The organism is Nocardia sp. NPDC004123, from assembly GCF_053603795.1.
Window position 1 is genome coordinate 57672 of sequence record NZ_JBSGGG010000011.1, and the last position, 55671, is coordinate 113342.

Here is a 55671-nt window from a genome sequence, read left to right on the forward strand (position 1 = left end):
GCCCTCGAGGTGCTGTTCCCGTTCGTGCTGGACGGGCGGATCGAGCCGCGGCGGCTCAATCCGTTCGCGGGTGAAGAGCGCACCATGAAGTCGAACCTGCTGTACCGCAAGCAGGAATCGGCCTACTCGTACGTGTGGATGGAGTTCGCGCGCGGCAGCTGGGCCGGGCCGGAGACGGTCACCATCGGCATCGGCATGCGCGCGACCCGCTCCAACGACAAGGTGACCCGGTGGTATTTCGTCGCCGACGGCCGGGTGGGCGTGGACTTCTCGCTGCTGGGCCCCGACGACCGGCCGCTGACCCGCAAGCAGCTGGCCGAGCAGATCGGCTCCGACGCCATCGTGGACCGGCCGGTCGAGTACCGGGCGGCCATCGACGCCCGCATGTTCGGGCTCGGGCAGCAGCGCTACGACCAGCTCATCAATCTGATCCTGACGCTGCGCCGCCCGCAGCTGGCCAAGAACCTGGACCCGCGCGGCCTCTCGCAGGCGCTCACCGATGGCCTGCGCCCGCTGGACGAGCAGCTGATCCTGGACGCCGCCCGCTCCTTCAGCGATATGGAGGAGGTCGGGCGCACCCTCGAGGGCCTGGTCCAGGCCGACACCGCGACCCGCGATTTCGTCAACGTCTACCGCAAATACCTTGCCGTACAGGCGAAGACGGATATCGACCAGGTACGGGTGCGCCTGGACGCGGTCACCCACTCCAGCACCGCCCTGCACGCGGCCGCCGCCCTGCGCAAGCGCCGCGACACCGAGCGCGCGGCGGCCGAGACCCGCGCCGAGGACGCCGACCGCGCCTACGAGCAGGCCCTCGCCGACCGGGAAACCCTCCAGCGTTCCAGCGCTTACGAGGGCAAGCAGCAGCTCGACGATCTCGCCGGCGCCGTCCGCCGGCTGGAAACCTCCGCCGCCGTGCAGAGCGACAAGGCCCTCAAGTCCCGTCAGACCGTGGACCAGCGGCTCGAGGAATCCGAACGCGCCCAGGCCGCCGTCACCAACGCCGCCTCCGCGCTGTCCCGCGGCGAGGACGAACTCCGTTCCGCCGCAGCGGAAGCCGGCATCGGCTGGTCGGCCCTGCCCGAATCGGCCCGCGCCGAGCACCTCACCACCACCGTCCGCTCCCACGCCGAGGAGCGCGACGCCGACGTCCGCGCCGTCCGCCGCGCCCTCACCCTGGTCGACCAGGCCGTCACCGAACGCACCCGGGCCGAACGCGCCGCACAGCGCGCGGCGGAGCTGCGCGAATCCGCGGCCGCCGAGCTGGCCGAGGCCGAAGCCGGAGTGGCCCTGGCCCGGTCGAACACCGCTGTGTCCCTGCGCGACTGGTGGGACTCGCACCGCGCCGTGTATGCGCCGATTCGCAACGGCCTGTTCGAGGCGCTCGACGGCGCCTTCGGGCACGTCGGCACCGAGCACGCCCCGCGCCCGGCCAGCGGCGGCAAGAAGGCCGCGATGGGGGCCGGGTCTCGCACCGGTGTCGACTCGGCGGCCCAGGACGGGACCGGAAAGGCGGGCGGAAAGCGTTCGGCGACAGGACCGGATGGCGGCGGACCCGTCGACACGGCTGCGACCGGCCCGGGACCGGTCGACGCGTTCGACGACGGCTCGGTTCCGGCCACACCGGCCGAAGTGCTCACCGAACGCACCGAACCGCTCACCGAGGAGATCCGGGCGCGGCGGCAGGAGTCACGGGCGCGGGCGGCCCAGGCGACCGCACGGGCGGGCGAACTGCGCGCCGAGCGGGAGCGGGTCGCGGCCGAACGCGACGACGCGCCACCGGCTTTCGCCGCGCGCACCGATGCGCGACCCGATCGGGCCGGCGCGCCGCTGTGGCGATTGGTGCGTTTCGCCGACGGCGTCGGTGCGCACGAGGCAGCGGGGATCGAGGCTGCGCTCCAGGCCGCCAACCTGCTCGACGCCTGGGTGTGCGCGGACGCCGAACTGCCGGACCATGCTTCGGACCAGTTCCTGACGCCGCTGCCGCAGCAGTTGCGCCCCACCGGCCGGACACTGGCCGATGTGCTTGTCGTCGAAGATGATTCGGGCACGCTGACCGTGCCGCGCGAGATCGTCTCCGGCATTCTGGCATCCATCGCGCTGCACGAGGTCGCCGGCTCGGTCACGGCCGCCGGCGCGGATGGCAAGGGGCGCACTGTCACCGGGGCCGAGGCACAGCCTGTCGGCGCGGAGGGGCAGCTCACCATCGCCACCGACGGCCGGTTCCGGCAGGGGGTGCAGGTCGGCCGGCACGTCAAGGCCGACGCCGAGTTCATCGGCACCACCGCCCGCGCGCGCCGGCGCGAGTTGCGGCTGGCTGAGCTGGCCGCTGCCATCGAAACGGCTGTGGGCGAGGCCGATACCGCCGCAGCCGACGAACAGGCCGCCACCGCGGAGCTGGGGCGGATTTCGGCGGCGGCCAAGGCGCTGCCGCGGACCACGGCGGTCACCGCCGCGCTGCGGAGCGTCGCCGAGGCGGCGGGCATGCTGCGCTCGCGCTCGGAGGCGGCGGGCCAGGCCGAGCGGGATCTGGATCAGGCCGTGGCGGAATACACCAACGCGGACAAGAAGGTTCGGGCCATCGCGGCCGATCATCGCGCGCCGCGCGATCCAGCCGAGCTGGATGCGCTGGCGGCCGCTGTCCGCCATTTCGAGAACGCCGGGACGGGGCTGCTGCGCTTGCGCGGCGATCATCAGCGCGAGCACGAGCGGGCCCGGGAGGCCGGGGACCGGCTCGAGGAAGCCAAGGACCTGGCCGAGGCATTCGCGGAAGAGGCCGAGGCCGCGCGCGCCGGGTACGAGGAGCAGCTGCGCAAGCTGGAGACGCTGCGTGAGGCGCTCGGCGCGGGCGCCGCGGATATCGATCGCGAGCTGGACGCGGCCCGGGAGAAGATCGAGGCGGCGCGCGCGGAGCAGAAGGCCGCCCGCAAGGCCGCGGCCGAGGCCATCGAGGCGGTGGGCACCGCCGAGGGCGCGCACCGCGCCGCCCACGACACACTGGGCACCGCGCTCACCGAATTGCTCGCCGACGTCCGTCATCTGGCCCCGTACGCGCGCCCGGATCTGCTGAGCCTGCTGGGCGCCCCCGTCGACAGCCGCTGGCCCAGCAGCGATGCCGCGTGGTCGACGCCGGAGCAGCTGTTGTACCGGATCGAGAACGGCGATCCGGAGCAGGAGCCCACGGTGCTGCCCGCCGAGGTGTCCGCCCTGTTCGAGAATCTCGCCGCCGCAACCGCTTCGGTGCGTGCGGGCGAGGCGGCCCGCAAGTCGACCCGCAGCGCGGTCACCACCGCCCTGCAGGAGTTCGACGCCGCGCTGACCGCCGCCCGCCAGGACTACCGCCTGCACTGGGATGCCGCCGACGGCCTCACCGTGGTGCAGGTGCACGACGACCACGGCCTCTCCGCGCTGGCCGATTTCGCCGCGCGCATCGGCGCGGCCCGCCGCGACCAGGAGCTGCTGCTCACCGATGCCGAGCGCCGCATCCTGGAGGACGCGCTGCTGACCGGGCTGGCCCAGCAGATCCACGAACGCACCTACGACGCCCGCGATCTCATCTCCCGCATGGGCGCGGAGATGAGGCAGCGCCGCATGTCCTCCGGCAACACCATCGGGGTGCACTGGGTGCTGGCCGACAATCTCGCCGAGCCGGCCCGCGCGGTCTGCAAGCTCCTGGACCGCGACTCCGCCGAGCTCACCGCCGAGGACCTGTCCACCATCCGCGCCTATTTCGCCGCGGAGATCCGCACCGCACGCGCCGCCCACCCGGAGCGCTCGTTCCCCGAGATCCTCGCGGCCACCCTCGATTACCGCGCCTGGCGCGTCTTCTCGTTCACCATCGTCACCGCAGACGGCGCCGAGGACCGCCTCACCGTCGCCCGGCACAGCGCCCTCTCCGGCGGCGAACAGTCGGTGTCCCTGCACCTTCCGCTCTTCGCCGCCGCCCACGTCATGCTCGATTCGGCGGACCCGCAGGCCCCCCGCCTGCTGGCCCTGGACGAGGCCTTCGCCGGTGTCGACGACAACGGCCGCAGCGAACTCCTGGGCCTGTCCGTCCAATTCGATCTCGACCTCTTCATGACCGGCTACGACCTCTGGATCACCTACCCCCACGTCCCCGCCTGCGCCCACTACGATCTGGCCCACTCCGCCGCCGAGAACACCGTCAGCGCAACGCTGCTGGTCTGGGACTCCGACGATCTCCTGGCCGAACACGACGGCACCGACCTCACCACCGCCCTCGGCTCCCCCAACCGCCGCCGCCTCCCCCACGGCCTGGAGGGCGCGATCCCGATGGACGAGGAACTCGAGACGATCAGCTGACCCCGAGCCCCGCGCCGAATCTCCCACCGTCCGCCCCTCTTTCGATCCTTCGCCCACGCAGCTTCACCTATGCGGGTCGCGGTTCCTGCGCAATGCGACCGGGTCCTATATGGTGGTGCCCGAACTCCGGTCGGCAACCCCTCTGGACAGCCGATCGGACGACGTCTCCGTACTGCCCTGACTCCCACTCAATTCCGCGTGTCGCAGCGCGGCGCGCCGTAAGGATTGGACCATCGGCAAATCAACAGTTTCGCGGTTGGGCGTGTATCGACTAGAAATGTTCTCCGTGCCTACCGGAATCACCTGTCAGCCATCGGGACTCCCTGGACGGGGGACCAATTGACGATCGAACATCCGCGCGAGGACGAGGTCACCCAGCTGGCGCAACGGGTCGAGAAGGCCCGGGGACGGCTGGCTTACCAATACGATCCCGCTCTCACCGATGCGCTGTCGGAGACCGAGCTCGTCGCCGAGCGCGAGCTGGCCGAGCGCATCCGCGAGCAGGAGCGGGCGCAGCGCTGGAAACAGGCCGAGGCCGCGGCATCAGCGGCCGATCGGGCCCGAACGACCACCATAGAGATTGAGAAGGCCGACATTCGCGACTTGCTGCTGGCGCGCAAGGCGATCGCTGCTCAGCGGCGGGAATCGAGCCCGCACGCCAAACTGGCGTCCCTGTACAAGCATCGGGCGTGGAGTCAGCGTGCGCTCGCCGGTGTGGTCGCGGCCGGCATGCTCTGGTCCGCGGTCAACGTGCAGCACAACATCGCCCCGGGCGGGGCGAGCGATCCGCTGTACTGGTTCAGCTACCTGCTCGAAGGCATGATCAGCGTCTGCCTCGTAATCATCATGATCGGCACCAACAAGGTGGCCGAGTGGGGTGTGATCGACAGCCGCCGGCAGGTCGTGGTGGCCGAGTTCGCGCTGCTGGGCCTGACCGTCATGCTCAACACCTACCCGTACCTGAAGAACGGCAGCTGGTATGAAGTGGCCGTGCACGCCATCGCACCGGTGATGATCGGTGTCGCGCTGCTGATCCACAATGCCGCGGCCGGCCGGTACGGTCTGGCCATCGTGCGTGCCACGGACCAGATCCGGGATCTGCCGGACCCGGGCGAACAAATCCGCCGCTCCATGCCCACCGTCGTCTCCTGGCCCGGCCGCCCTTCCCCCTCGGCGGTGCCGACTCCCACCCCGGCCCTTCCCGCGGCTCCCGCTGAGCCCGAGAAGACCGTCGATGCCGAAGCCCAGGTGGTCGAGCCACGACCTGCCCGGGCCGAAAGCCAGTCGGACACCGCGAAACCCGCCGACAAGGAGCGCCGCTCCGCCACCGGCAAGAGCCGCAAGACCGAAGAAGAGGACGAGCGTTCCCCGCTCGCCGATCTCGCCGATCCGGTCCCGCCGCTGAATGTCTATGACACCGGCCAGTTCCGGATCGCCGAGACCCTCGAGCAGGAACTCGCCGAACTGCAGGCCGCCCGCCGCCGCGCCCGCGCCGCGTCGCGCTCCCGCAACGGCAGCTCCCTCGACGACTGACCCCCCTTCGCGCCGAATCGGCCGCCGCTGCACCAGCTTCGGCCGATCCGCCCGCCCGCACCCCGGTGACCCGCAGCCAGCGGCACCGGGGTGGCGTCATTTTCCGGACCTGATCCACCTCTCCCGCATTTCGTCCGAAATGCGGGACAAATCCGCTCCCGGCGTGCGGGCAGTCCGGAAAGGCCCTGGGGCACTCAGCGCGTACTCGATGAACTCCTTGGTCGCCCGGGCTTCCTCGATGCGCTGCTCGAGCGTCTGAACGCACTCACGCAGCAGATCCGCAGGCGCCGCGCGGGCGCTGGCCCGCTCGTGCTGCGCCACATGGTTTTCGGTGCAGTATCGCGGCGAGCGCCGGTGACGCGACGCGCGCGGTGATGCTGCCGTCGCTGGTCGTGGCGTCGGGGCTGGTGAAACGACCCGGACGCTCGGTGGCGCAATCAGTCTCGCGGTTGATCGCCGCGGCCGCGAGCGACCGGTCGGATCGCCGGGTCTGGTACCGAACCGACTCAGTGAGCGCCCGGGCGGGCGGTATCGGCGGGCACCACTACGGCAGAGCGCGGCTGGGCCGGGGTGCCTGCGTGCTGGAGGTAGCCGAGCCAGCCGGTGCCGACGAAGACGGCCAGCAGTACCGCGGTGGGCAGTTCGAAAATCAGCCAGCTGGTAGCGAATACGACATCTGGGGCAGGTTGGGCGGGGCGCCGGGTGACGCGAACGGGTGGGCGCTGGTGCTGGAGTGTGCCGTGATTCGTACGGTACTGCCCGCCCTGCCTGCCCACCATGCCTCCGTTGCTAGAGAAGTGCCGAACCCAGGATGCCGAACCCGCGGCGTGCGCACAGCGGTGAACGAAGGGACATCGCGATATCCGATCGAGCCTGGGTAGGTCATCCAGGTGGGGTGGCGCGCACTCGCATCAGGCAGTATGCCGAACAGCACGGGAATTGTGGGCGTATTGACCGGACCTACCGGTGCGTCAACCGGTGTGTTGCTGGTCAACTCGCCGAGGGCTCCGCGCACAGGCCGGAGAAATCACGCCGGACGACATGATTGCGATCGACAAAACTGCCCAGTGCGTGATCGGGGTGCATGCCCAGGTACTGGCTGCGGGTGCGCGTGCTCCAGCGTCGCGCCGCCTCGGACCGGGTCTTGCAGAAGTTCACCAGGTAGCCGCCCTCATAGATCCGCACCAGGGTGTACCCGCCCGGATACTCCTTGACCGCGCCCACCTCGAGGAATTCCACACCGATCCCGGAATCGGGGCGGCTCAGCCGATTCCGGTGCGTGTGGCCGCTGTGGTGCAGGAACACCCCGGGCGCGGTGGCGTAGAGCGCGTGCAGCGCGGCCGCATTGAACCTGTCCAGCACGAAGCCGGGCCCGCCCGGATTGCTCACCGCCGCATGCCTCGTCACCGGGTGGTGACCGAAGATCAGTGTCGGCCGGTCGGGTTCGCCGCGCAGCAGTTCGCGCAGGTGGTCCAGCTGCGCCGGGTCGAGGGTGCCGCCGGCGCCGCGCGCCCGGGTGGTGTCGAGCCCGATGAGCCGCAGGCCACCCACGAAGTATTCGACGAGCCGGTCCCGGGCATGGAACACCTGACCCCAGTGGTCGGTCTCCTCCGGTGGCCGGACATCGTGATTTCCCCTGCACACGAAGTAATCCCGGCCCAGATTGCCCCACTGGTCCAGGCTGTCCCGGACTCCACGCGACTGCTCGGCCGTTCCCGAATCGGTCAGATCGCCCGCGACCACCAGATGGTCCGCCCCGCGATCCGGCAGGCGCAGATCCTCCAGCATGGCCTGCAGCATGAACTCCGGATACTCGTCGGTACTGTGCCGCAGCCCTTCGAAGAATCCCGCGAACAGCCCACTGGCCGGTTCGCCGTAGTGCAGGTCGTTGGCCAGGGCGAGGGTCCGCAGCAGCCGCCCCGGCGGCGGCGTCAAGGTGGTGAAAATGCCGGTGGATTCAGGTGTTCCGGACCGTCGCGTCACCAGCGTCCGGGCGGGCACCGCGCGCTGCCCGTCGGAGTACGCCTCGAATCGATAGGCGCGCCCCGGTTCCAGATCCCGGACCTCGGCATAGTGGTACGCCGTTCGCATGCCCTCGAAGACCAGGACACGGGGCACACCGCGCCCGTCGGCGGGAGCGATCCGCAGCTCGGTGTCGGCGGGCGCGGGCCGCAGCCGCCCCGCCCGGTTCCGCGTCCGCGTCGTCCAGGTGATGACGGCCGAATGATCGGTCACCGTCACGACTTCCAGATCCGAGGCCACCACGGCCTCGTGCTGCGCCCGCCGCGCCTGGGCGGCGAACACCGGGCGCGGCGTGCGCACGGCGACGGCCGCCGCCCCGCTCGCCGCATTGGCCAGCCACATGGTCCGAAGTCGTGGTTCCAGCATCACATCTCCGTCCGCCGTGATCCCTCAGCCGCGACGGTACGGTCACCAGTTGAACCGCCAGGTGCCCGGACATGACCGATCAGCTTCCGGTTCCGGACATTCAGGTCATCTCCGGGCGGCTGGGCCTCAGAACGGTTTGGTCGGCAGGTACTTTCCGTCCAGCGTGATGACCGCGCGCTCGCCACCCTCCGGATCGGCGACCTTCTTGACGTCGAGCTTGAAGTTGATGGCGGAGATGATGCCGTCCCCGAACTGCTCGTGCACCAGGGCCTTCAGCGTGGTGCCGTAGACCTGCAGCATCTCGTAGAAGCGGTAGATGGTCGGATCGGTCGGCACGCCACCGGGAATCGAGCCGCGCAGCGGGATGGTCTGCAGCAGCCGGGCGGCGTCGTCGTCGAGCTCGAGCAGTTCGGCCACCGCGAGCGCGGACTTCTCCGGCAGCGGGTGCTGGCCCAGCACCGCGGCGGTGACGAAGGCGACCGACAGGCCGGCCGCGTCGGCGATCTGCTGCCAGGTCAGGTCCTTGGCGATCTTGGCGGCGACGGCGGCATCGGCCAGCGCCTCGCGGGCGGTCGGATCGAACTGTGCGTGCACCATGGCGGTGCCTCCTTTCGGGAAACCGTTTCGCGGACGCGAAATCGGAGGTCGGATTTCGGAGAGAACGGGGAATCAGGCGGCGAGAGTGCTGAACTCGCCCCCGGCACCGAGCGCCTCGACGCGGCCGGTGCCGATGTCGTACACCCAGCCGTGCAGGGTGAGGGTCCGCCGGGACAGCGCCCGGGCCACCGCGGGATGGGTGGCGAGGTTGGCCAGCTGTGCCACCACATTGTGGCGGACCAGCGCGGATACCGCTGCGGCACCGGTGATGTCGGGGTCGACCAGCGCCCGGGCGGCGTCGGCGTGCCCCAGCCAGCCCGCGACCGCGGGCAGGGTCGACAGGTCCTGCCCCTCGGACAGCGCGGTCATGGCGCCGCAGGCCGAGTGCCCGCACACCACGATGTCGGTGACGCCGAGGACACCCACCGCGTACTCGATGCTCGCCACCACACCGTCCGCCGCACCCGGGGTGTGCGGCGGCACCAGGTTGCCGGCGGTGCGGATGACGAAGAGTTCCCCGGCCTCGGCGGAGGTGATCAGTTCCGGCACCACGCGGGCATCGGAGCACCCGACGAACAGCGCGCCCGGCCGGTGATCACCGGCGAGGCGGGCGAACAGCCCGGCCTTGGCGGGGAAGACATCGCGTTGGAACCGCCCGAGACCGGCCGCGAGATTCGGCATGGGAACTCCTCTCCGAGGGTCGACGACCCCTGTGGGCCGACCTGCTCCACCTTGCCTGAGCTGTAGCTATAGTGTCCAAGACTTGATATCGATCATGCCGATTACTGCAATCTATAGCTGGTACGCGACACCCGAACTGCGTCGTCGCTGCCGTCCCGCGAACTCCGGAGCCACAATGATTCGCGGGCACAACACAATTGGTGGTCGCAGAGTCGAAAACTGCTGAGAGGGCGTCGGCCTCACCCTCGGTGTCGGCGTGCTATGTCCCGTGGGACGAGGGGGTCAGCGGTCGCTGGCGTCGGGGAGGCGCGCGGGGCAGGGGCCGTCGGGGGTGGTGGCGACGGCCTTGGCTGCGGGCAGGCCGTCGGCCGTGGGTGCCGCGCCCGAAAGCTGTTGGGTGGCAGCGTGGGCCGCGGTGAGTGAGCCGCCCATCAGACCAGCGCTGGCCAGGACGGCCACGGCGGCCGCTCTGCGGGTTCCCGGCGGTCGCCGCCGGGCGGTCGGCAGGTCAGGGCTCTGCGCACGCATCCACTTGGCTCCCGGCTCGACCGTCACGGTCACCGGCTGCTCGCGTCGGGCAGGCGGGCCGGGCAGGCGAAGCCCGGGAGGGTGGCCAGTTCGAAGTGCCACCATTCGTTGTCGTACATGCGGCACAGGCCCCAGCGGTTGCCGTTCGCCTCGAGCCAGGCCGCGCCCTCACGCGGCCCGACGTCGATGGCCTGGCCCGTGACGTGGGTGGATTCGCTGGGCGGCAGCACCCAGCGGCGGGCGGCCTCGGGGCTGCCGTAGGTGCGAATTCCGTCCTCCCACAGGGCTTCCTGCTCGGCGGGGGTGCGGTAGCCGGAGACGATCCACAGCGGCACGCCCTGTCCCTGTGCCTGGGCGAGCGCGAATTTGTAGGCCAGCGCCAGCCAGGGGTCCAGGCCATCGGTTTCGCTCGCGACCGGGGTGGCGAGCGGGCCGCTGCTCACGCCGGGCGCGGGTGCGGCGTGCGCGAGGGGCAGTGCGCCGCAGAGCATTCCGGCCCCGGCGGCCAGCGCGAGGACGGTGTAGCGGCCGCCGCGACGCCGGGTGGAAGGCACCGGATCGGGGTGGTGCCGAGTTTCGATCCGGTGGGCCCTCCGCATTCGCATGCCTCCTGGCGTCAGACGCGTTCCTTGGACCGCTCGCGCACGCGCAGGGCGATCGGCTTCGAGGTCTCGGCGAAGAAGTCGTTGCCCTTGTCGTCGACGACGATGAAGGCGGGGAAGTCCTCGACCTCGATCTTCCACACGGCTTCCATGCCCAGCTCAGGGTATTCGAGGACCTCCACGGACTTGATGCAGTCCAGCGCGAGTCGCGCGGCCGGACCGCCGATCGACCCGAGGTAGAAGCCGCCGTGCTCCTTGCACGCCTTGGTGACCTGCGCGGAGCGGTTGCCCTTGGCCAGCATGACGTGCGAGCCGCCCGCCGCCTGGAACTGGTCGACGTAGGAGTCCATGCGCCCGGCGGTGGTGGGACCGAAGGACCCCGAGGCGTAGCCGTCGGGCGTCTTGGCGGGACCGGCGTAGTAGACGGCCATATCGCGCATGTACTGCGGCATCGGCTCGCCCGCGTCGAGGCGCTCCTTGATCTTGGCGTGCGCGATGTCGCGGGCCACCACCAGCGGGCCGGTCAGCGAGAGCCGGGTCTTCACCGGGTACTTCGACAGCTCGTTGCGGATCTCCGACATCGGCCGGTTCAGGTCGATCTCGACGACGTCGCCGCCGAGGATGGCGTCGGTCTGCTCCGGAAGGTACTGCGCCGGTTCACGTTCCAGCTGCTCGAGGAACACGCCCTCGGGGGTGATCTTCGCCAGCGCCTGGCGGTCGGCCGAGCAGGACACCGCGATGGCGACCGGGCAGGAGGCGCCGTGGCGCGGCAGGCGGATGACGCGCACGTCGTGGCAGAAGTACTTGCCGCCGAACTGCGCACCGATACCGAAGGACTGGGTCAGCTTGAAGACCTGCTCCTCCAGCTCGAGGTCGCGGAAGCCGTGCGCGGCCATCGAACCCTCGGTCGGCATGTTGTCCAGGTAGTGCGCCGAGGCGTACTTGGCCGTCTTCAGGGCGAATTCGGCCGACGTGCCGCCGATGACGACCGCCAGGTGGTACGGCGGGCAGGCCGCGGTGCCCAGGGAACGGATCTTCTCGTCCAGGAACTCCAGCATGCGATCGGGGTTCAGGATCGCCTTGGTCTCCTGGTACAGGAACGACTTGTTGGCCGAGCCACCGCCCTTGGCCATGTACAGGAACTTGTAGGACGGGTGCGCGGGATCGCCTGCCTGCGAGTACAACTCGACCTGCGCGGGCAGGTTGTTGCCGGTGTTCTTCTCGTCCCACATGGTGATCGGGGCGAGCTGCGAGTAGCGCAGGTTCAGCTTGGTGTACGCGTCGAACACACCACGCGAAATCCATTCCGCGTCATCGGCTCCGGTGAGCACGCCCTCGGACTTCTTGCCCATCACGATGGCGGTGCCGGTGTCCTGGCACATGGGCAGGATGCCGCCCGCGGAGATATTGACGTTCTTGAGCAGATCCAGCGCCACGAACCGGTCGTTGCCGCTGGACTCCGGATCGTCGATGATCTTGCGCAGCTGCGCCAGGTGCGCCGGCCGCAGGTAGTGGCTGATGTCGTGCATCGCCTCCGCGGTGAGCATGCGCAGCACCTCGGGCTCCACCTGCAGGAAGGTCCGCCCACCCGCCTCGAACGTGCTCACGCCCTCGGTGGTGAGCAGCCGGTACGGCGTCTCGTCCGTACCGATGGGCAGCAGATCCGAGTACAGGAAATCAGGCGCGGTCACGAATCGGACTCCTCGAGCAGGGCTGGGGGCTGGTCAGCCGACGGTTCAAGCAGAGTGACTGTACCGACCCGTGCGCACCTGCCGATGATCAGGCCCGGCCATGTTCGCTCGTCGGCAAGCGCGTTCGATGCCGTACACGACGCGGCGACGGGCACCATGGGTCGTGGTCGAGGACACCGCAATCCGCGACCGGATGCCGCGAACAGGTACATGTTGCACCTTCAACCGAGCAGGTGTTACCTGTGCATGATGCGCTTGTCGGCGGCGGGGAGGATTTAGCATGACAACGGAACCCGGGAGTGGAACTGTGGCCGAACCCCGCTGGCTCGATGATGTCGAGATGCGCGCCTGGCTGGGATTCGTGTTCACCCGCGACCTCATCGCCGCCGCGGTCGGGCGGGACTCCCTACGCGAATCCAATCTGACCTACGTGGAATACACCGTGCTGGCCCGGCTCGCCGACGCCCCGGACCACCGGCGCAGTTTCGCCGAACTCGCGGCCGTGCTGGAGTGGTCGCAGAGCCGGCTCTCGCATCAGATCACCCGGATGGAGAAGCGCGGCCTGGTTGCCCGCGAATCCATTCCCGACGACGCCCGCCGCACCGCCGCGGTCCTCACCGAAAAGGGCTCGCAGGTGCTCGATTCCGCCGCTCCCTCGCATGTCGAGAGTGTGCGGCGTCACATGGTGGATGTGCTCGATCGTGGCCAGCTCACGGCGCTGGCAGATATCTACGACACACTGCTGACCCATCACCGCAGACCGGAAACCCGTGACGAGCACAGCTGACACCGAATTCGCAGCCCACCAGCGTTTGGTTTGGCACCCATCGGGTACTGGGTAAGACTAGGCTCGGCACCGGCTTCCGACGGCGGTCGGCACCGAGCACACGGCCGGTTATCGGTCGTAGAAGTGAGCACCCGACCTGGCCTTAGCGAAAGGGGCAGGAGTTTTCATGTCCGACGTGTCCATCGGTCTCTCGGCGGATTCGCTGCCCGCGGGTTCCGTCGACAACCTGCTTCCGCAGCTCGTCGAGCACCTGCGGCAGAACCGCACCGAACTGCGCGAGGAGTGGGCCCGTCGCATCACCGATGCCCAGCTGCTCACCGCGATGACGCCCGAGGAGATCTTCTCCGAGGCCACCTCCGTCTACGACAACTACGTCGAGGTGCTCGAGACCGGTAGCGTCGAAGCCCTGCAGGCCTACGCGCGCGACCTGTCCGAGCGCATCATCCCCAGAGGAGTCGAGACCGACGAGGTCGTCGGCATCGTGCTCCTGCTGCGAGACGTGCTGGCGCGCAGCCTCTTCGAGAAGTACCAGTCCGACTTCGAGCTGCTGAAGCTGGTGCTCGACGCCTACGAACCGGCCGCGAACCGCATCGCCAACACCGTGGCCGTGTCCTTCGTGCAGGAGCGCGAGCGTGTCATCCGCCAGCAGCAGGAGGCGATTCGCGAGCTGTCCACGCCCGTTCTCCAGGTGCGTGAGCAGCTGCTGATCCTCCCCATCATCGGCGTGCTGGACTCGCAGCGCGCGCGTCAGCTCACCGAGCAGCTGCTGCGCGCCATTCGCGCCAACCGCGCCAAGGTCGTCGTCATCGATATCACCGGTGTGCCCGCGATCGACTCCACGGTCGCCAACCACCTGGTGCAGACCGTCGACGCGTCGGGCCTCATGGGCGCCAATGTCATCATTACCGGCCTGTCGTCGGAGATCGCGCTTACCCTGGTGACCATCGGCCTGGATCTGTCGAAGATGAATGCCGTCGGTGACCTCCAGGGTGGCATCGAGGAAGCGGAGCGGCTGCTCGGCTACGAGGTGTCGCGCGTCACCGATCGCGACGGACGGTAATCAGGGCGGGTCAGATGCCGGTACCCATTCTGAAGCAGGGCACCTATCTCATTGCGTCGGTGCAGTCAGCGCTCACCGACGCGGATACCGAACGCCTGCAAGACGATCTGATGACCTACGTCAGCAGATACCGAGCCCAGGGCATCATCGTCGATGTCACCGCAATCGACGTAATGGACTCCTTTGCCGCTAGATCGCTGCGTACCATCGCCCACATGACCAAGCTGCGGGGGGCGGAGACGGTCATCGTGGGCCTACAGCCCGAAGTCGCTTTCGCGATGGTGCAATTGGGGCTCACCTTCGAGGACATGCACACGGCGCTGGACCTCGAGGAGGGCCTGTCCTGGCTGAACAAGAAGATCAAGAGCCGAGGCCAACGAGACGGTCGTGAACGTGGCCGCTGACGACGTGGTGATCGCGGTGAACGTGTCGAACGACATCGTGACCGCTCGGCAAGCGGGGCTGGAGTTGGCTGCCAAACTCGGCTTCTCGCTCTCCGATCGCACCATGATCGCGACCGCCATTTCCGAAGTGGCGCGCAATATCACGAGCTACGCGGGCACCGGGGAGATCCGGCTGGCCGTGCAGGATCGGGACGGCCGGCGCTCGATGGTGGTGCAGGCCAAGGACAGTGGGCCCGGTATTCCCGACATTCCGCGCGCGATGGAGGACGGCTTCTCCACCGGACGCGGTCTGGGACTGGGTCTTCCGGGGGCCAAGCGACTGATGGACGGCATGGTCATCAATTCCAGGCCGGGACAAGGCACCCTCGTCGAAATGTGGAAGTGGGTGCCCACCGGTGCGTGAGGACGGTTTCATCGGCGCGGTCGAATGGGCCGTCGCCGGTCGCGCACTGCCCGGGCAACGGGTTTCGGGCGACCGATCGGTCGTGCTCGACGCGGGCGGGGGCTCGGTGCTCTTCGCGGTACTGGACGGTCTCGGCCACGGTGCGGCGGCAGCCGACGCGTCCGATCGCGCGGCGCAGGTGCTGGCCGAGAACCGCGCCGAGCCACTGGATGTGCTGTTGCTGCTGTGCCATCGCGCCATGGCCGACACCCGCGGCGCGGCGGTCTCGCTGGCGCTGTTCGACTCTCGCGACCGGGTGCACTGGCTGGGCGTCGGCAATGTCGAATCCCGCATCGTCGCAGCGGCTCCCGGCCAACCGGCCATCCGCGCCACGGCCCTGCTCTCGGGCGGCATCGTCGGCTACCTGCTGCCGCCGAACCTGCAGCCGCAGACCGTGGCCGTGCGCCCCGGCGACCTGCTGCTGATGTCCACCGACGGCATCACCAGCAGTTTCGCCGACGCCGTCGACCTGTCCAAGCCGACCGCGGAGATCACCGCCGAGATCCTGGCCCGCCACGCCAAGGACACCGACGACGCGCTCGTGCTCGCGGCCCGCCATCGCGGGCAATCCCATCCCTCCCAACCCATTCCGAGTGTGAAGCCATGAGCGAGAACCCGGCATGAGCGGTCGAGGCCCGGAGGCGGAAGCTTGCGTAACCACGCAGGGCCTGCGCTCATGCCCATGGAGCAGAGCGTGAGTACGGTACTGGCCGCGTTTCGCGAGGCGTACGCCGCCGCGCTCCGGCTGCACCTGCGCGCCCCCAATCAGAACACCCTGGCCGAGGGCTATGAGCTCGGGCGGCGGGCGCTGGTGGAGGGCGTGAGCATCCTCGACCTCACCGAGCATCACTTCCGGCTGCTCGAACTCGAGGGCCTCGGGCCCGCGCCCGACGGCACCGACCGCACCGAGGCGGCGCTGGAGTTCCTGCTGCAGACCATGGCGGCGCTGGACGTCGCCACCCGCGGCTTCCTGGACGGGACCAGGCGCTACGAGCAACAGCGTTCGCGCGCCGACGATCTCGCGGGCCGCGACGCCTTCCGCACGGCGCTGGTGGAGTCGCTGCAGGACGGGTTCTTCGTCGTCGACGCCCAGGGCACGCTGGTCGAGGTCAACTCGGCGTTCGGCGCGCTCACCGGCTATGGGCCCGACGGGATTCCGTATCCGCTCCCCCACCCCTGGACCGTGCCCGAGGCACCGCGCTACCCGGATCTGGGCACCGACGCGGCCCGCTTCGTGATGCCCATCCGCCACCGCGACGGGCGGCTGCTCTGGCTCGCGGTATCGACGTCCTCGCTGGTGAAGCCCGAGAACGGGGAACGGATTTTCGTCGGCACACTGCGCGATGTGACCGCCGAGCACGACGCCCAGGCCCGCGACCAGGCGGTCTCCCGGCTGGCCACCGCGGTCGGCGCGGCCACCAGCGTGGTCGAGGTGCTCACCGTCGGCCTGGAGGAACTGCGGCGCGCTATCGGCGCGGAGGCCGCGGTGGTCTCGGTCTGGCCCAACCATCACACCGGCCCGGAACTGTATGTCTCCGAGGACAATCCGTACACCGGCGCGGGCCTGGCCCCGCACGACACCCAGCCCATCCGCCGACGCGGGGAGGCCGAGCCGGCCGAGGGCGGCGAATCCCGGCGCGTCCTGGACGCCCGGGCCCGCGCCCTGCTCGACCGCGCCCGATTGCAGCCCGGCCGCACCATGTTCGCCATCCCCGAGGGGGCGGCGAGTTCGGAGGGCATCGTGGCGCCGCTCGGCGAGAGCGGCGACTCGGCGCTGTGGCTGCGCTTCGCCGCGCCACGCGTGATCACACCCGGTGACTGGGCGCTGTTCTCGCTGCTGGTCGGGCATCTGAGCCTGGCCGTGCAGCGGGCGCGCAACTTCGATCAGGCCCGTTCCACCTCGCTCACCCTGCAGCGCGCCATGCTCGGCCCGATCGAACTGCCGCCGCGCTTCTCGGTGCACTACGAGCCCGCCCTGCCCCCGCTGGAGATCGGCGGCGACTGGTACGACGTGGTGCGGCTCGAGGACGGCACCATCGGCGTCGTGGTCGGCGACTGCGTCGGCCGTGGTCTCTCGGCGGCGGTGGTGATGGGCCAATTGCGCACGGCCGCACGGGCTCTGCTGCTGCGCGGCGCCGGCCCGGCCCAGCTGCTGGCCGAACTGGACACGGTGGCCTCCCGCATTCCGGGGGCGATGTGCACCACCGTGTGCGCGGCCATTCTGGACCCGGTGCGCGGGCTGGTGCGCTACTCCAATGCCGGGCACATGCCCCCGGTGCTGGCCGAGCCCGCCAAGCGCGGCCGGCTGCTGGAGGGCGGTCGCGCAGTCCCGTTGGCCACCTTCGATATTCCGCGCCGCCCGGAGGCCACGACGGCCATGGCTCCGGGCTCCACCCTGGTCCTGTTCACCGACGGCCTGGTCGAGCAGCGCGGGGTCGACATCGATGACCGCTTCGTCGAACTCGCCGACGAATTGTCGCGCGTGGCCGGGCAATTGCCGCGCGAGGTGGCCGATTCGGTGCTGTCGCGGCTGCGGCCCGCCGCCGGCTACGACGATGACGTGGCCATGGTCGTCTACCGGCAGCCGCCCGGGCCGTTGCGCCTGGACGTGCCCGCCGAAGCCCGTGAGCTGTCCGGTATCCGGCGCGCGCTGCGTTCCTGGCTCACCGCCGCCGCGGTACCGCACGACACGGCGGTCGATCTGGTCGCGGCCGCGAACGAAGCCTGTAGCAACAGCATCGAGCACGCGTACCTGGGCGGCGAACCCGGCCGGGTGCGGCTCAGCGCGGACTGCGGCGTGGACACTCTCACCATCGAGGTGTCCGATACCGGTGTGTGGCGGCCGCTGCCCGCGGATCCCGGTCACCGGGGCCGCGGCATCGCCATGATGCGTGCGCTCACCGATGTGCTCGACATCGACAATTCCGGTCCGGGCACCCGAGTGCGGATGTCGGTGCGACTAATGGCCGTTTCATTTTCGGCGGCCGGGCGCATGTGAATCTGGGCCCGCCGGCACAAATTCGGCGGGCGGTTTCGGAGGACTCCGAAAGAGCGCGGTAGCTGCGGTTTTCGCTATAACGCCCGCTACCAAACCAGTACCGATGTGGTAGACGATGCAGCACGAACGGACGGATCATGGCAGATTTAACAAACGTGACCAATACTTCCGGAGACGGCTATCCCTTCGCCGAGACGATGACCACCTCGGTCACCCCGCACGCTGAGGCCACCGTGCTCACCGTGACCGGCGAAGTCGATCTGGCGACCGCCCCCGCCCTCGAGAGCGCGATCGACGCGGCCCTCGCGGGCAAGCCCGCCGCACTGGTGATCGACCTGTCCCCGGTCAGCTTCCTGGCCTCGGCGGGCATGGCGGTGCTGGTGGGCGTCCACAAGCGCGCCGGGGGCACCCGCCTCGTGGTGGTGGCCGATGGGCCCGCCACCAGCCGCCAGTTGAAGATGACCAGCCTGGACCAGGTGTTCTCGCTGCATTCCACCCTGGACGAAGCGCTCAGCGCGCTGCGCTGAGGGTATTGCCCGCACACCGCTGCGGGCCACCCGTGAACGACGAAGCCGAGTCCGGTTCATTCCGGACTCGGCTTCGCGGCGTTCACGGCTCGGTCAGAGGAGCTCGCGCAATTGCTCGATCAGCTTCACGCGCTCGGCCGCGGTGCCGGCCATCGGGACCACGTTCAGCACGGTCACGCCGGCCTCGCGGAAGGCCGCGATCCGCTCCTTCACGAATCCGGCCGAACCGATCAGGTTGATGTCGCGGACCAGATCGTCCGGAACCACCTTGGCGGCCTCTTCCTTGCGGCCCGCCAGGTACAGCTCCTGGATCCGGTCGGCCTCGGCGCCGTAGCCGTACTTGGTGGCCAGCGCGTGGTAGAAGTTCTTGCCCTTGGCGCCCATGCCGCCGATGTAGAGGGCCAGGTGCGGCTTGACCCCGTCGCGCCAGCTGTCGACATTGTCGCCGATGGCGAGCGCGGGGCCGGCGAACACCTCGAGGTCGCCCAGCGCCGGATCACGCTTGGCCAGGCCGGCTTTCAGCGAGTCGCCCCACACCAGGTCGGCCTTCTCGGGCAGGAAGAAGATGGGCTGCCAGCCCTCGGCGATCTCGGCCGCCAGCTCCACGTTCTTCGGGCCCAGCGCGGCCAGCAGCACCGGAATGTTCTCGCGCACAGGGTGATTGATGAGCTTGAGCGGCTTGCCCAGGCCGGTGCCCTGTCCCTCGGGCAGCGGGATGTTGTAGTACTTGCCGCTGTGCTCGAGGCGTTCGCGCTTCCAGACCTTGCGGCAGATCTCGAGCACCTCGCGGGTGCGGCCGATGGGGGCGTCGTAGTTCACGCCGTGGAAGCCCTCGATGACCTGCGGGCCCGACGCGCCCAGGCCCAGGATGAAGCGGCCGTCGGAGACGTAGTCCAGGCCCGCCGCGGTCATGGCGGTCAGCGTGGGCGTGCGGGTGTAGAGCTGCAGGATGCCCGAGGCCAGCTGCACCCGGTCGGTCTTCGCGGCCAGGTATCCGAGCGCGCTCACCGCGTCGAACGAATACGCCTCGGGCACGAACACGATGTCGAGGCCCGCCCGTTCGAGGTCGGCGACCTCGGCAGCGGTCTCCTTGAAGCCGTCGGTGTAATTGATCGACAGTCCGATACGCATGTCCGGGACCTTACTCACCGGTCGGCACACCGACAGCGGGCGGGTTGCCGCAGACGGCCCCGCGACCGGTACGGTAAGCGGCGAAATCACCTGAATTCGCCGTACTGCCAAGGGAGGCCACCCCTCATGACTCAGGACACCACCACCTTCGGTGATTCGACACTGCGGGGGTACCTGGGTGAACTGGCCGCCAAGGTGCCCGCCCCCGGCGGCGGCGCGGTCGCGGCGCTGCACGCGGCCCAGGGTGCGGCCCTGGTCGCGATGGTCGCGCGGTACACCACCCGGGCCAAGGATGCCGAGAATCGCCCGGTCATCGACCGCATCATCGCGGCCGCGGACGTGGCCCGCGAGCGCTCCCTGGCCCTGGCCGACGCCGACGCCGCCGCCTTCACCGCGGTCGGCGCGGCCTACAAGCTGCCCAAGGAGTCCGAGGCCGAGCAGGCCGCCCGCGGCGAGGCCATCACCGCCGCGCTGCTGCAGGCCGCCCGGGTGCCCGCCGCCGTGGTCGCCGAGGCCGACGAAATCGTCTCCCTGGCAACGGAACTGCTGCCCATCGGCAACCCCAACGTGGTGACCGACATCGGCGCGGCGGCCGACTGCGCCCGGTCCGCGGCGGCCAGCTCGCAGCTGAACATCGCCATCAATGTGACATCGCTGGACGGCACGGCCGCCGCCGAGTTCGCTCCGGTGCTGAAGCAGATCGAGGAGATCATCGCCCGCGCCGATGCCCTGCACAACGATGTGGTCGCGGCCATAACCCGCTGACCGCGCAATTCAGCCTGCACTGTGCCCCGTTCCGTTATGGAACGGGGCACAGTCATTTTCCGGCCCTCTACCTGGTGATACGAACTTCGCATAACCCCCACGCCGGGACAATGGTTACGAACCGGGTACATTTCCAGATGGGACTGATGACCAAGTCATAGTCTGAGAAACCCTGCCCCACACCCTCTCGAAGGGATGGAAGAATGCGGAAACCGATTCGCTCCCTGTTCGTCGCAAGCTTCGTCGCCGCGGCGGCCGCGTTCGGAACCGGAGCCGCGGGTGCGGCCCTCGAAACGCCCAATCTCCCAGCCGTCCAAGCCATTACGCCGGCCTCAGGTCAGGTGGTGGGCATCGCCGCCCCCGTGACCGTCCAGTTCGCCGACGCGGTCACCGATCGCGCCGCCGCCGAACGCTCCGTCGACGTCCGCGCGCAGGACTCCCTCGCCGGCCACTTCACCTGGATCGACGACCGGCAGCTGATGTGGCAGCCCGCGAACCTCCTGCCCGCCCGTTCGCCGATCACGGTCAGCGCCGGACGCGAGCAGGCCAAGTTCCAGACCAATGGCGGGACCACCGCCGATGCGGACATGTCGGCGCACACCTTCACGGTCTGGGTGGACGGCGTCGCCCGCACCATGCCCGCGTCGATGGGTAAGCCGGGGCGCGAAACGCCGGTCGGAACCTTCCCGGTGCTGTCCCATGAGCGCTCGGTCACCTTCGACTCCCGGACCATCGGCATTCCGCTCAACGATCCGGAGGGCTACCTGCTCACCGGGGAGTTCGCCGAGCGCCTGACCTGGGGTGGCGTCTACGTCCACTCCGCACCCTGGTCCGTGGATTCCCAGGGCAACTCGAACGTCAGCCACGGCTGCATCAACCTCGCCCCCGCCGACGCCGAGTGGTACTTCGACAACGTCTCCGTGGGCGACCCGGTCACCACGCACTGGTGACCATTGCCGGTCAGGACACGATCAGGGAGCTCCCGGCGTGGGGAATCGGACGGATTCCCGCGCTGAGAGCTCCCTGATTCGCTGTTGTCAGCGGCCGTTCTCGGCGGCCTGGACCACGTGGCGCATGAGGAGTGCGGTGGTGACGGGGCCGACGCCGCCGGGGACGGGGCTCAGGGCGGCGGCCTTGCCGGTCACCGAGGCCGCGTTCACGTCGCCGGTGATGTTGCCGTTCTCGTCCTCGTTGGTGCCGACATCGATGACGACCGCGCCCTCGCGCACATGGTCGGCGGTGATGAGGCCCGCGCGGCCGACCGCGGCGACGACGACGTCGGCGGCCGAGGTCACCGCGGGCAGGTCGGTCGTGCGCGAGTGGGCGATGGTGACGGTCGCGTTCTCGGCGAGCAGCAGCTGAAGCAGGGGCTTGCCGACCACATTGGAGCGGCCGACGACCGCGACGTGCCGGCCGGCGAGCGGGATCTGGTGGAACTTGGCCAGTTCCACGACCGCCTCGGAGGTGGCGGGCGGGAAGCCGGGTAGGCCCGCGGCGAGCAGGCCCAGTGAAAGCGGGCTGACGCCGTCCACATCCTTCTCGGCGGCGATGGCGGAGCTGACGTCGTCGAGGCCGACACCCTTGGGCAGCGGGGTCTGCAGCATGATGGCGTCCACCGACGGGTCCTGCGACAGCTCGGTGAGCTTGGCGCGGATCTGCTCGGCGGTGGCGTCGACACCGAGATCGATGTTCTCGCAAGCGATTCCATTGCGCTCGGCGGCACGGTTGAGGGACTTCACGTACCAGGCGCTGGCGGGGTCGTCGTTCGGGATCACGAGGGCCAGGCGGGGGGCGGCGCCCTGCTCGGTGAGGGCGGCGGCGCGCTGCTTGGTGTCGGCGTTGATGGCGGCGGCGAGTTCCTTGCCGATGAGCGAAGTCGTATCCACGGGTGCACAGCTTATCCCGAGTCCCGGCCGCGCCCTCCCCGCGCACACCGGAGGCCGGGCGGGCGCGTTCCTGGGACGACGGGTGACACCGCACGCTTCGCGCGCGTTCCCACGATGGATTCGGGCAAAACGGCGAAATCAGCTCGGCAAATACCCGACAACCAGGGTGGACAGTCGTATCGTGTCTCCATTCGATAGGAGCCAATAGCCAGCTACTTCCATGGATAGCCAGCAACCAAGCAATGCGTGACACCCCCGAAAGGTCGACGGCAGTGCAGATCGCCAGGCGTTTTTCCCTCATGCTCGCGGCGGCGGCCGCCGCCCTCACCATTCTCGGCAGCGGCGCCGCGCACGCGAACCCCGCAGCGCTGTACAACTCCGCGCAGGACAATTTCACCGCCGGCAATGAGGCGGCCGGGCTGGCCGACCTGCGCCAATTGCTCAGTGAATCACCGGATGACGCGCAGGCGCTGGCGCTGCAGGCGATCTGGTCGGATTACACCGGCGACATCATCACCCGCGAGGTGGCGCTGAACCGCCTCAACGGCATCGACGGACGGCTCGCGGACGACACCCGGACCCTGTTCCGGGCCATCGGCGCCGCGGTGGGCACGCTGCCCAATCCGATTCCGGCGATCGCGGGACCGCAGACCGGCATCGCGGTGCTCGGTTACGGCCTGCTCCCCGACGGGTCCATGCGCCCCGAGCTGGTGAACCGGATGCAGGCGGCCTGGCTGCAGGCGATCGCCTCACCCCTGTCGCCGATCCTGGTGACCGGCGGTAATCCGCAGAACGGGATCACCGAGGCGGCGGCCATGCAGGGCTGGCTGATCGGGCACGGCATTCCCGCGAGCCGCATCGTGGCCGACCACCGCGCCGGGTCGACCGTGCAGAACGCGCTCTTCGGCGCGCAGATGCTGAAGGACGCGGGCGCGACCAGCGCCATTGTGGTGACCTCCCCCAACCACATTCGCCGCGCCGTGGCCGACTTCATCGTCGCCGGAATGCCGGTCATCGGCGCGACCACCTCCCTCGAGCAGCTCGTCTCGCAGCTGCCGCCGCCCGTGCGCAGCAGCCAGCGCGGCATCTACCTCGACACCACCCGCACCTTGCTGCTCCCCGCCGAACGCTGATCCCCACGCCCGGACCCCGCTCGAACGGGGCGGCCGTCCGGGCGTGCACAATGACGTGGTGACTCTTTCCGCCACCGAAACGCTGGTCGCGCGGCTCCGCGCGGCCGGGTGCGTGTTCGCGGAGGACGAGGCCGCGCTGCTGCTGGCTGCGGCCACCGACGCTGACCACCTGGAATCGCTTGTCACGCAGCGCATCGCCGGGTTCCCGCTGGAACATCTGCTGGGGTGGGCGGAGTTCCGCGGCCTCAGGGTTGCCGTCGGGCCGGGCGTTTTCGTCCCACGACAACGCACGAGCTTTCTGGTCGAACAGGCTATCGCCCTGGGCCGCAGCATGATCCGGCCACCGGTGTCCGCTGGTATCGCACACCACAGCACGGCCGGTAAGACTGTTGCCGGGACCACCATCGCTGCTGCCCGTACCGCTGCCGGTGAGCATCAGCCCGTCCGGCCACGAACGCTCACGCACCTGGTCGAGACCACCGTCGCTCACGCGGATTCGACACTGATCGCACTCGATATGTGTTGTGGCTGCGGGGCTCTGGGATTGGCATTCGCGAAAGAAATAGCGGAGGAAGGTATTCGGGTCGAGCTGACTGCGGCCGATATCGAGCCTGCGGCGGTGGCTTGTGCGCGGGAGAATCTCGGCGTGGTGGGGGCGCTGGTCGTGGAGGGCGATCTGTTCGACGCCGTGCCCGCGGATCTGCGCGGGCGCGTGCATATTCTGCTGGCGAATACGCCTTATGTGCCGTCGGAGGACATTGCCTGGATGCCGCCCGAGGCGCGCGATCACGAGCCTCGGCGGGCGCTCGACGGCGGCGCGGACGGGTTGGACGTGCTGCGGCGGATTGCCACCGTGGCGGGCGAATGGCTCTGTGCCGGTGGGCATCTGCTGGTGGAGGAGAGCGAGGAGCAGGCTCCGGTCGCCGCCGGGATCATGCGGGAGTACGGGCTGTCGGCTCGGATCGTGGAGTGTGAGGACATGGGGGCGACCGTGGTGATCGGTACGCGCGCATGAGTATTCGCGGTGTGCTGTTCGATATCGATGACACGCTCATCGACTATTCCGCGACGGTGCGGATCGGATTCCTGCGGCATCTCGCGGCGGAACAGCTCCTGGATCGCGTCGAGTCGCCGGAGGCGGCGTTGGCGCTGTGGCGGGCGATCGAGGAGGAAGAGTATCCGCGGTTCCTGGCCCGTGAACACACCTTCAAGGGGCAGCAGCGGGTGCGGACCGAGCGATTTCTCGCGCACCTGGGCATGACGACCGACGATCCGGTCGCATGGTTCGCCCGCTATGCGGTACACCGCGATTCCGCGTGGTCGGCGTTCCCGGATGCCGCGCCGGTACTGGAGCGGTTCGCCGGGCGGAGGGCGCTCGGCGTGGTGTCGAACGCCTCCCAGCTGTATCAGACCGGGAAGCTGCGCACGGTCGGGCTGCTGCACCACTTCGGGGACGCCATCCTGTGCTCGGACGAATTCGGTGCGGCCAAGCCTGATCCGGCGATCTTCCGCGCGGGATGCGAGATGCTCGGGCTGCCGCCGGAGCAGGTGGCGTACGTCGGCGATAGGTACGACTGGGACGCACTGGGCGCCAGAAATGCCGGGCTGCGGGCCTATTGGCTGGTTCGCAGCGGGGCGGGGGTCGCCCCGGACGACGGGATCACGGTCATTCGCTCACTGACGGAACTGGATTCGCCGGCCGGGTGAATCCCTCAGCCCGCCTCGAGCGATTTCCGGATCTCGGCCTGGATCTCGAGCTGCGCCCGGGCAGCGGTCAGGCCCGCGTTCACGTCGGCGGCGGTGCGCTGGGTGGCGGCCGAAACATACTGTGCCACCGCCGCTTCGATGGATTCCACCGCCGTCGTCGCGGTCGCCAGTTGGTCGCCGCGGGTGGCGGCGGGCAGGGCGGCCATGGCGACCAGGCGGTCGTCCCACGCCAGGGCGGCCTGCTCGAGTTCGGCGCGCAGCACGATGGTGGTGGCGTCGTCCAGGGCATCGGCGGTGTGCAGGGCCGTCATGGCGTCGCGCAGGCGGCGGTGCAGGCGCGGTTCCGGGTCGTGCGAGCCCGCCCAGGAGACGGGGGCGCGGGTGGGGGTGCCGGGGACGACCTGGTTGGCAGCCGCGATCGCGGTCTTCTGGCGGGAGGACACCAGCATCACGCCACCCACGGCGGCCCCGATCGCGATCAGCACGATCAGCACGACAATCAACATGGTCGGCTCACTTTCGTCGGTCGGTCAGCGATGAGTGGTGGGGTGCGGCGGGGCGACGGTCGAGTGGCTCGGTCCGGTCGGATGCGCCGGGGTGTGATGGCCGTGCACCTTGCTGTACACCACGATCACCGTGAGGATGATCGCGAGCACCGCGAGGATCGCGGCGATGATCTTCACCTTGCTCCATGGGCGGTCGCCGGACACCTGGCCGGTGAGGCCGTTGATGTACACCTGGTAGGTCTTGTCCATGTAGACGACCGTCAGCAGCCAGATCGGCAGCAGTAGATGCTTGTACGCCAGCCAGTTCCAGTTGGTGTTGAGCTGGTGGATGCGCTGATGGTCACCGCCGATATCGCCGCGCACGGTGGATTCGATCGCCGACTCCATCCGCTGCTGCGCTTCCGGCAGCGACTGCTCCGCATCATTGTCGTAGGTGCGGCACAGGTGCCCGGCCACGAATTCCGGTGAATAGGCGCGCGCCTGCTCCACCGGCCACGGTTCCAGCGCCCGGATCCGGTTGCGGTTCAGATTGTCATTGGCCAGCACCGGGAGATCCGCGAATTCATTGGCGACCTCACCGGCCACCGGATACCACCGGGTCCGGGTCTCGTAGATCGGATCCCCGTCCGAATCCGTGCCGACCCGCACCTGATAGTCGTCGCCGCGCTCGCCCTGATACCAGCTCTGGGTATCGGCGTCGTAGGTGAAATACGCGGTATACAGGCTGGAGAACGCCCCGATCCGCCGATATTTCCGGAAGTTCGACGGCGCGAACCACCGCCCCGACACCCATTTCTCGACCAGCTCCCGAGCCTGCTTCTCCCCCACCCGGAACGGCACCACACCGTCCACCGGCAGCCGGGCCGGCGCATTGTGCACATCATCACGCTGAATGGGCGTGGCACAGTACGGGCACCGAGTAGCGGTGAGACTCCCATTGAACCCGGTTGTCCCACCACAGTTCTGGCACTTCACCTCCCACTCCCCCGTCACCTGCGGCCCCGCCGCATGCGCCTGCAACTCCCGCAACGCCGCGATCGCCGGCCCCAACTCCCGAGCCTGCACCGCCACATCCGGCGCCGTCACCGGAGACCGATTCCCGCAACTGGGACACAGCAGATCCTGCCCCACCGGATCGAACACCAACTGCGCCCCACACGAGGAACACGGATACGTCCGAGTCAACTCCGTCCGATGCAACATCGCCCGATCCGGCGCCCCCGCCTCCGGCTGCGCCACGGGACTTTCCGCCCCGCCATCCCCGACCCCCGGAACAATCACCGGCGCCACGATCACAGGCTGCGGCATCGCACCCATGGGCCCCTGCCCCGGATTCCCCGCCCCGAACCCACCCGGCAACGGCGGCGGCCCCGCCGTCACCCCGGGCACCGGAAGCGGCGGCGGTGCAATGGTTCCCGGCCCGGCAGCAGCCGAAGGCGCCGCAAGGGACGCCGACGGCCATCTCCCCTGCTGCTCGCCCGGACCACCGGGCAGTGGCGGCGGCCCGCCAAGTCCACCTGTCCCAAGCGAAGGCGGCGCAGCAACTCCTGATCCAGCTGCGGCAATCGGCGGCGGCATGGGAGTCGGCGTTCGTGCCGGAGCCCCGGACCCCGGAAGCGGAGGCGGAGGCGGCGCAACGGTTCCCGGCCCGGCAGCAGCGACCGACGGCGGGCCGAAGTTCTGCGGCGGGGCGGCCTGCGGCATGGGCAGGACTCCCCCATGTCCACCTGGAGCGGACGGAAGTCCCGGCGGAGGCGGGACCGCCCCGCGTTGGGGCATGGGCGGGACACCGCCATCGGCGGGCCCGGAGGTCGGCAGCGGAGGAGGACCGGCCGGAGCCTGCCCGAAATTCTGCGGCGGCACAGGCGATCCCGCGCCGGGAGCGAACTGCGGCGCGCCAGTGGGTGCGTTCGGCCCGGGTGGGGGCGGCGTCATGCCGTGCACCGGCGGGAGACCACTCTCGCTCGAATCATGACCCGGGAGCGGGGGCGTCCAGGGTTGAGGGTCGGCCGGGCGTGGGGTGGCCGGGTCGCTACCCGGGAGCGGCGGCGGGCCGGAGGGGTGTGGGGGCTGGTTGTCGTTCATCTGGGCTCACTCGGTGCGGCGGACTCGAGGGTCACGCATTGCGGTGGAAGGGATTTCGGGACGCACCGAGTTGTCGGGCGTTGGTTCCGGCGGCGCGGGTACGGCGGCGGACCCGTCGGCAGTCGAGGGTGCCGACGGGTGCGGCCGGGCCGGGTCGGCCGGGCCGGGTGGAGAGGCTGCTACTGCGGGGGCAGGGGCGGCGGGGTGCCCGGGAGCGGGGGCGGGGTGGCGAAGAGGGGCTGGAGGGCGGGGACGGAGCCGGCGGGTTGCCAGCCGGGCATGCCCTCGGTCCAGACGTTCGTGTCGCGGGTCAGCTGGCCGGACGAGACGTACTGGCGTAGTTGGTCGATGGGGAACGGTCCCGCGGCCTGGCCGGCGTTGTCGAAGTGGAACTGCTGCTGGCCGGGGAGCGGCGGCGGGGCCGCCTGCTGGGGCGCGGCGGGCTGCGCGTAGCCACCCTGCTGGGGCTGGGCGTAACCGGGTTGCTGGGGCTGGGCGATGCTGCCCTGCATGGCGCCGGCCATCTGGCCGCCGAGGACCACGCCCATACCGGCCTGCATGGCGGCTCCCATTCCGCCGCCGGGGTTCTGGGCGGCGGCGAGCATGGCGTCGGCGGCCTGCATCTGCTGATAGCGGTTGAGGTCGACATTGTTCATGAAGCCGCCGGCTTCGACGCCGCGCGCCACGCCGCGGGTCATGGCCTGCTGGATCTCCTCCGGCAGGGAGATCGTCATGGTGACGCCCTCGACCCCGATACCGAAGCCGGACAGCCGCTGACCGACGAATTCGCGCAGCTTGTCGGACAATTCGACCTGGCGGCCCTGCAGATCGATGGCGCCCAGGCCGCTGGCCAGCACCATGTCGGAGAAGGCCAGCGCGACATTGGCGCGCAGCTGCTCGCTGAGCACGTCGGCGTCGACCTCGGCATTGGTGCCGATCATCTGGCGCAGGAACACCTCGATGTCGGTGACGCGGACGTTCGCGGTGCCGTTGGCGCGGATCTGCACCATGCGGAAGTCGGGGTCACGCACGGTGACCGGTTGCGGTGTGCCCCAGCGCATGTCGGTGACGGCGCGAGTGTTCACGTAGTACACCTCGGACCGGAACGGCGAGTTGAAGCCGTGCCGCCAGGCCTGCAGGGTGGACATGATCGGCATGTTCTCGGTGGTCAGCTGGTAGTGGCCGGGACCGAACTTGTCGGCCAGCTGCCCGCGGTAGACGAAGACCGCCTGCTGCCCCTCCCGGACGATCAGTTCCGCGCCGTTCTTGATCTCGTTCTCGTAGCGGGGAAACCGCCACGCCAGCGTGGTGCGAGTGTCATCCAACCATTCGATGACGTCGACGAATTCGCCGCGGATCATGTCGAACAGGCCCATTGAGTTCTCTTTCCTCCCTCGGGCGCTGCGCCCGACCCCGGCCGAGTATGGCACAGGGTCGCCGGCGCGCGCGGTCACCGTCGTGTGGCTATCGAGCCAACCACAGGCAGTGTTAATCATTCATGAACGACCATGGCCCGCGCGGGCTTTCCCGCGCGGGCCATATCAATCCGCTACCAAATCCCCGTCGCGCCCGGAGCTCATCGTCGCGATCCCGCCACCGAGCCAAACGATCTTGCCGGAGAAGTGGATCCGGACGGCTGGATCAGGCGGGAGAGTCGAGTTCCCCGGCCACCACACCGGCGGTGAAGGCGTCCCACTCGCTGGGGGCGAACACCAGCGCTGGGCCGGTCGCGTTCTTGGAGTCGCGAATCCCGACCTTGCCCGAATCGAGGAACGCGACCTCCACACATTGGGAACCGGTTTCGCTGCGGCTGCTCTTGAACCAGCGTGCCCCGGACAGGTCACCGTTCACGATCGAACTCCCTTGCTATCTGGCGGACCAGGTCTCGCGTTCGCACTTCATCGAGCGTTTCGGCCCGAATGGCCTCGGCCAACTCACTGTATCGCTGGACGTCCTCGAGCCTCTCAACGTACAGATCGCTGGTCAGCCGACCCTCGACGTAGACGACAGGTGGCTCGACCTGGTTGTTCCTGGCGTCGGTGCCGAAGTCCAACAGCACGAACGGGCCGTGCTGGAAACCCCAGGTGTACCCGGCCGCATACGGTTGGACCCGCAGGGTCACGTTCGACCTGGTACTCAGGTCGGCGAGATGCTCGAGCTGCGCGGCCATCACCCGCTTGCCACCGACGACCCGGTGCAGCGCCGCTTCGTTCAGCAACACTTCGACCGCCAGCGGATTGGCTTTGCGGGTCACGATCACCTGACGCTTCAACCTAATATCGATGCGCCGCTGGATGTCTTCATCGTTCTCGAAGCCCGGGAAGGCGCGGAACACCGCACGCGCGTAGTCAGAAGTTTGCAGCAGTCCGGGTATCTGTTCCTGGTAGGTGACCAGACGGCGGGCGGAACGCTCCATGCCGACATACATGTTGAACGCATCACTGAAAAGCCCGCCGAGGGAGAAGATCCCGTCCTCGTCCTTGGCCGTCGCCGCCCGGAACGCCAGACCGACCGCCTGCTCGGTCTCGTCGGCATCCACCTCGTAGAGCATGCACAGCTCCCGCACGTCCTGCCGCCGCGGCTTGACCGTGCGACCGGCCTCGAGCCGTTGTAATGCGTTGAAGCTGAGCTGAACCTGGACCGCCGCCTGTTCGAGGGTCAGCCCGGTCGCCTGACGCCGTTCGCGCAGAAACCGACCCAGTTGCCGCCGCAACAGGGTCGGCGACACATCCTCTGCCATCGATGCTCCCCCTGAAAAGTGAATACATCCGCCAACAGAATCTGAATGCTGCATCGCGGTGGATCCGCATCCCGCCTTGGGATTTCAGACTACCTAATCTGAATATTCAGATTCCGCGTTTTCAGAAACGTCCTCGGTGGTGTGCTTGGGCTCCAACGACGGCACACAGGTAGGTGACTATGTCCAGCAACAACCCGTGGTCTGTGCAGGCGATCATCGACCGCATCGAACGAGAGAAGCGACAAGCCGCCGACCCCGAACCTCCATCGAAGGAGAGCGCTACGGTCGGGTATTCGGTGCGCGGGCTGTGGTCGTGCTACTCCGATCCCGGCGAACTGACTGCCGCACAAGCACATATCGCGATGCAACTGCATCTCCAATGCGGAGTCGACACCTGTGCGGTGCGTTGGCGGGCGCGCACCGCCCTGGTCACATCCGGGCGCATGGTCCTCGACCCCCGGGCGGCGCGAACACCGCCGTCGGCACACAGATCCCTGTTCACCCTGCTACGTGCCGCGGTATTCGGCTACAGCACACTGCTTTTCGGTGGTCGCCATGCCCTGCGATGACCCGGACCTGATCGAGATCCAGGTCATCCAGGACGTCCTCGACACCATCGAAACCCGTCTGCGCGACCGCGAACGCCACGGCCGGCGCTTGACCGTCCCCCGCTCCCGCGTCTACGCAACGCTGCTGCACGCGGTCATCGTCAGCGCTCGCGAATGCCACCGCCTCCCAGCCACACTCGACCGCGCCGCCATTCTCGACACCATCCTCGACGGCGCCGAACCCGCGAGCCACGATGCCGCCGACCGACCGATCGACGACGTCATCGACCGCCACACGGTGCCCGTGAACTGAATCCGGCCAGCGGGTCGATGCGGGCACCTGGCCGAGCAGGTCTCCGATGACTGGTCGACAGCCTGCCCCGTCGAAGCAGCTGTGCGGAGCACCTCACTGCGCAGGAGGACGGTCCCAGCTGTAGGCATCCGGCATGTTGTGCCTGCCGCCGGAATTCTGGTTCTGGATCACCGCATTGGCGGTATACGACGAGCCATCGGTGAACACCACGACGCATTTCAGATGCGCGGTCTCCTCTCGCATCGTGTCGTGGACATGCGGTGTGCACGACACCGACCGCACCGGCCGGTGGTCCTTGGCGGTGATGTTCTCCTTCATGGCGTTCTGCAGAGCGACGTAGGCATCGTTGTCCGGCCCGCACCCGGCCACGAGCGCCAGCGAGGCGAGGATCACGACCGGCCCGGCCCGCCGAGGGAAGCTCATAGCACCCATCCCACCACCGCGGTCCGCGGACGGCACGGTTTCGATCGCATCGACGGGTCGGCCAGCGAACAACCTCATCAGCGAGGGCGCTCTCGAAGGACTCGAATCCGCCCGCGCCAGATGACGACTCGGCGGCCGGCCAGGTCGGCCTCCGGGACCTCGTCCACGACGCCGAGCGTGCTGCGATCGGCGTGGCGCTCTATCCAGCCAGCTCGAGCCGGGCCACTACGTTGTCGGTGAGCTTGGATACCTCGTCATCGCTCATCGCAAGTGCCGAGTACCCGACGCTGAGGTCGAGGCCACCGAGCCGCTCGTTGGCGATCACGAACAGTGATGGGCCGAACATGTCGAGCGAAACGGCCCTGGTGACGTCCTCGAGCGTGTAGTCGCCGTAGCCGGCCTGCAGGCCGGACTCGCCGGTCGTGGTCACAGCAAGTCCGTCGAGGCGCCGGTTGTTCCGGATCCCTGGGCCGGCTTCGTGCCGATACACCTCCCATCCCGGAAACTTCATCATCGAGGCGGACTCGTGGTCCTTGGCCAGCGCGGCGATCAGCTTGAACGAGACGTCACGGGCGGTTGCCCAGAAGTCGTCGGCTATCGGGTGCTCGGTGCGCAGGATGTCGACATAGCAACCGAAGGTCTCGCGCGGCCGCGCGAGTCTACTGAGGCGACGAAGGTCGACCGTGGTCAACACGGTCATGGCATCGAGCCTGTACCGCTCGCGCATGGCAAGCAGGAAGGCTGCCGTTACCGCACCGTGAGGCGTCGTTCTGTTGGCTTTGACGGCATCCATGAGCGTTGCCGTTACGCCGGGCTCGAGGCGACGTGCCAGTACTCGCGTTTCTTTCTTCCGGTCGGGTACCACCTGCTTGGGTAGCCGAATAGCCGGCGTATAGGTGGTCTTCTTGCCATTGCCGGACTTGCTGAGCAGGCTGTCCTCGATCGACGGGGGCAACGTGGTGTCGAGCGGGCGTTTGAGTTGCGCCGCGGCTGGATCGGCGAGGAACTCGAGAAGCTGGCGAGCGAGCATGTTGGCGGACTGGGCGTCGAGCGTCGCGTGATCGGCGCAAATGAGGATGTGGTTGAGGTCGGCGTCGGGCGACTGCCGCACCAGCGTTATCCGCAAGCGCGGATGGTTGCCCTTCGGGATCGGTGTGCGGATCTCAGAGGCGAAAACCGTGCGCCAAGCGTCCGGGTCGGTGTCGTCGAGCACGTTCAACGGGATCTCCGTCGTGCCCTCGGTGTCGAACCAGGGCAGGCGATAGGCGAAGAACGGCATGTGTCGCCAGACGAGCTTGCCGTAGCGGATATGAGCGCGAAGGATAGGGTGCTGGGTCTGTAGCCAGGCGAGCGCGCCCGTCACCAGCGCCGGATCGAGGCGGCCGCGCACATGCAGCACCTGCATGGTGATCAGCCCGCCGTGTACATGCAAATGGCTGAGCAGTTGTTCCTTTTCGCCCAGCGGACGTGTATCGCCCAAGCCTTCCTCCCACGTTTTCGAATACCATTCCAGGTCGCGCTGAAATTGGCTAGCATGCCGACTACATAAGGGACTCAGTGATGAACGATGTCGAACGACCGATAGTCGAGTATATCTCCGCCATGGTGGCCGAAACCGGCGGTTCGCCGGTCGATCGCGAGACCCCTTTGCTCGAGGCAGGCCTGCTGGACTCGATCAGTTTGGTAAAACTTGTGTATTTCCTCGAGGAACGATTCAAGATCAGCATCCCGGACACGGAGATACGGCCGGAGCTATTCGAATCGCCTGCGAACATAGCGGCCTATGTTTCGCAGCGAGCGGCTCAGCCCGCCTAGAGCTCGCGCAGCCGCGCACGGAGCACCTTGCCGGCCGCGCTCCGCGGCAGTGCGTCGATGAACGCGATCTCGTCCGGGACTTTCTGAACCGATAGCCTTTCGCGGGCATAGCGGATCAACTCATCGGCCGACACCTCCGCCCCTTTGACGACAAACGCGATCAGCCGATTGCCGTTGCGCGAGTCCGGCAGACCCGCCACTGCGGCTTCGGCGACAGCAGGCAAGGTCATGAGCGTCTCCTCCACCTCGATGGGGTCGATCTTGTAGCCGGATACCTCGATCAACAGCTTGCTGCGGCCACGGATGAAGATGCGACCTTCTTCATCGAGCGAGGCCAGATCGCCGGTCCGGAACCAGCCCTCATCGAACGCCTCGGCATTGGCCACGGCATCGCCGAGATAGCCCTGCATGAGCGAGGATGATCTGATTTCCATTTCGCCGACGGCTGGGCCGAATTCGGTGTCGAACGGGACGATGCGGACCCTGGCGTCGCCCGCGGGCTTGCCCACCGAGGCCCAGCTCGCGTCGAGATCGGCGGAGTTGTTGTGCGAGAACATGCTCGCTTCGGTCGAGCCGTAATCCTGACGAAGTGGGGTACCCAGGCGCTCGCGCACCGCTTCGAAGATCGGTCGTTTCAGTGCGACGCCGCCCGAGAAGGCCAGGCGCATGCCGAGGTCGAAACTGCCGGTCTGACCGGTGACGATTTCGTACATTGCCGGAACGGCGCCCATGACGGTGACGCGCTCGCGGACCATGGTGTCGAGCAGCTTCTTGCGCGAAAGCGCCAGCGGCAGGCGATCGCTCCAATAGAGCGTCGTCGCACCGCCGGCGACGGTTTGCGTAGCGCCCAGTAAGAAGCCCAGCGAGAAGTTGCCCGGCAGAATGTCCACGACGACATCGTCCGGCTGAATTTCCCAGGCTGTGCTGGCTCGTTCACCATCAGCGACGAGTTCGGCATGGGTGTGCGGCACCACCTTGGGCAACCCGGTCGAGCCGGACGAGAAGAGGTAGAGCGCCGTTGTATCGCCTCCCAGTTTCGGCAGCTGGGCGGTTGCGTTTCCTTCGGGAAGGGCACTCGTCAAGAGCAAGGGAATGCCGGGGGCCGCATCTGCGATCAGTGTCTCGGCAACAACGGCAAGACCGGGAGTTGAGATGACTGCGCGGGGTCCGGTCTTCTGCGCGAGTGCGGCAAGTTCGGATCGCGTGGCCGTCTCGCCCAGAGGCATCGCGATGGCGCCGATGGCGAAGAGCGCGTGGGCGGTCACGAAAAGATCGGGCGAGTTCGGAATCAGCAGGGCAACGGGATCACCGCGCCCGATCCCACGGTCGACAAGGCCGGCGGCGAGCCGGCCGATCCGCTCGACCAAAGCGGCGTAGGGCGTAAATGCTTCACCCTGCCGCAATCCGCTGGTGATCGGTGCCCGCGCTGTCAGCGCGAGCAGGTTGTCGTAGATCATCTCTACTCCGCAGGGTCCGCCCCCTCTGTTCGTAAGGATAGAAGTGGGATGCGGCATCTACAAGCCGTCAGCGATCACGCCGGCAAGTCAGTTGGAGAACGCCGGTATCGAACATCAAAGCTTCTGCCAGTTCCAAACCAAGCCGTTATCGTGGTCGCCATTGAAAATGGCCGCATGCCGCCGCCAAAAGGACCAGCGAGACAAGGAGGCTCAGTTCAAGTCCAGGCGACAGCACCTCAATTCTGTCCTGTCGCAATCGATTTCCGTATACGCGACGAGTTCTTCTCCGCTGACAACACCGTGCTATCGATCATCGAAGGCCAAGGGTCCGAGTGTTCTCGAGCTCGGCGCCGGGAAGCGAACGAAGCAAACAGCCATTGAATTCGGCATGTCAGACCCCACGGTCGGGCGACCAGCGGAATGGAAATGCGCTGCGGCCGTATAGTAGCCGGGCCGAGTTGATCCGGGTGTTTCGACTATCCGGGTAGTTCGGGCACGTCGAAATCCAGTGCGGTTGCGAGGTTTATCGTTCTGCGGGGAGTGACGCATTGCCGGATCAGGCTTCGCAGATCAAGCCGGTTGTGGCGGGCTTGGAACAGGAACGGTGCGGCGGGATGCTGTCGTAGCTGATCGGTGTCGAGTCCGTCGGCGGCGTGGTGGGCGGCGGCAACAAGAGCGGGGAACGCCGACTGGAGCTCGGCTGCCCATTCCTCGACCGCTGTCAGCCAGGCGCGGGTGGCGGAATCGGGTGACGAGGAGAATCGCGCGATTGCCTCGCTCAGTTCCGGCCAGGTGTAGTCGGCCCACGGTTTGGTCTTCAGGACTGGTAGCTGCCATTGGCGCCTGACCTGTGACCAGTGATCGGTATGCGCCGGCACCGAGTGAATCGCGAAGTCCGGCAGGCTGAGTGCGGTCAGGGTTCCGCCGTGGCAGGCCCCGGTGTCCAGGCCCAAGATCCGGTTGTCGCGAATCAGTGGCTCGCTGCCGGTTACGTGGTGTCCGAACACGATTGGCTTGGCATCGGTGTAGTGGTCGTGCCAGACGCTGTCCGGGAACAGAGCGCTGAGTTCACGTTCACCGCGAGTGGAACCGCACAGCACCTCCGCACGCTGGTCCTCGAGCGGGATGCCGGGCACCATGCCGGCATGGACGACGCGGACATGTTCGTTTTCGAAGTAGTACGGGAGCGTCCGCATCCAGTCGACCATGTCGGCGTAACCATCGCCGGTCTGCAGTCGGGTGATTTCCTGGGCGTAGGAGAAGATCCCGCGGACATGTTTACGTTCATGGTTGCCCATGAGCACCACCGAGTTCGGGCGTTCACGGAAAAGGGTGACCACCTGGTGTGGTTTCGGGCCGCGGTCGACCAGATCACCGACGCTGACGAGGAGGTCGTCCGCGGTGAGTTCGACCTTCTCGAGTAGCTCGAGTAGCTCATCGAAGCAGCCATGGATATCGCCGATGATGACGGTGCGCCGCATCCGGACGACGGTAGCCGCGGATCGCCTCAGCGAGCAAAGGAATATCGCGGTTGTGAACCGCACAGCATCCGGCAGTAACGGATACCTCTGGGCCGCAGTCGGTCTCGCCGCCGGCCATTCCGAACCGGCCGGTGTGAGCGGCGTGGTCAGCAGTACGGGAGGCGGGAAGTGCTATGCCGATTGATCATTCGGGGCTCATGCCGACCGCTCAACGCGGGAAGTGGCGGGGCTTGAATTACTGACCGAGCCCTGCGGCCCGCGCAACTTGTAAGCTCCCGCTGTGAGCACATTGGGGGCGGGATCGGTTGTGACATCGGCACGGCAGAAACGGTATTCACAGATCAAGTTGGTTGCCACCCTTATCGTCGTCGGCTGTACCTCACCGCAATAACCAGTTTGCCCATCACCGAGAACATGAATGGCGACATCGTGACTGGTTTCTACGCCCTGGCGCTGTTCGGCACCGCTTCAGCGATCCTTCCACTCGAAACCGCGCGCCTCGCGGCAGAAGAGGACGCTGCCATGCACGCATGAACGGCCAACCCAACCGTTCCAAACGCGCACTACAGCTGAGAAATTGGCGCGAAATCATTGTTATACAGCGGATTGTGCGGGATTGCACCGGCCGTCCGAAACTCCGGAATGAGCGCACGTTGCCCGGGATTGATGCCGAACGCGTGGAAGGCGAATTGGCTCGCGATGAAGCGTTGGCACTTTACGGCGTGACAAGGAGCCCGCGCGCCAGGGCTGTTGTGACCGCAGCGGTGCGGTCCGACACGTCGAGCTTGGCGAATGCACGCTGGAGGTGGGTTTTGACGGTTGTTTCGCTGATGTGCAGGGCTTGACCGATCTCGGCATTGGTCGAGCCGTGTGCGACGTGTCGTAGGACTCCGAGTTCACGCGCTGACAGCTCGGTCTGCGACTGGCGGTTTCGGCGATGCAGCCGGGCGCTCACCGAGGGTGTCAGGACCGTCTCGCCGCGTGCGGCTGCGCGTACGGCGGTGGCGATTTCGGCCCGTGAGCTGTCTTTCAGTAGGTATCCGCACGCGCCTGCCTCCACAGCACGCAGGATGTCGGTGTCGGTGTCGTACGTGGTGAGGACCACTACCCGGGTCTCGGGGCAGGCAGCCAGTATCGCCTGGGTCGCCGCGGCGCCGTCGATCTCGGGCATCCGCAGATCCATCAGCACCACGTCAGGTCGAAGCGTGGTGGCCACCGTGATGGCCTCGGCCCCTCCGGCGGCCTCGCCGACGATGGCGAGATCGGTTTCGCGGGAAAGCATTCCGCACATGCCCTCGCGCACCACCGGGTGGTCGTCGACGAGCAGGACGGTGATCATGCGGGCACCACGAGATCGACCTGAGTACCAGCACCCGGGCTGGTCTGCACGGTGACGGCCGCGCCGATCTCCTGTGCCCGGCTGCGCAGGCCGGGCAGCCCGAATCCATCGACGTCGTCCTCGTCGAAGCCGATTCCGTTGTCCGCCACCGACAGTCGCACACCATGCTCGGTTCGTACGAGATCGACCCTGACCCTGTCAGCGCGTGCATGCTTGCCGATATTGGTCAACGCCTCCTGCGCGGCGCGCAGCAACACCACCTCGGTGCTGGTATCGAGCTGGGGCACAGCCGGATCCACGTTCACGGTCACCGCGATTCCGGTCTCGTCGGTGAGTTTGCGACCGCGGCGGCGCAGGGACTCGGCAAGGGAGCCACGCCTCAGGTCCGGTGGCGTCAATGTTTCGACCATGGTGCGTGCTTCGATCAGGTTCTCTCTCGCGGCGGCCTCGATCAAGGCCAGATGCCGGCGAGCGGCTCCGGGGTCGTTATCCATCTCCGATTCCACGGCCTGGGCCAGTGTCGCGATCCCGGTGAACCCCTGGGTCAGAGTGTCATGAATTTCTCTGGCCAGGCGGGCACGTTCGGTCATCGAACCTGCTTCCCGGGACAGTCGCGCGACATCGGCGCGGCTGCGTTCCAACTGGTCCACGAGCACCGCCAATTGCTCACCTCGGTCGATGGCCAGGGTGATCGTCGCACCGATCGCCGGGTTGAACACGACCGCGATCAACGATATCGCCAGTCCCAGCGGCACCTGGGAGTTAGCGAGAAGAGCGAAGACCACAGGTGTGAAACTGACCGCGGCCGCGACCGCAATCGCGGCTCGAACCGGCAGCGCCATGTAGATCAGCGCATATACCACCATCACCGCGGCGAGCGCGGGTGGCGACCACCAGGCGGCGGCGTGAAACAACACCAGCACACCGACCACGAACAGCGCCGAATTCCGGTCCACCTTACGTCGATAGAACGCATCGGGATTCCCGCGACGCGGAGCCAGCAACGCGGACCACGCCAGCAGACAGGCCAATGCCGTCAAGCCCGCCCACGTTTCGCCGACATAGGTGCGCCGCAACACGATGACGAGAACTCCGGTGGCGATGAGGCCACCGACCACGTAAGCGCTCCAGATCCGGTACCAGAAGTCCCACCGCTCGGGCGCAGCACCGGGCGTAGTCATGATCCGACGATAACCCGGATCGTGTCCCGCGGTGTCCTCCGAACGGCGGACGTGTACCCCCTGACCGGCGGCATACGCTGCGACAAAAGTCCACGCGTACAGGGGGATTGGCCATGACCACTACACAGGTGACACCCGACGAGACGCTCTACCCGCCCCGTTGGCAACCCGCGCCGCTGCGCTGGCACCGCACCCCGGTGTCGTGGCGGCAGTCGTGGAAACTCGCCGTACAAGGGATGCCATTACGGCGCGACCGCACCCTGGCCGAGTTCTATGGAGCACAGCTGCCCGGACAAGACGACATACTCGTGGCACGAATGCCGTTGCTGCGCTTCGTCGTCATACGCAACCCCGAGCACGCACGGCACATCCTGGTGACCAACCAGGCCAACTACACCAAGAGCGCAGAGTACGACATGCTCGCCGTCGCGTTCGGGCGCGGCCTGGTCACCGAGCTCGACGGACAACGCTGGCAACGCAACCGCCGGCTCGTCGCACCCGTTTTCGGAAAACGCAACATCGCCACCCTCTCGGGCCCCATCACCGACGCCGCCCAGGACTGCGCCCAGCGCATTCTCCAACTCGGCGCCCATGGAGCCTCGGTGGACATGAACGCCGAAATGAGCCGGCTCACCCTCGATATCGTCGCCCGCACCATGTTCGGCGTCGAACTGACCGAACCGATGTCGGAGATCACCCTGTCCCGGATGCTGCGGCTGTTCGGGGTCGGGTTCATCGCCGGCACTTCCCGAGGGCTACACGCACTCGCCGAGCTGACCAATCGCCACGACCTGCCCATACGCGTCATGCGATCCGCCTGCTGGATTCTCGCACCGAGCATGGTCGCCGACCTCCGTCACGTCGAGAAGGTGATCGACCAGTTGATCACCGATCACCGCAGTGGTGCGATCACCCGCCGCGACAACCTGCTCGGACTGCTGATGGATGCCCAGGACCCGGAAACCGGACACCGCTACACCGACGCTGAGATCCACGACGAACTGATGACTTTCATCGGCGCCGGCACCGAAACCACCGCGACCGCACTCGCATGGACATGGAAACTGCTCGGCGAACACCCCGACGCCCGCGCCCGCCTCTACGCCGAACTCGACGACGTCCTGGGCGGACGCACCCCCACCGCTGCCGACGTCGACCTCCTGCCATGGACGAAAGCCGTTGTCGCCGAGACCATGCGACTCTATCCACCGATCGTCGGACTCGGCCGCGTCGCAAAGACCGACGACATGCTCGGCGACTTTCCGATTCGCGCCGGGACCACAGTCATCGTCAGCCTCCACGCCCTCCACCATCACAGCGGAGTATGGGCCGACGCGGGCGCTTTCGACCCTGCCCGCTACCTGACTGAAAACCTGACAGCAACGCAACGTCACGCCACTTTGCCCTTCGGGGCCGGCAAACGCATGTGTGTCGCCCACGTCTTCGCCAACACCGAAGCGGTCCTCGCACTGGCCACCATCGCCCAGCACGTCGAGATGAACCCGGCGACCACCACGCCGATCCGCCCCCAATTCTCCTTCACCGGTGGCCCCAACGGGCCAGTCCCCATGCACATCAGCACCCGAAACACCAACCCGGCAGCCTCCGGGTAGCGATCGAGCGCGGCCGGCGCGGTGGGGGTGTCGAGTTCAGGGTGCTCGTCGTCGATCAACTCACCCACCGATGGCCGACCCCGTATCCGATATTCGGTGCGGGCTCCACGATGGTGAATCCGCCCTGGACGTGCCCGCGAAACTCTCGGCGCAGGTGCGGGTCTTCGCTACCGGCGATGGCCGTAAGACCGACCCGGCCGACCGCAGTGAGCTGTCGAGCTCGCGCATCCTCTGCTCACGAAACGCAGCCGAGAGCCGGAGCGGCCAGGTCGCGACTCGTTGGAGGCATCCAGCCGAACACCGGTCATGGTTCGTGCTCGGCGGTGAGATCAGTCGGCGATAGGGCGCATAGCCCGATCCGGCAGGACGCCGGCCCGGACGAGTTCGTCGTAGATCCGCTGCTGCTCATCGTCGAGATTCGAGTACAGCATGTCGTACGCCAGTTCTTCCTCGGCGAGCACCGCGACCGGATCCCAGTCGTCACCGAGCGCCTCGAGGACGGCGCTGCGCCGTCGCACCTCGTCCAGCGTGAGGTCGTAAGCAAAATTGTGGTCGGCCATTTGGCATCTCCAACCAGGTTCTTTCCAAAATGAATTGACGACGATGCCCAATCACGCCGCCTTGGGCAATGACCTGCATCACGTTTCACGGTTGGACTTCGTCACATTTGATACCCGTGCGCGCGGACAGGACCGCGGAGTAGATGCGTCCACATAGTCGCCACGACACGTCCACCGCTGAAATCGGGCGTGGCGACGCCACACCGCCAACAGAGCGGAACTCGCCAATGGCCGTCGCTGGCGAGGTCCTATTGCCGGCCGACCTGATGCTATTTACTCCGACGCGAAAACCCCGCACCGATCGAACCCGAACTGGGCCGTACGACATCAGCGGCCGGTGACGAGCGCGCGATATTCGGCATTTCCGTGCACTGCCGGCCGGGCCCAGTCGGGTGAGATGACCTCAGCCCGTTGATCTTCGGAGCGCTCGCGCTGGCCGGTTCGGCCAGCGCGGTATCCGGCACGAGCGGATGATTGCGATCGATGGGCCTCGGCAGTCGCCGCGATTCAGTGGTGGAAGAGTCGAACTCCGGTGCGGGCGAGGGTGATGCGGCGTTCGCGGCAAGCATCGGCGATAACGTTTGATTGGAGAGCACCGCCGGGCTCGATGACGAGCTCAACCCCGTGTTCGGCAGCAACGTCGATGTTGTCCCGGAACGGGAGGTACCCGTCGGAGACGAGTGAGACGCCCGCGAGCTGATGGGCCCAGCTGACCCGTTCGGCCTCTTCCAGGAATCTGTGGGATCGGGTGAGGCTCGAGACAAGTTCACGCGATTGTGCGGGAGTGAGAGTGCCTGCGGCGGTGGAGATCTGCCAATTCAACCGTTGCTGACGCGCCATCGTCGCAGGCAGTGGCATCTTTTGAACGGCGGGGTGCCGCCGAGTCCACCAGGTGCGTGCCTTACTTCCGGCGAGCAATGTGCAGTCGATTCGCGACTGCTGTCCGGCACCGACACCGATACTCATGCCGTCCCGGACGTAAACGACAGAATTGGATTGGGTGTACCGGGCGGTCACCATGCCCAGCAGTGCATCGATCGTCGCGTTGCGGCTGATGGGGTCGCCGACAGCCACATGCAGCAGGTCTTCGGTGATCGGCGAATGGTCGCGGTCCTGTTCGAAGCTGACGCCGAAGACAGTTCGAATCTCCGTCTTGGGTGGCTGGAATGCGGGATCGATCTCGAATACGACGAATCGCCCGCTCTTCTTGCGGCTCAATGCCGCTACGGTTCCGGGTGCATAACCCGGCGCGATGATGCCATCGGAGACGACCGAGGCCAACAGTTCGGCGAGCTCGTGATCAACCGGTTCGGACACCGCGATCATGTCGCCGTAGGACGAACGGGGATCGGCGTCGCGCGCCCGCACATAGGCCGCCGTGATCGGGCCCACCGAGCTGTCGCCCAATCCCCAACTGTCACACATGGTTTCATCGAGGTCTCCGGCGAGCGCCGCACCGGCCGGGGAAACGTGCTTGAACGATGCCGCAGCCGCCTTGCCTGTGGCTCGACTGGCCTCGGCGACCAGTTGCCAGGCATTGAGCGCATCGAGGTAGTTGATCATCGACGCCGCGCCGTGCACCACTCGAATATGGTCACCGCCAGCCGATACCCGCGCCTGTTGATGTGGATTCATGCCATAGCGCAAGTCCATTGCCATACCCCGTCTCTCGTCTCGAGATGGGGAGCACCCAGGCGTACGACGCTCCGATACTGCGCTTCCTCGTGGTCGGCCCACGTAACGCCAGTCGCGATCGACCACACGCTAACCCATGACAGACCGAACATCCAGACTGACCAAGGCGCACTGGATTTCGGTATGTGCGTGCGCTCGCACGGCAGGCCCCGCAGCCGACTCCAACCATACGACCAGCGGGAGAAGAGCACGCTGCCATGCCCGCATGAACGGCTAACCCAACCGTTCTAAACGTGCACTACAGCTGAGGAATTGGCGCGAAACGGGCTGTTGCAAATTAGGCGCGGATTTCAGCCGTGACCCGAGTCACATGTCTACGTGGACCGCTGTCGACCGATCATGCAGGGCCGCAGGTCATTTGCCCCCGACGTGACGTCACAATCGCCGACTCGGCGCATTTTGCAACAGCCCGGAAACCACTGTTCTACGGCGGACTGTGCTGGACTGCACCGGTCGCCGAAACTCGGCATTTGCCTGCACTGCCGGCTGCCGTACGGCGCTCGGGCCGTTGGGCTTCCGGCGCCGCGCGCCGGCCGGTCGAACAGCGCGGGTGACGGTATTCCCGTACGTTCGCGCGGTGTGGCGGCATGGGTCTACCGGTGGGCTTCGGATGGACCGTCGGCGGCTGCGGTGAGTCGGCGGGCCAGGGCGCGGGCGGCGTCGTTGAGTGCGTCGGGGTGTTCGATGACGAAAGGGAGGTTCAGGCCGGCCAGGACGGGGGGAATCCAGTCGAGCTGTTCGGCTCGCATTCTGACCCGGACCCACGGGTGGGCGTCAGGGAGTGGTGGGTCGATCTCGTGCACGGTCGCGATCGTCGCGGGGAGCAGTGGGCGGACCTGGGTGAGGGTGCCCTGGACTCGGATCGATACCTCGTACCGATAGGGCGCCGTGGCAAGTGCGGACAGCAGATGCGCGGTCGGCTCGAATCCCGCTGGCGGAGTGAACGTTCCGGGCAGTGTCGTCACCGCCGTGATGCGGTCGAGCCGGAACTGACGTACTTCGTCACTGTTGCTGTCCATCCCCGTCAGGTACCACCGGCCGGAGTGGGCGACGAGCCCGTATGGATGTACAGTCCGGTCAGTGCGGCGCCCGTTCCGGTCGGTGTAATCGATCGCGACAGGTCGGCGCTCGCGGGTAGCCTCGGCGAGCCGGAGGAGGACCGCGGTCTCGACGGCGACCTCCGAGCGGGCATCCTCGGTGAATTCGGCGGTGCTGATCAGTGCGTCCAGCCGGGAAGTCAGACGTGCGGGCAGGACGCGACGGAGTTTGGCCGTCACGGTGTCGGCCGCGTGGGCGGCTGTTGTCGATTGACCGACGCCGCGGGTGGTGAGGAGTCCGAGCAACACAGCCACCGCTTCGTCATCGGTCAGCATCAGCGGCGGCATTCGGTACCCCGGGGCGAGGCGATATCCCCCGTAGCGGCCACGCACCGATCGAACAGGGATCTCCAGGTCGGTGAGATGGGTGACGTATCGCCTGACGGTGCGTTCATCGACGCCCAGCCGTCCGGCGAGTTCGCCGACGGTATGGGTGCCGCCGGCCTGCAACAACTCGAGGAGGGCCAGCACTCGGGCGGTGGGGCGCGTCATCAGAAAATTCTCGCATGTATACCGGGCGGAAACTGTCCGGTATTGGCTCTAACGTGGCCTGCGGGCGGCGCAACCGCCGCCCCAACCAACAAACAGGAGTACGCATGAATCTCGTCTCGATCCGTCTGATCACCGGCGACATCCAACGACTGGTCGGCTTCTATCAGCACCTGACCGGTGTCGAAGCCACCTGGGCTACACCGGATTTCGCCGAAATCGTCACACCGTCCGGCACACTCGCGATCGGAAGCACCCGCACCGTCGCGTTGTTCGCGGCCGGCAGCGCGCGCCCAGCGGACAACCACACCGCGATCATCGAGTTCCTGGTCCCCGACGTCGATGCCGACTACCAGCGGTTGCGCGATACGGTCGACGATTTCGTCAACGAGCCCACGACGATGCCGTGGGGCAATCGCTCATTGCTGCTTCGCGACCCCGATGGCAACCTGATCAACCTCTTCACGCCGGTCACCGCGCAGGCCGTCGCAAAATTTGCCCGCTGACATCCGCGCGTCGCATGTGTGTGGGCACCTGTGAGGCGCTGGGCCCATCGATCTTCCACAGGCCCGCGCCGACCAGTTCGGGCCGCGCACTTTGCGGTATAGCGCGTTCGGTCCCCGGCCGCCCGCAACTGCTGGCGTCGTAGCCGAAAGACGGCGAAGAACACCGTGGTCGCGCCCGTCCACAGCGTTCAGTGATGGTGCTGAGCGATGGTCAGGATCCACTCCTCAGTCGTAATCGCCGGTGAGCAAAGGCGATTCGGGATTTGTGAGGCTCAGGTTCGATATGTCGGCGAGCCGGGATGGCCGGCCCAACCGACATATCGCAGCACGACCCGTGACACCAGGGGCCGGCGGTCAGCTGTCGGGCATGACGGTTCGGCGCCGCTCGGCACGGCGGGCGAGCGTATCGACGATTCGATGCCATGCCGGTGACTCCCTGAGGAGCAGGGAAAAGACAGGCGTCGGGTTCGCTGGCCGGCTGCTGTTGCCTTCGTGTTCGATCTCCCATGTTTCCAGGTCGTTGATGAGCCGATCCACGCGCGGATCGTCCGGATCCCAGTCGACTGATTGATCACACGCGAGATACAGGCGCATCTTCTCGGGGTCGTCGAAGCCGGCGTTCTTGTCCCGTATCCATTGCGGCACCGCATGCGGGTCCGACGCCTGCATCAGGATCGACCAGTCGCGTTCGAGTCGGACGGTCCGTTCGCTGACTCCGAGACTGCGAAGCCGGTTCAGGATGGCGACCATCTCGGGTTGCAGGACAAGCTCTTCGCCGCTTGCCAATTCGGCGATGCGGCGGCGATGCTCGGTGAGCTGCTCGATCTTGGTCCGCAAGGCGGTGTCGATATCGGTGATGGCAGCTGCGAATTCGGTTGGCTGTGCGTGCAGCAGCGCGTCGATGCGGGCCAGCGGCATTCCGGCATCGGCAAGAGTCCTGATCCGGACCAGATCTACCGCCGCCTGCGCGCTGTAGCGGCGATAGCCGGAGGCATCGCGCTCAGGCTCGGGCAACAGGCCGACCTGGTGGTAGTGGCGGACGGTGCGCACGGTCACGCGGGCGGTTGCCGCGAGCTGGCCGATCGTTAGCACCGTATGCCTCCGGTCTTCGGGAAACATGGCCAAGCCGAGTTTAGGCGCGAGGCACCCGGTCGACGACGTCGCGGATCGCCTGGACGACGACATCGGCGCGCGTGAAGCACAGCTGGTGGTGGCCGACATCGGAGACGACGCGATGTTCCCCGACCGACACCGTGCTCACCATGGCCGTGGCCATCCTCCTCATGCCCTCGTGTATCGCATGTATCGTCTGCTCCGGCATCGCCGCCTGCGCGCCGGGGTCGGTGCCCTCGGCGGTGAGCGCGACCACCGGTACGTCGGGAATGTCCGGGCCGGCACGCAGTTCGTCCGCGAGTGCAACCAAGCTGCCCCGCTCGGCGATGCCGACCCGGAGCCATTCGTCGCTGACATGGGCTTCGATCAGCGGCTGCCGCATGTGTCGCGGGTAGTCCGCCACCAGTCCGGCGTACATCGCGTGCAGGGCTGGGCGCATCTGCCGGATCCGCTCGGGACCGGGCGCCGGCTGCCGGCCGGCAGCCGGGCTCGCCGCAGCGGGCATGAAATCCTCCCAGTCGCGGTGGAAACCATCCACCCAGACCAGCCCGGCCACCTCCTGCGGATACAACTGCGTGAACCGATGCGCGTAGGCGCCGCCGAGAGAGTGCGCGACCAGGACGTACGGGGCTGCGAGGTCCTGGGCGTGCAGCAACTCGTGTAGTTCCGTCGCGACCGCGGCGGCGGTGCGCGGCAACGGGACCGGATCGCTGTACCCGCTGCCGCCACGGTCGTACGCCACCGCGGTGCAGAACTGCGAAACCCCTTGCTGCACAGCGAAATAGTCCAGACCGACCGCACCCGCTCCCGGCAGGAACACGACGGCCGGCCCGCCACTACCCAACCGATGCACGAAAACGCGGCGGCCGTCGACCTCCTGAAACTCTCCGATCGGCGGAGCAGGCCGAGCTGCGGGAGCGATGTTCTTCGTCATGAAGCAAGGGTGCAACCCCGACGTAGCGTCAGGGTCAAGCCTTCCCGTGGCCCTCGGGCACACGCGGACGCTCGACGGTTGGCTGGAACAATCGCGCGATCCGCTACGCGTGAGCCGCGAACCGGTTCCGAGGCTGAGCTGGCCTCGTGCGACGGGCAGCCTTGTCAGAGGGGCGATTTGCGCGTTCAGACTGCGCGCGTCAGCCTCTGACCAGCATCCGGGGCGACTGCCCGCGAAACTGATTTGTCCGCTCGTCGGCGGTCGCGTTGGCCGGTTCGACAGCGCGACCAGCGGCAGAGCGGATGTTGCCCTGTAGAGCTGCGTCCGAAAGGATGAGCCGCAACGATTCTGGTACCGAATGTAGACAGGTGAGTGATGTCCGCCTCCGCAGAGCGTCGATCGTCCCATTCCATCGCCGGGAGTCAAGGCACACGAGAATTGCCTAGTCCTAAGGTACTTCGGCTGATTATGTGCGCATATCCGCCGCTCTTGTTCGCTGGTGTGCGCGTCGCTCACATCGCGGACGACTGGACCTCCGTGCGTGCTACCCACAGAGTTCGTCCATGGAACTGGAACCCTAACCGGTCCGCATTCGGTGGCACCTTGTACTCGATGACAGATCCGTTCTTCGGGATCATGGCCCGCGGTCAGCTCGGGCGCGGCTATCGCGTCTGGACGAGCGCCGCAAGCATTGAGTTCATCGCGCCCGGCCGCGAGATGGTGACCGCCTCCATGTCGCTCCCATCCGATCACGTCGCGGTCATCCGTGACGCCACGAGCGATGGCGGCAAGTCGATCACAACTCACACCACCGACATCGTTTCCGATCAAGGCGTTCTAGTTGCCCGAGCCAGCCAGCAGCTGTACGTGCGACGCGTCAACTAGTGACCACACCACCTTCAATGCCGACCCACAACGTCCTGCACTCGAAAGTAGCGGATGTTCGTGTGCCGCAGTCGGTCTCATCGTCGGCCGTGCGGCCAGCGGTACGCGTTGCGGGATGGGGATGTTGGTTGATCAGCGTGCGGCCGACGCGTGGCGTGCGACCGACATTGGCCGACGGGCATCTGCGACGGCAGTCACCACACAGGTGCCCAACCGGCCGACGCGATCGTAGAGCGTTGCGGTGCCGACCGCGATACCGTCGCCGGTGACCTGATCCTGAGCCTGAAGCCCGAGTTCGGGGCCTTCGGGCAACCGCGACAGCGTCAAGGTCATGTCGGTATTGATGTAGCCGATCCCCGCAGATCCCCAATGGCAGACGAAATTCGTGGCGTCTCCCATCGCAGCCGCTCGCTGAAACGGGGAGATCGGTTCGCCCTCGATCAAGGGAATGAGGTTCTGCCACAGCACTTTACGGTCTGCGTTCCGGCCTGCGGTCAAGTTGTCGGTCCACTCCGACTCGCCGCACTTGAGCAACGGCGGCTCACCATCCGGCGATGTCAGCTGAGCCTGCGGAGCGGGCAATGACTCCTGCGGCTGCCACATCTCACCCGGTGCCGCAGAAGCTGACGCGAGGAAGACCGCACTCGCCCGCGCACGGAGCTCGCCCTGCTGCACGATGGAGGCATCGGCCACGATCACCCGCGTGCCCTCGCGGATGACGGCGCTGTGCACCGCGATCGGTTCGTTGAGTACCGGCCGCAGCATATCGACTGTGAGCCGCGCGGGTATGAAACCCTCTGCGGGGCAATGTGTTTCCAGCTGACGCGCCAACAACCCGCACACCGCCGGCCCGTTCACCTGTTTCGACGACCACTGGCTGACCCCGTAGCCATGCGCTTGGTACTGCCCGTCTCGCGCTACGAAGAACGACACCACCGCGATCGGCCCCCTCTGTCTCCGGCTCGTCGAAACGCATCGATTAGAGCACGTTTCATGGCCTCCCAGAAGATCATCCGGCTCTAGTCGAGCGCACGAAATTCGGCGTGATGGTGCGTTCGCCGACGGGTACTTCGGCCGACCCGAACCGCGCGGGTCGCGGCAAGGCAGGGCGTTGTGCTCCATGATGATTCGAATCGGATCTGCCGACAGCGCCGCGACGTAGGCCGGATCGGGTACGAGTTTCACGTAGCAGATTGGGAGCGCGATTCCATGCACATCCTGCCCGGCGGCACGGCCACCTTCCTGCTGCTGTTCGGCCTGTTCGTCGGCGGGTTCGCGATCCGCTCCGCACTGCGTTTGAACCGTGTGCTGCGGCTGCTGCGGCACGGCGAGCACGTCGAGGGGCGGTGCGTGGAGCGCCGGACTGTCGAGCGGGGGCCGGGCATGGAGCGGAGCTACACCACCGAGTACGTCTTCGCGTTCCGCACCCGTGACGGCCGCGACATCGAGTTCACCGACCATGCCCCGGGCCCGTTCGGCGTGGCGGTCGGGGCGCCGGTCCGGGTCAGTTACGACCCGGCGGACCCGGCGGCGAACTCCACGGTGGCCGGGCCCGGGGCGTGGGGTCCGGTGGTGATGCCCGCGGTGTTCGCGCTCGGGCTCGGGGTGTTCGCGGTGGGGCTGCTAGCGGGGTTCGTGGCCATGCGGGTCTCGCTCTGAGAAACACGGCCGCACAGCGGCGCGCAGGCGTCAGAACGTGGCGCGGTCGAACGGGATCGGGAGCTTTTCCAGTGCCCCGGCCGCCCGTAGTCGTGCGTTCGCGTCGAGGATCGTCTCGATGGCCGGGGACTCCGTACCGCCACTGGTGAGATCGATCACCAGTCCACCGTGTGCGGTGCGGACGTACGTCGCGGGCAGCCCCCCGGGTGCCAGGGCGGCGCGGCCGGCGGAGAGGACGACTGCACGGCCGCATCGCGGGTCGCTGTTCGCCAGGTCCCACCGCTCGGCCACCGCACGGTACTCGTGCCTGCCGTACACCTGCCCGGCGTCGATCTCCCAGTGCTCCGCGAGCAGGCGCAGGACCTGCGGAGCGCGCCGGATCACCTCCGCGGTTTCGTCGACCTCCCGCGACCGGAAGGCGAGCACGACCGAGTTCACCGCGTAGCGTGAGGTGCTGCCCGCGTGAATCGCCATGGAGACGTGCGCCGCAGCGGGGTTCTGCGCCCACAGCGACGTCGTGTATCCCACGACGTCGAGGTCGGGACCGGTGTTCGTCCGCTCGATGTAGTCCGCCAGTGCGGGGACCGAGGGCTGCACCACGGGATCGGACGGGCGGCCGCGGCCGGCCTCGTGCCATCTGTGAAACGTCGAGCCGTCGATGTCCGCGAGCACGCGCAGCGTGCCGTACCAGCGTTCGGCGATGCCCGGCACGGATTCCCCGCGAAGGCCCCAGCATCCGTTGACTACGACGTCCAGCACGATACGTTCCCCTTGAGGCCTCGGTTCCCCGCCCGGTGTGGCGTGACCGCCACGGTAAATCAGGGGTCCGACAGCCTGTCCCCGCTGTTTCAGGCCCGGCCGTATTCGGTGTCGATCCGTACCGGGACGCCCGGTGACGAACACCACCCGGACCGGTCGGTCGGGTGGTGTCGGTGTGTCGCGTCGGAGCGCGCTCGTTGCTCGGGCGCGAATTACTGCTTGCGGCCGGTGAATTCGTCCATCGAGTGGTAGACGCCCACCGTGTTGAGGTAGAAGTCGCGGACCTTGAGCGGGAGGAGGCCGGAGATGGCGCGGTTGAGGCGGGAGGTCCAGGGTAGGACTACCAGGGCGGAGCCCTTCTTCATTTCGGTCCAGGAGGTGTCGACGACTTCCTCCTGGTCCAGGATGGGGGTGAACCAGAAACCCTTGGCGCCGTCGAACATTCCGGTGTTGATGTAGGTCGGGCAGACCGTGGTGAACTTCACGTGCTCGTTGCCGGACTGCTCGAGCTCCAGGCGTACCGAGTCCGACCAGCCCAGCGCCGCCCACTTGGAGGCCGCGTAGACGCTCATGCGGGGGTTGGCCACCAGCCCGGCGGAGGAGGCGATGTTCAGGACGCGGCCCTCGACGCCCTTGTTCGCCACCATGGCAGGCAGGAATTCGAGCGTGATGTACATGGGCGCAAGCGAATTGATCGCCATGGTCTTGTCGATGTCGGCACGGTTGCCGGTCTCCCAGAAGTAGCCGTTGCCGCGCACGATGCCCGCATTGTTGACCAGCACGTCGATTCCGCCGACCTCGGCGCGCACGGCCGCGGCCGCCTCGGCGATGGCGTCACGGTCGGACACGTCCACCACGTAGTGGTGAATCCGGCTGCCGCCCAGCGCCGCCAGCTCGGCCGCGGTCTCCTTCAGCGCCTTCTCGTTGACGTCCCACAGCACCACGTCGGCGGCCTGCTCGGCCACCGCGCGCTGCGCGAACGACTTGCCCAGGCCCATGGCCGCCCCGGTGACCAGGACCTTCTTGCCCGCTACGGTCTTCATACCCCTCTGTACCCCTGTCGAAATGAACTGCGGAATCACTTCTGCCGCAGTGTCTTCATGACGCCCAGGTAGAGCGTCATGGTCTTGGCCCACAGCTGTTCCGACATGCCCGGCAGCGGTGCGATGGGCAGCACCCGCTGCACCGCGATGGTCTGGGTGTCGATGTACTTCAGCAGGCCCTCGGGCCCGTGCCGGCGGCCGGTGCCGGAGATGCCGAGCCCGCCCGACGGCGCGGCCACCGAGCCCCACGCGGCGATGAAGCCCTCGTTCACGTTCACCGATCCGGCGCGCACCCGCGCGGCGACCTCGCGGCCGTGGGCGATATCGCGGCTCCACACACTGGCATTGAGGCCGTAGGCGGTGTCGTTGGCCTGCGCGACGGCTTCGTCGTCGCTGGACACACGGTAGACCGACACGACCGGTCCGAAGGTTTCCTCGCGGTAGACGGTCATGCCCGCGCGGACGCCCGCGAGAATGGTGGGCTCGTAGAAGTAGGGGCCGAGATCCGGCCGCGCCTTGCCGCCGGCGAGGACCGTGGCGCCCTTGGCGACCGCGTCGTCGACGTGCGTGCTGACGGTGTCGATCTGGCGCGGGAAGGTCAGCGACCCGATCTCGTAGCTGTAGTCGAGAGTCTTGCCCAGGCCCAGTTTCTTTGTGTGGGCCACGAATTCGGTGACGAACTGGTCGTACACCGTGTCGTGCACATAGATTCGCTCGATCGATTCGCACAGCTGCCCGGCCGAGGCGAAGCAGGCCCGCACCGCGATCTTGGCGGCGGCCGAGACGTCGGCGTCCGCGAGCACCAGCAGCGGGTTCTTGCCGCCGAGCTCGAGCGAATACCCGATGAGCCGCTCCCCCGCCTGCTGGGCGATGGTGCGCCCGGTGGCGCTGGATCCGGTGTAGTCGACGTAGTCGGCGCGCGCGATGACCTCGGTGCCGACCACGGTGCCCCGCCCGAGCACCGCCTGCCACAGGCCCTTGGGCAGACCGGCGCGCTCGGCGATGTCGATGGCCCAGAGCAGGGTCAGCGCGGTCTGGTTGTCCGGCCGCCCGATGACGGCATTGCCGGCCAGCAGCGCGGGCAGCGCGTCGGAGGCGCCCAGCGCGAGCGGGTAGTTCCACGGCGAGATGACCGCGACCACGCCCTTGGGCCGGTTGCGCACCTCCACCTGGGTGAGGACCGGCATGACGCCGCGCGGCTTGCGGTGCGCCAGAATCGATTTGCCCTCGGCCGCGTAGTAGCGGGTGTTCACCGCGACGTCGGAGACCTCGTCGAAGGCGTGCACCCGGGACTTGCCGGTCTCGAGCTGGATGATGTCGAGGATGGTGTCCTGCTCGGCCAGCACCAGGTCGTGGATGCGGCCCAGCAGTGCGGCCCGCTCCCCGACCGGCACGGTCGCCCATTCCTGCTGCGCGGCGCGCGCGGTGGCGAAGGCGGCCTCGATATCGGTGACCGAGGACTGCGGCAGGTCGGTGATCTTGGCGCCGGTGGCGGGCGCGAACACCTCCACCGAGGGCGCACCGCCCGCGACGGCGTGGCCGAGCAGGCGCTGGACCAGGTCAAAAGGCAGCGCATCGGCGGCGGCGAGCTGCGGGGCAGTCGTCATTGGTCGCCCTCTCGAGGAGTCGGGTGCGGGTGAAACCCATTATTAACTGAACATCGGTGTTACATGAACACTGATGTTAGATTAATAGACGTGACGCACACCATGTCAAGCCCTCCGGCGGGCAAGGGCACCCCGGCGCGCCGCGGCCGCCCGCCGCAGACGGAGAAGCAGGCCGACCAGGTGCGCGCCCGCATCGTGCTGGCTACCGCCGAGGTGTTCGCCGAACAGGGTTCGCGCGGGCTGAGCGTGGCGCGGATCATCGAGAAGGCCGGGCTGGCGCGGCCCACCTTCTACCGCTATTTCGCCAATGCCGTCGAGCCGCTGCACGCGGTGCTCACGGTCTCCAACGAGGACCTGGTCGGCGGCATCCGGTCCGCGCTGGAACGCAGCGAGCAACCGGTCGATCTCGGCATCAATATGATCGAGGCGTATCTGCACTGGGCGGGCGGTCACGGCCGGATGCTGGCGCCGCTGTTCGCCGAACTGCACGATCCGGGCTCGCCGGTGTCGGCCTATCGCGAGCAGGCCATCGACGACATCCGGGTCCTGGTACGCACCAAGATCACCGGCCTGGGGCGGCCGGCCCCCACCGATCTCGACCTCGATACCGCGCTGCAGACCTGCGAATTCGTCGTCTACCGCATTTCCGCGGACGCACCGCACGGCGAACCCGATCAGGCCACCATCGACGCGGCCCGGCTGACCATGATCCGCGGGGTGCTCACCATGCTCGGCACGCGCGCGGATGTCGAATACGCACTCACGATTCCGGGATTGTTCGAATCGACCCAGGACTAACCGGCCCACTTCCTGCTCGGCTCGGATCAGGATCCGGCCATCGAATTCCCAGGAAATCAGCCGACACCGCGCATCCGCCCGTCCTATCGTCGATTCGTTCGTACAACGAAAAGAGCTGAGGATGAAGGCTATTCGCACCCGCGAGCCCGGCATCGACGGACTGGTCTACGAGGATGTCCCCGACGCGAAACCCGGTCTCTGCGATGTCCTGATCAAGGTCGAGGCGTGCGGTATCACGCACAACGAACTGGACTGGCCCATCTGGAACTGTCGCGCCGGCCACCCCCGCGACTCGGTCATTCCCGGCAACGAGGTCTCGGGTGTAATCGCTGCCCTCGGCTACGGCACCGCCGGATTCGCCGTCGGCGACGAGGTTTTCGGCCTCACCGACCAGCTGCGCAACGGCGCGGCCGCCGAGTACGTCGCCGTCGAAGCCCGCAATATCGCACGCAAACCCCGCACCCTCGACCACATCCAAGCGGCGGCGGTCCCGCGTGCCGGGCTCACCGCCTGGCAATCCCTGTTCGACCACGGGCACCTCGACAAGGGCCAGACCGTCGTCATCCACGGCGCGGGCGGCGCGGTCGGCTCGATGGCCGTCCAGCTCGCGCACTGGGCGGGTGCGCACGTCATCGGTACCGGCCGCGAGCACTCCCGTTCCCTGGCACTCGAACTCGGCGCCGACCGCTACCTCGCCCTGGACACCGAGCAACTGGCCGTCGCCGCAGGCCGGGCCGACCTGGTGGTCGACACGATCGGCGGCGACGTCCTCACCGGTTCGTCGATCCTGCTCCGCCCCAACGGCACCCTCATCACCATCAAGGCAGCAGCCGAATTCCCCACCGACCGCGACGACATCCGCAAGGTCGTCTTCGTCCAGGAATCCAACCGCGCCCAACTGACCGAACTCGCCCGCCTTATCGACGAGGGCCACCTCCGCCCCCAGGTCGGCGCGGTCTACCCCCTCGAAGAAGCGGTGAAAGCCTTCAGCGCCAAGGCCGCCGGGGGCCTCCCCGGCCGAATGATCCTCCAGCCGTGAACCGCTCGCCGATCACAATCGATATCGGATCGTCGGCCTCTCCCTCATCGCATCCATGGGGACCGTGTACCGGTTGCCGGTACAGGCGCAGATCACGTCGGCGATCTTGACCAGCGCTGGAATGTGCCGTACCCGAAATGGGCGATACTCAGCACGATCACCTCGTCGAGCGCGTCTGGAGAGCACTACGCGCACAGGCGGACTACGGCAATGCGGCTCGCGCATTGATCAACGCAGCTGGACGAAACCGTCGTAGCCTTCATTGCTGCAGCTCGGGAATGGGTTGTTCTTCGAGGACGACGATTTCGCACTGCTCGGCCCAGTGCAGGTGGTGGTGGTCGCCGACCATTTCCAGCGCCTCGTCCATGCAGGTGGCCTGGAGGATGGACATTCCGATCACTCCGCTGTCGGTCTCGGTGGTACCGGTCGGCGTGATGCGGCGCGCATTGCCGAGGGGTTTGCCCGCGTCGACGAGGCCGGCGCCGATCCGGTTGCTCCAATCCGCCCACAGCTGCATGCCTTTCACAGCTTCCGCGGGTGTGGCCTGGGCGAATCGTTCGGCGACCGAGAGGGGTGCGAGGTAGAGGACTATGTAGCGCTTCATGTTTCGACAATAGGTGACCAAATGGTCACATGTCAACGCTCATGTGACCGATTGGTCTCGTATAGAATGGGGGCGTGGACGAGGACGCGGTGTTCAAAGCGCTGGCCGATCCCACCCGGCGGCACCTGCTGGACGCGTTGTTCGCCAAGGACGGCCAGACGCTGACCGAGCTGGAATCCGGGCTGGAGATGACCCGCTT

General features: G+C 67.5%; 55 protein-coding genes and 1 riboswitch (2 of these 56 running past the window's edge). Of the genes, 25 read left to right on the forward strand and 30 right to left on the reverse strand.

The features are described from left to right. On the forward strand, positions 1 to 4323 hold the 3' portion of the coding sequence (locus ACWEQQ_RS17355; protein WP_452348875.1) for an SbcC/MukB-like Walker B domain-containing protein. It extends 144 nt beyond the left edge of the window; only the last 4323 of its 4467 coding nucleotides appear in the window; the start codon falls outside the window, past its left edge; it ends in the stop codon at positions 4321 to 4323. Between the two features lie 339 nt (positions 4324 to 4662). After that, positions 4663 to 5856 carry a hypothetical protein gene (locus ACWEQQ_RS17360; RefSeq protein ID WP_452342154.1) on the forward strand — a complete coding sequence of 398 codons (1194 nt, stop codon included), beginning with the start codon at positions 4663 to 4665 and terminating at the stop codon, positions 5854 to 5856. A gap of 506 nt (positions 5857 to 6362) precedes the next feature. On the opposite strand, the gene ACWEQQ_RS17365 is transcribed toward ACWEQQ_RS17360, so the two are convergent. From ACWEQQ_RS17365 to ACWEQQ_RS17395, 7 genes are all read right to left on the reverse strand, one after another. Beyond that, positions 6363 to 6635 (reverse strand): hypothetical protein, encoded by a 273-nt coding sequence (locus ACWEQQ_RS17365; RefSeq protein ID WP_379386021.1) that lies wholly within the window; start codon positions 6633 to 6635, stop codon positions 6363 to 6365. Between the two features lie 211 nt (positions 6636 to 6846). Next, on the reverse strand, positions 6847 to 8244 hold the full coding sequence (locus tag ACWEQQ_RS17370) for a metallophosphoesterase family protein (protein ID WP_452342153.1): 1398 nt from the start codon (positions 8242 to 8244) through the stop codon (positions 6847 to 6849). Between the two features lie 126 nt (positions 8245 to 8370). Beyond that, entirely contained in the window at positions 8371 to 8841 is a 471-nt protein-coding gene (gene cynS / locus ACWEQQ_RS17375; protein ID WP_364618095.1) for a cyanase, read from the reverse strand. 72 nt (positions 8842 to 8913) lie between these two features. Next, positions 8914 to 9522, reverse strand: a complete 609-nt coding sequence (locus ACWEQQ_RS17380) for a carbonic anhydrase (RefSeq protein WP_452342152.1) — start codon at positions 9520 to 9522, stop codon at positions 8914 to 8916. A gap of 282 nt (positions 9523 to 9804) precedes the next feature. Then, positions 9805 to 10050, reverse strand: a complete 246-nt coding sequence (locus ACWEQQ_RS17385) for a hypothetical protein (protein ID WP_452348876.1) — start codon at positions 10048 to 10050, stop codon at positions 9805 to 9807. Positions 10051 to 10079: 29 nt separating this feature from the next. Beyond that, the gene (locus ACWEQQ_RS17390) at positions 10080 to 10541 is read right to left on the reverse strand and encodes a M15 family metallopeptidase (protein WP_452342205.1); all 462 of its coding nucleotides are present in this window, start codon (positions 10539 to 10541) and stop codon (positions 10080 to 10082) included. 125 nt (positions 10542 to 10666) lie between these two features. Then, complete coding sequence (locus ACWEQQ_RS17395) at positions 10667 to 12343, reverse strand: fumarate hydratase (protein WP_354832019.1); 1677 nt, start codon at positions 12341 to 12343, stop codon at positions 10667 to 10669. A 280-nt stretch (positions 12344 to 12623) separates the two neighbouring features. Here ACWEQQ_RS17395 and ACWEQQ_RS17400 point away from each other — a divergent pair, with 280 nt between their 5' ends. From ACWEQQ_RS17400 to ACWEQQ_RS17430, 7 genes are all read left to right on the forward strand, one after another. Then, positions 12624 to 13130 carry a MarR family winged helix-turn-helix transcriptional regulator gene (locus ACWEQQ_RS17400; protein ID WP_452348877.1) on the forward strand — a complete coding sequence of 169 codons (507 nt, stop codon included), beginning with the start codon at positions 12624 to 12626 and terminating at the stop codon, positions 13128 to 13130. A 166-nt stretch (positions 13131 to 13296) separates the two neighbouring features. Continuing rightward, a complete protein-coding gene (locus ACWEQQ_RS17405) occupies positions 13297 to 14190 on the forward strand; it encodes an STAS domain-containing protein (RefSeq protein ID WP_354832015.1) in 894 nt (297 codons plus the stop codon). Between the two features lie 14 nt (positions 14191 to 14204). After that, positions 14205 to 14594 carry an STAS domain-containing protein gene (locus ACWEQQ_RS17410; protein WP_452342149.1) on the forward strand — a complete coding sequence of 130 codons (390 nt, stop codon included), beginning with the start codon at positions 14205 to 14207 and terminating at the stop codon, positions 14592 to 14594. Further along, positions 14584 to 14997, forward strand: a complete 414-nt coding sequence (locus ACWEQQ_RS17415) for an ATP-binding protein (protein ID WP_452342204.1) — start codon at positions 14584 to 14586, stop codon at positions 14995 to 14997. Before ACWEQQ_RS17410 ends, ACWEQQ_RS17415 begins: the two co-directional genes overlap by 11 nt. Beyond that, the gene (locus ACWEQQ_RS17420) at positions 14990 to 15643 is read left to right on the forward strand and encodes a SpoIIE family protein phosphatase (protein ID WP_452342148.1); all 654 of its coding nucleotides are present in this window, start codon (positions 14990 to 14992) and stop codon (positions 15641 to 15643) included. The genes ACWEQQ_RS17415 and ACWEQQ_RS17420 overlap by 8 nt, the downstream gene beginning before the upstream one ends. 87 nt (positions 15644 to 15730) lie before the next feature. Beyond that, positions 15731 to 18034: a SpoIIE family protein phosphatase gene (locus ACWEQQ_RS17425; RefSeq protein ID WP_452342147.1), complete on the forward strand. Its 2304-nt coding sequence runs from the start codon at positions 15731 to 15733 to the stop codon at positions 18032 to 18034. A gap of 197 nt (positions 18035 to 18231) precedes the next feature. Continuing rightward, positions 18232 to 18561 (forward strand): STAS domain-containing protein, encoded by a 330-nt coding sequence (locus ACWEQQ_RS17430; RefSeq protein ID WP_452342203.1) that lies wholly within the window; start codon positions 18232 to 18234, stop codon positions 18559 to 18561. A 93-nt stretch (positions 18562 to 18654) separates the two neighbouring features. On the opposite strand, the gene ACWEQQ_RS17435 is transcribed toward ACWEQQ_RS17430, so the two are convergent. Then, positions 18655 to 19692 carry an LLM class F420-dependent oxidoreductase gene (locus ACWEQQ_RS17435; protein ID WP_354832004.1) on the reverse strand — a complete coding sequence of 346 codons (1038 nt, stop codon included), beginning with the start codon at positions 19690 to 19692 and terminating at the stop codon, positions 18655 to 18657. Positions 19693 to 19818: 126 nt separating this feature from the next. Here ACWEQQ_RS17435 and ACWEQQ_RS17440 point away from each other — a divergent pair, with 126 nt between their 5' ends. Together ACWEQQ_RS17440 and ACWEQQ_RS17445 are read left to right on the forward strand one after the other, a co-directional pair. Next, the gene (locus tag ACWEQQ_RS17440; RefSeq protein WP_452342145.1) at positions 19819 to 20457 is read left to right on the forward strand and encodes a cyclodeaminase/cyclohydrolase family protein; all 639 of its coding nucleotides are present in this window, start codon (positions 19819 to 19821) and stop codon (positions 20455 to 20457) included. A 203-nt stretch (positions 20458 to 20660) separates the two neighbouring features. After that, complete coding sequence (locus ACWEQQ_RS17445; protein ID WP_452342144.1) at positions 20661 to 21407, forward strand: L,D-transpeptidase; 747 nt, start codon at positions 20661 to 20663, stop codon at positions 21405 to 21407. Between the two features lie 87 nt (positions 21408 to 21494). Here ACWEQQ_RS17445 and ACWEQQ_RS17450 read toward each other — a convergent pair whose 3' ends face one another. Further along, positions 21495 to 22343 (reverse strand): bifunctional 5,10-methylenetetrahydrofolate dehydrogenase/5,10-methenyltetrahydrofolate cyclohydrolase, encoded by an 849-nt coding sequence (locus ACWEQQ_RS17450; protein ID WP_452348878.1) that lies wholly within the window; start codon positions 22341 to 22343, stop codon positions 21495 to 21497. Between the two features lie 272 nt (positions 22344 to 22615). On the opposite strand from ACWEQQ_RS17450, the gene ACWEQQ_RS17455 reads away from it, so the two are divergent. Genes ACWEQQ_RS17455 through ACWEQQ_RS17465 form a run of 3 tightly spaced genes read left to right on the forward strand, consistent with a single transcriptional unit; the run spans position 22616 to position 25183 of the window. After that, positions 22616 to 23476, forward strand: a complete 861-nt coding sequence (locus ACWEQQ_RS17455) for a YdcF family protein (RefSeq protein WP_452348879.1) — start codon at positions 22616 to 22618, stop codon at positions 23474 to 23476. A 58-nt stretch (positions 23477 to 23534) separates the two neighbouring features. Beyond that, positions 23535 to 24491: a methyltransferase gene (locus tag ACWEQQ_RS17460; protein WP_452348880.1), complete on the forward strand. Its 957-nt coding sequence runs from the start codon at positions 23535 to 23537 to the stop codon at positions 24489 to 24491. Next, complete coding sequence (locus ACWEQQ_RS17465) at positions 24488 to 25183, forward strand: HAD family hydrolase (protein WP_452348881.1); 696 nt, start codon at positions 24488 to 24490, stop codon at positions 25181 to 25183. Before ACWEQQ_RS17460 ends, ACWEQQ_RS17465 begins: the two co-directional genes overlap by 4 nt. Positions 25184 to 25188: 5 nt before the next feature. On the opposite strand, the gene ACWEQQ_RS17470 is transcribed toward ACWEQQ_RS17465, so the two are convergent. From ACWEQQ_RS17470 to ACWEQQ_RS17490, 5 genes are all read right to left on the reverse strand, one after another. Then, entirely contained in the window at positions 25189 to 25689 is a 501-nt protein-coding gene (locus ACWEQQ_RS17470; RefSeq protein ID WP_452348882.1) for a hypothetical protein, read from the reverse strand. Positions 25690 to 25713: 24 nt separating this feature from the next. Next, positions 25714 to 26775, reverse strand: a complete 1062-nt coding sequence (locus tag ACWEQQ_RS17475) for a hypothetical protein (RefSeq protein ID WP_452348883.1) — start codon at positions 26773 to 26775, stop codon at positions 25714 to 25716. A gap of 1178 nt (positions 26776 to 27953) precedes the next feature. Beyond that, complete coding sequence (locus tag ACWEQQ_RS17480) at positions 27954 to 29150, reverse strand: SPFH domain-containing protein (protein ID WP_452348884.1); 1197 nt, start codon at positions 29148 to 29150, stop codon at positions 27954 to 27956. 265 nt (positions 29151 to 29415) lie between these two features. Beyond that, positions 29416 to 29625, reverse strand: coding sequence for a DUF397 domain-containing protein (locus ACWEQQ_RS17485; protein WP_452348885.1), 210 nt, complete (start codon positions 29623 to 29625; stop codon positions 29416 to 29418). Next, positions 29615 to 30514: a helix-turn-helix domain-containing protein gene (locus ACWEQQ_RS17490; protein WP_452348886.1), complete on the reverse strand. Its 900-nt coding sequence runs from the start codon at positions 30512 to 30514 to the stop codon at positions 29615 to 29617. Before ACWEQQ_RS17490 ends, ACWEQQ_RS17485 begins: the two co-directional genes overlap by 11 nt. 179 nt (positions 30515 to 30693) lie before the next feature. On the opposite strand from ACWEQQ_RS17490, the gene ACWEQQ_RS17495 reads away from it, so the two are divergent. Next, positions 30694 to 31083 carry a hypothetical protein gene (locus ACWEQQ_RS17495; protein WP_452342134.1) on the forward strand — a complete coding sequence of 130 codons (390 nt, stop codon included), beginning with the start codon at positions 30694 to 30696 and terminating at the stop codon, positions 31081 to 31083. Next, entirely contained in the window at positions 31070 to 31375 is a 306-nt protein-coding gene (locus ACWEQQ_RS17500; protein ID WP_452348887.1) for a hypothetical protein, read from the forward strand. Before ACWEQQ_RS17495 ends, ACWEQQ_RS17500 begins: the two co-directional genes overlap by 14 nt. A gap of 93 nt (positions 31376 to 31468) precedes the next feature. Here ACWEQQ_RS17500 and ACWEQQ_RS17505 read toward each other — a convergent pair whose 3' ends face one another. After that, positions 31469 to 31798 (reverse strand): hypothetical protein, encoded by a 330-nt coding sequence (locus tag ACWEQQ_RS17505; RefSeq protein WP_452348888.1) that lies wholly within the window; start codon positions 31796 to 31798, stop codon positions 31469 to 31471. A 199-nt stretch (positions 31799 to 31997) separates the two neighbouring features. Further along, positions 31998 to 33278 (reverse strand): phthiocerol/phthiodiolone dimycocerosyl transferase family protein, encoded by a 1281-nt coding sequence (locus ACWEQQ_RS17510; protein WP_452348889.1) that lies wholly within the window; start codon positions 33276 to 33278, stop codon positions 31998 to 32000. 80 nt (positions 33279 to 33358) lie between these two features. On the opposite strand from ACWEQQ_RS17510, the gene ACWEQQ_RS17515 reads away from it, so the two are divergent. Then, positions 33359 to 33613 (forward strand): acyl carrier protein, encoded by a 255-nt coding sequence (locus tag ACWEQQ_RS17515; RefSeq protein WP_452342130.1) that lies wholly within the window; start codon positions 33359 to 33361, stop codon positions 33611 to 33613. On the opposite strand, the gene ACWEQQ_RS17520 is transcribed toward ACWEQQ_RS17515, so the two are convergent. Together ACWEQQ_RS17520 and ACWEQQ_RS17525 are read right to left on the reverse strand one after the other, a co-directional pair. Continuing rightward, positions 33610 to 35070 (reverse strand): class I adenylate-forming enzyme family protein, encoded by a 1461-nt coding sequence (locus ACWEQQ_RS17520; RefSeq protein WP_452348890.1) that lies wholly within the window; start codon positions 35068 to 35070, stop codon positions 33610 to 33612. The genes ACWEQQ_RS17515 and ACWEQQ_RS17520 overlap by 4 nt on opposite strands. Positions 35071 to 35546: 476 nt before the next feature. After that, the gene (locus ACWEQQ_RS17525; protein ID WP_452348891.1) at positions 35547 to 36551 is read right to left on the reverse strand and encodes a metallophosphoesterase family protein; all 1005 of its coding nucleotides are present in this window, start codon (positions 36549 to 36551) and stop codon (positions 35547 to 35549) included. 396 nt (positions 36552 to 36947) lie between these two features. On the opposite strand from ACWEQQ_RS17525, the gene ACWEQQ_RS17530 reads away from it, so the two are divergent. Then, positions 36948 to 37085: a hypothetical protein gene (locus ACWEQQ_RS17530; protein ID WP_452348892.1), complete on the forward strand. Its 138-nt coding sequence runs from the start codon at positions 36948 to 36950 to the stop codon at positions 37083 to 37085. A 181-nt stretch (positions 37086 to 37266) separates the two neighbouring features. Here the strand turns inward: ACWEQQ_RS17530 and ACWEQQ_RS17535 are convergent, their stop codons facing one another. Both ACWEQQ_RS17535 and ACWEQQ_RS17540 read right to left on the reverse strand, forming a co-directional pair. Beyond that, positions 37267 to 37890: a response regulator gene (locus ACWEQQ_RS17535; RefSeq protein ID WP_452348893.1), complete on the reverse strand. Its 624-nt coding sequence runs from the start codon at positions 37888 to 37890 to the stop codon at positions 37267 to 37269. Next, positions 37887 to 39071, reverse strand: coding sequence for a sensor histidine kinase (locus ACWEQQ_RS17540; protein WP_452348894.1), 1185 nt, complete (start codon positions 39069 to 39071; stop codon positions 37887 to 37889). The genes ACWEQQ_RS17535 and ACWEQQ_RS17540 overlap by 4 nt, the downstream gene beginning before the upstream one ends. A 113-nt stretch (positions 39072 to 39184) precedes the next feature. Here ACWEQQ_RS17540 and ACWEQQ_RS17545 point away from each other — a divergent pair, with 113 nt between their 5' ends. Then, entirely contained in the window at positions 39185 to 40684 is a 1500-nt protein-coding gene (locus ACWEQQ_RS17545; RefSeq protein WP_452348895.1) for a cytochrome P450, read from the forward strand. A 329-nt stretch (positions 40685 to 41013) separates the two neighbouring features. Here ACWEQQ_RS17545 and ACWEQQ_RS17550 read toward each other — a convergent pair whose 3' ends face one another. The 3 genes from ACWEQQ_RS17550 to ACWEQQ_RS17560 all read right to left on the reverse strand — a co-directional run bounded on the left by ACWEQQ_RS17550 (position 41014) and on the right by ACWEQQ_RS17560 (position 44528). Beyond that, positions 41014 to 41244, reverse strand: a complete 231-nt coding sequence (locus tag ACWEQQ_RS17550; RefSeq protein WP_452348896.1) for a DUF6400 family protein — start codon at positions 41242 to 41244, stop codon at positions 41014 to 41016. Between the two features lie 507 nt (positions 41245 to 41751). Beyond that, positions 41752 to 42897, reverse strand: a complete 1146-nt coding sequence (locus ACWEQQ_RS17555) for a phosphoribosylaminoimidazolecarboxamide formyltransferase (protein ID WP_452348897.1) — start codon at positions 42895 to 42897, stop codon at positions 41752 to 41754. Positions 42898 to 42925: 28 nt separating this feature from the next. Further along, a riboswitch (ZMP/ZTP riboswitch) is annotated at positions 42926 to 43005 on the reverse strand. Positions 43006 to 43532: 527 nt separating this feature from the next. Beyond that, on the reverse strand, positions 43533 to 44528 hold the full coding sequence (locus ACWEQQ_RS17560; protein WP_452348898.1) for a helix-turn-helix transcriptional regulator: 996 nt from the start codon (positions 44526 to 44528) through the stop codon (positions 43533 to 43535). 104 nt (positions 44529 to 44632) lie between these two features. Here ACWEQQ_RS17560 and ACWEQQ_RS17565 point away from each other — a divergent pair, with 104 nt between their 5' ends. Continuing rightward, positions 44633 to 45031 (forward strand): VOC family protein, encoded by a 399-nt coding sequence (locus tag ACWEQQ_RS17565; protein ID WP_452342202.1) that lies wholly within the window; start codon positions 44633 to 44635, stop codon positions 45029 to 45031. Between the two features lie 354 nt (positions 45032 to 45385). Here ACWEQQ_RS17565 and ACWEQQ_RS17570 read toward each other — a convergent pair whose 3' ends face one another. Together ACWEQQ_RS17570 and ACWEQQ_RS17575 are read right to left on the reverse strand one after the other, a co-directional pair. Continuing rightward, a complete protein-coding gene (locus tag ACWEQQ_RS17570; RefSeq protein WP_452348899.1) occupies positions 45386 to 46150 on the reverse strand; it encodes a MerR family transcriptional regulator in 765 nt (254 codons plus the stop codon). A gap of 13 nt (positions 46151 to 46163) precedes the next feature. Then, positions 46164 to 47078, reverse strand: a complete 915-nt coding sequence (locus ACWEQQ_RS17575; protein ID WP_452348900.1) for an alpha/beta fold hydrolase — start codon at positions 47076 to 47078, stop codon at positions 46164 to 46166. Between the two features lie 468 nt (positions 47079 to 47546). Here ACWEQQ_RS17575 and ACWEQQ_RS17580 point away from each other — a divergent pair, with 468 nt between their 5' ends. Next, complete coding sequence (locus tag ACWEQQ_RS17580) at positions 47547 to 47963, forward strand: DUF4442 domain-containing protein (protein ID WP_452348901.1); 417 nt, start codon at positions 47547 to 47549, stop codon at positions 47961 to 47963. Positions 47964 to 48095: 132 nt separating this feature from the next. Here the strand turns inward: ACWEQQ_RS17580 and ACWEQQ_RS17585 are convergent, their stop codons facing one another. Next, positions 48096 to 49148, reverse strand: a complete 1053-nt coding sequence (locus ACWEQQ_RS17585) for a thioesterase family protein (protein WP_452348902.1) — start codon at positions 49146 to 49148, stop codon at positions 48096 to 48098. Between the two features lie 24 nt (positions 49149 to 49172). Between ACWEQQ_RS17585 and ACWEQQ_RS17590 the strand changes: the two genes are divergently transcribed. After that, the gene (locus tag ACWEQQ_RS17590) at positions 49173 to 49622 is read left to right on the forward strand and encodes a DUF3592 domain-containing protein (protein WP_452348903.1); all 450 of its coding nucleotides are present in this window, start codon (positions 49173 to 49175) and stop codon (positions 49620 to 49622) included. Between the two features lie 30 nt (positions 49623 to 49652). On the opposite strand, the gene ACWEQQ_RS17595 is transcribed toward ACWEQQ_RS17590, so the two are convergent. From ACWEQQ_RS17595 to ACWEQQ_RS17605, 3 genes are all read right to left on the reverse strand, one after another. After that, positions 49653 to 50381 carry an Imm52 family immunity protein gene (locus ACWEQQ_RS17595; RefSeq protein WP_452348904.1) on the reverse strand — a complete coding sequence of 243 codons (729 nt, stop codon included), beginning with the start codon at positions 50379 to 50381 and terminating at the stop codon, positions 49653 to 49655. 212 nt (positions 50382 to 50593) lie between these two features. Continuing rightward, positions 50594 to 51424 carry an SDR family NAD(P)-dependent oxidoreductase gene (locus ACWEQQ_RS17600; protein ID WP_452348905.1) on the reverse strand — a complete coding sequence of 277 codons (831 nt, stop codon included), beginning with the start codon at positions 51422 to 51424 and terminating at the stop codon, positions 50594 to 50596. Between the two features lie 35 nt (positions 51425 to 51459). Beyond that, the gene (locus tag ACWEQQ_RS17605; RefSeq protein WP_452348906.1) at positions 51460 to 53031 is read right to left on the reverse strand and encodes a succinic semialdehyde dehydrogenase; all 1572 of its coding nucleotides are present in this window, start codon (positions 53029 to 53031) and stop codon (positions 51460 to 51462) included. 102 nt (positions 53032 to 53133) lie between these two features. Between ACWEQQ_RS17605 and ACWEQQ_RS17610 the strand changes: the two genes are divergently transcribed. After that, positions 53134 to 53829 (forward strand): TetR/AcrR family transcriptional regulator, encoded by a 696-nt coding sequence (locus ACWEQQ_RS17610; protein ID WP_452348907.1) that lies wholly within the window; start codon positions 53134 to 53136, stop codon positions 53827 to 53829. A gap of 121 nt (positions 53830 to 53950) precedes the next feature. After that, positions 53951 to 54868: an NADP-dependent oxidoreductase gene (locus ACWEQQ_RS17615; protein WP_452348908.1), complete on the forward strand. Its 918-nt coding sequence runs from the start codon at positions 53951 to 53953 to the stop codon at positions 54866 to 54868. A 259-nt stretch (positions 54869 to 55127) separates the two neighbouring features. On the opposite strand, the gene ACWEQQ_RS17620 is transcribed toward ACWEQQ_RS17615, so the two are convergent. After that, the gene (locus ACWEQQ_RS17620; protein WP_452342110.1) at positions 55128 to 55472 is read right to left on the reverse strand and encodes a hypothetical protein; all 345 of its coding nucleotides are present in this window, start codon (positions 55470 to 55472) and stop codon (positions 55128 to 55130) included. 74 nt (positions 55473 to 55546) lie between these two features. Here ACWEQQ_RS17620 and ACWEQQ_RS17625 point away from each other — a divergent pair, with 74 nt between their 5' ends. Further along, on the forward strand, positions 55547 to 55671 hold the 5' end (the start) of the coding sequence (locus ACWEQQ_RS17625; protein ID WP_452348909.1) for an ArsR/SmtB family transcription factor. 187 nt of this gene lie beyond the right edge of the window; 125 of the gene's 312 nt are visible here — the first part of the coding sequence; the start codon lies at positions 55547 to 55549; its stop codon lies beyond the right edge, outside the window.

Coding starts and splice junctions, on each gene's coding strand:
- ACWEQQ_RS17545 (WP_452348895.1), top strand. CDS start 39,185: ATGACCACTACACAGGTGACACCCGACGAGACGCTCTACCCGCCCCGT.
- ACWEQQ_RS17515 (WP_452342130.1), top strand. CDS start 33,359: ATGAACGATGTCGAACGACCGATAGTCGAGTATATCTCCGCCATGGTG.
- ACWEQQ_RS17610 (WP_452348907.1), top strand. CDS start 53,134: ATGTCAAGCCCTCCGGCGGGCAAGGGCACCCCGGCGCGCCGCGGCCGC.
- ACWEQQ_RS17390 (WP_452342205.1), bottom strand. CDS start 10,541: ATGCTCTGCGGCGCACTGCCCCTCGCGCACGCCGCACCCGCGCCCGGC.
- ACWEQQ_RS17410 (WP_452342149.1), top strand. CDS start 14,205: ATGCCGGTACCCATTCTGAAGCAGGGCACCTATCTCATTGCGTCGGTG.
- ACWEQQ_RS17470 (WP_452348882.1), bottom strand. CDS start 25,689: ATGTTGATTGTCGTGCTGATCGTGCTGATCGCGATCGGGGCCGCCGTG.
- ACWEQQ_RS17600 (WP_452348905.1), bottom strand. CDS start 51,424: ATGAAGACCGTAGCGGGCAAGAAGGTCCTGGTCACCGGGGCGGCCATG.
- ACWEQQ_RS17380 (WP_452342152.1), bottom strand. CDS start 9,522: ATGCCGAATCTCGCGGCCGGTCTCGGGCGGTTCCAACGCGATGTCTTC.
- ACWEQQ_RS17570 (WP_452348899.1), bottom strand. CDS start 46,150: ATGTTTCCCGAAGACCGGAGGCATACGGTGCTAACGATCGGCCAGCTC.
- ACWEQQ_RS17365 (WP_379386021.1), bottom strand. CDS start 6,635: ATGGTGGGCAGGCAGGGCGGGCAGTACCGTACGAATCACGGCACACTC.
- ACWEQQ_RS17435 (WP_354832004.1), bottom strand. CDS start 19,692: ATGCGTATCGGACTGTCGATCAATTACACCGACGGCTTCAAGGAGACC.
- ACWEQQ_RS17505 (WP_452348888.1), bottom strand. CDS start 31,798: ATGAGCTTCCCTCGGCGGGCCGGGCCGGTCGTGATCCTCGCCTCGCTG.
- ACWEQQ_RS17605 (WP_452348906.1), bottom strand. CDS start 53,031: ATGACGACTGCCCCGCAGCTCGCCGCCGCCGATGCGCTGCCTTTTGAC.
- ACWEQQ_RS17480 (WP_452348884.1), bottom strand. CDS start 29,150: ATGGGCCTGTTCGACATGATCCGCGGCGAATTCGTCGACGTCATCGAA.
- ACWEQQ_RS17525 (WP_452348891.1), bottom strand. CDS start 36,551: ATGCGGCGCACCGTCATCATCGGCGATATCCATGGCTGCTTCGATGAG.
- ACWEQQ_RS17565 (WP_452342202.1), top strand. CDS start 44,633: ATGAATCTCGTCTCGATCCGTCTGATCACCGGCGACATCCAACGACTG.
- ACWEQQ_RS17615 (WP_452348908.1), top strand. CDS start 53,951: ATGAAGGCTATTCGCACCCGCGAGCCCGGCATCGACGGACTGGTCTAC.
- ACWEQQ_RS17385 (WP_452348876.1), bottom strand. CDS start 10,050: ATGCGTGCGCAGAGCCCTGACCTGCCGACCGCCCGGCGGCGACCGCCG.
- ACWEQQ_RS17495 (WP_452342134.1), top strand. CDS start 30,694: ATGTCCAGCAACAACCCGTGGTCTGTGCAGGCGATCATCGACCGCATC.
- ACWEQQ_RS17550 (WP_452348896.1), bottom strand. CDS start 41,244: ATGGCCGACCACAATTTTGCTTACGACCTCACGCTGGACGAGGTGCGA.
- ACWEQQ_RS17555 (WP_452348897.1), bottom strand. CDS start 42,897: ATGGACTTGCGCTATGGCATGAATCCACATCAACAGGCGCGGGTATCG.
- ACWEQQ_RS17440 (WP_452342145.1), top strand. CDS start 19,819: ATGACTCAGGACACCACCACCTTCGGTGATTCGACACTGCGGGGGTAC.
- cynS (WP_364618095.1), bottom strand. CDS start 8,841: ATGGTGCACGCACAGTTCGATCCGACCGCCCGCGAGGCGCTGGCCGAT.
- ACWEQQ_RS17400 (WP_452348877.1), top strand. CDS start 12,624: ATGACAACGGAACCCGGGAGTGGAACTGTGGCCGAACCCCGCTGGCTC.
- ACWEQQ_RS17575 (WP_452348900.1), bottom strand. CDS start 47,078: ATGACGAAGAACATCGCTCCCGCAGCTCGGCCTGCTCCGCCGATCGGA.
- ACWEQQ_RS17560 (WP_452348898.1), bottom strand. CDS start 44,528: ATGACGCGCCCCACCGCCCGAGTGCTGGCCCTCCTCGAGTTGTTGCAG.
- ACWEQQ_RS17445 (WP_452342144.1), top strand. CDS start 20,661: ATGCGGAAACCGATTCGCTCCCTGTTCGTCGCAAGCTTCGTCGCCGCG.
- ACWEQQ_RS17490 (WP_452348886.1), bottom strand. CDS start 30,514: ATGGCAGAGGATGTGTCGCCGACCCTGTTGCGGCGGCAACTGGGTCGG.
- ACWEQQ_RS17370 (WP_452342153.1), bottom strand. CDS start 8,244: ATGCTGGAACCACGACTTCGGACCATGTGGCTGGCCAATGCGGCGAGC.
- ACWEQQ_RS17465 (WP_452348881.1), top strand. CDS start 24,488: ATGAGTATTCGCGGTGTGCTGTTCGATATCGATGACACGCTCATCGAC.
- ACWEQQ_RS17430 (WP_452342203.1), top strand. CDS start 18,232: ATGACCACCTCGGTCACCCCGCACGCTGAGGCCACCGTGCTCACCGTG.
- ACWEQQ_RS17540 (WP_452348894.1), bottom strand. CDS start 39,071: ATGACTACGCCCGGTGCTGCGCCCGAGCGGTGGGACTTCTGGTACCGG.
- ACWEQQ_RS17520 (WP_452348890.1), bottom strand. CDS start 35,070: ATGATCTACGACAACCTGCTCGCGCTGACAGCGCGGGCACCGATCACC.
- ACWEQQ_RS17500 (WP_452348887.1), top strand. CDS start 31,070: ATGCCCTGCGATGACCCGGACCTGATCGAGATCCAGGTCATCCAGGAC.
- ACWEQQ_RS17405 (WP_354832015.1), top strand. CDS start 13,297: ATGTCCGACGTGTCCATCGGTCTCTCGGCGGATTCGCTGCCCGCGGGT.
- ACWEQQ_RS17620 (WP_452342110.1), bottom strand. CDS start 55,472: ATGAAGCGCTACATAGTCCTCTACCTCGCACCCCTCTCGGTCGCCGAA.
- ACWEQQ_RS17590 (WP_452348903.1), top strand. CDS start 49,173: ATGCACATCCTGCCCGGCGGCACGGCCACCTTCCTGCTGCTGTTCGGC.
- ACWEQQ_RS17580 (WP_452348901.1), top strand. CDS start 47,547: ATGTGCGCATATCCGCCGCTCTTGTTCGCTGGTGTGCGCGTCGCTCAC.
- ACWEQQ_RS17535 (WP_452348893.1), bottom strand. CDS start 37,890: ATGATCACCGTCCTGCTCGTCGACGACCACCCGGTGGTGCGCGAGGGC.